This window comes from Providencia sp. wls1922 (assembly GCF_009706505.1).
Classification (GTDB): Bacteria; Pseudomonadota; Gammaproteobacteria; order Enterobacterales; family Enterobacteriaceae; genus Providencia; species Providencia lanzhouensis.
The window spans coordinates 1-54,749 of record NZ_WLUG01000109.1; the positions used below are offsets into that span (position 1 = coordinate 1).

51 protein-coding genes and 1 tRNA gene are annotated in these 54,749 nt (G+C 43.9%); 26 read left to right on the forward strand and 26 right to left on the reverse strand.

Annotated features, from left to right (window positions below):
* Positions 1-57 precede the first annotated feature (57 nt).
* From GKR71_RS15960 to GKR71_RS15975, 4 genes are all read right to left on the reverse strand, one after another.
* A complete protein-coding gene (locus GKR71_RS15960) occupies positions 58-897 on the reverse strand; it encodes a siderophore-interacting protein (protein WP_108478222.1) in 840 nt (279 codons plus the stop codon).
* Between the two features lie 154 nt (positions 898-1,051).
* Positions 1,052-1,231 carry a DUF2474 domain-containing protein gene (locus tag GKR71_RS15965; protein WP_071992173.1) on the reverse strand — a complete coding sequence of 60 codons (180 nt, stop codon included), beginning with the start codon at positions 1,229-1,231 and terminating at the stop codon, positions 1,052-1,054.
* Complete coding sequence (cydB, locus tag GKR71_RS15970; RefSeq protein ID WP_036954711.1) at positions 1,188-2,198, reverse strand: cytochrome d ubiquinol oxidase subunit II; 1,011 nt, start codon at positions 2,196-2,198, stop codon at positions 1,188-1,190. Before cydB ends, GKR71_RS15965 begins: the two co-directional genes overlap by 44 nt.
* On the reverse strand, positions 2,188-3,525 hold the full coding sequence (locus tag GKR71_RS15975) for a cytochrome ubiquinol oxidase subunit I (protein WP_036954708.1): 1,338 nt from the start codon (positions 3,523-3,525) through the stop codon (positions 2,188-2,190). The genes cydB and GKR71_RS15975 overlap by 11 nt, the downstream gene beginning before the upstream one ends.
* Positions 3,526-3,769: 244 nt before the next feature.
* Between GKR71_RS15975 and GKR71_RS15980 the strand changes: the two genes are divergently transcribed.
* Positions 3,770-5,188 (forward strand): aminotransferase-like domain-containing protein, encoded by a 1,419-nt coding sequence (locus tag GKR71_RS15980; protein ID WP_036954705.1) that lies wholly within the window; start codon positions 3,770-3,772, stop codon positions 5,186-5,188.
* A 46-nt stretch (positions 5,189-5,234) separates the two neighbouring features.
* Here GKR71_RS15980 and GKR71_RS15985 read toward each other — a convergent pair whose 3' ends face one another.
* The gene (locus GKR71_RS15985; protein WP_036954702.1) at positions 5,235-5,846 is read right to left on the reverse strand and encodes a LysE family translocator; all 612 of its coding nucleotides are present in this window, start codon (positions 5,844-5,846) and stop codon (positions 5,235-5,237) included.
* A 151-nt stretch (positions 5,847-5,997) separates the two neighbouring features.
* Here GKR71_RS15985 and GKR71_RS15990 point away from each other — a divergent pair, with 151 nt between their 5' ends.
* Positions 5,998-6,522, forward strand: coding sequence for an Lrp/AsnC family transcriptional regulator (locus GKR71_RS15990; protein ID WP_051422784.1), 525 nt, complete (start codon positions 5,998-6,000; stop codon positions 6,520-6,522).
* Between the two features lie 132 nt (positions 6,523-6,654).
* Here the strand turns inward: GKR71_RS15990 and GKR71_RS15995 are convergent, their stop codons facing one another.
* Positions 6,655-7,113: a hypothetical protein gene (locus tag GKR71_RS15995; protein WP_036954698.1), complete on the reverse strand. Its 459-nt coding sequence runs from the start codon at positions 7,111-7,113 to the stop codon at positions 6,655-6,657.
* Positions 7,114-7,428: 315 nt separating this feature from the next.
* Between GKR71_RS15995 and GKR71_RS16000 the strand changes: the two genes are divergently transcribed.
* Positions 7,429-8,400 carry a hypothetical protein gene (locus tag GKR71_RS16000; protein WP_230085104.1) on the forward strand — a complete coding sequence of 324 codons (972 nt, stop codon included), beginning with the start codon at positions 7,429-7,431 and terminating at the stop codon, positions 8,398-8,400.
* A gap of 89 nt (positions 8,401-8,489) precedes the next feature.
* Here GKR71_RS16000 and GKR71_RS16005 read toward each other — a convergent pair whose 3' ends face one another.
* The 3 genes from GKR71_RS16005 to GKR71_RS16015 are packed head-to-tail and all read right to left on the reverse strand — an operon-like array spanning position 8,490 to position 13,065.
* Positions 8,490-9,725: a c-type cytochrome gene (locus tag GKR71_RS16005; RefSeq protein ID WP_154599329.1), complete on the reverse strand. Its 1,236-nt coding sequence runs from the start codon at positions 9,723-9,725 to the stop codon at positions 8,490-8,492.
* On the reverse strand, positions 9,722-10,273 hold the full coding sequence (locus tag GKR71_RS16010; protein WP_036954690.1) for a (2Fe-2S)-binding protein: 552 nt from the start codon (positions 10,271-10,273) through the stop codon (positions 9,722-9,724). Before GKR71_RS16010 ends, GKR71_RS16005 begins: the two co-directional genes overlap by 4 nt.
* Positions 10,270-13,065 carry a xanthine dehydrogenase family protein molybdopterin-binding subunit gene (locus GKR71_RS16015; protein ID WP_132495022.1) on the reverse strand — a complete coding sequence of 932 codons (2,796 nt, stop codon included), beginning with the start codon at positions 13,063-13,065 and terminating at the stop codon, positions 10,270-10,272. The genes GKR71_RS16010 and GKR71_RS16015 overlap by 4 nt, the downstream gene beginning before the upstream one ends.
* Positions 13,066-13,272: 207 nt before the next feature.
* On the opposite strand from GKR71_RS16015, the gene GKR71_RS16020 reads away from it, so the two are divergent.
* From GKR71_RS16020 to GKR71_RS20425, 3 genes are all read left to right on the forward strand, one after another.
* On the forward strand, positions 13,273-13,833 hold the full coding sequence (locus GKR71_RS16020) for a nucleotidyltransferase family protein (RefSeq protein WP_036954684.1): 561 nt from the start codon (positions 13,273-13,275) through the stop codon (positions 13,831-13,833).
* 25 nt (positions 13,834-13,858) lie between these two features.
* Positions 13,859-14,824 (forward strand): XdhC family protein, encoded by a 966-nt coding sequence (locus GKR71_RS16025; protein WP_036954681.1) that lies wholly within the window; start codon positions 13,859-13,861, stop codon positions 14,822-14,824.
* A 78-nt stretch (positions 14,825-14,902) separates the two neighbouring features.
* Positions 14,903-15,373: a hypothetical protein gene (locus GKR71_RS20425; RefSeq protein ID WP_036954676.1), complete on the forward strand. Its 471-nt coding sequence runs from the start codon at positions 14,903-14,905 to the stop codon at positions 15,371-15,373.
* A gap of 108 nt (positions 15,374-15,481) precedes the next feature.
* On the opposite strand, the gene ychF is transcribed toward GKR71_RS20425, so the two are convergent.
* Together ychF and pth are read right to left on the reverse strand one after the other, a co-directional pair.
* Entirely contained in the window at positions 15,482-16,573 is a 1,092-nt protein-coding gene (gene ychF / locus GKR71_RS16035) for a redox-regulated ATPase YchF (RefSeq protein ID WP_036954672.1), read from the reverse strand.
* A gap of 102 nt (positions 16,574-16,675) precedes the next feature.
* Entirely contained in the window at positions 16,676-17,266 is a 591-nt protein-coding gene (pth, locus tag GKR71_RS16040) for an aminoacyl-tRNA hydrolase (RefSeq protein WP_036954667.1), read from the reverse strand.
* Positions 17,267-17,575: 309 nt separating this feature from the next.
* Here pth and GKR71_RS16045 point away from each other — a divergent pair, with 309 nt between their 5' ends.
* Entirely contained in the window at positions 17,576-17,848 is a 273-nt protein-coding gene (locus GKR71_RS16045; RefSeq protein ID WP_036954662.1) for a DUF2583 family protein, read from the forward strand.
* 322 nt (positions 17,849-18,170) lie between these two features.
* Here GKR71_RS16045 and prs read toward each other — a convergent pair whose 3' ends face one another.
* The 3 genes from prs to lolB all read right to left on the reverse strand — a co-directional run bounded on the left by prs (position 18,171) and on the right by lolB (position 20,702).
* Positions 18,171-19,118, reverse strand: a complete 948-nt coding sequence (prs, locus tag GKR71_RS16050; RefSeq protein ID WP_006661866.1) for a ribose-phosphate diphosphokinase — start codon at positions 19,116-19,118, stop codon at positions 18,171-18,173.
* A 67-nt stretch (positions 19,119-19,185) separates the two neighbouring features.
* Positions 19,186-20,061 (reverse strand): 4-(cytidine 5'-diphospho)-2-C-methyl-D-erythritol kinase, encoded by an 876-nt coding sequence (ispE, locus tag GKR71_RS16055; protein ID WP_036954657.1) that lies wholly within the window; start codon positions 20,059-20,061, stop codon positions 19,186-19,188.
* Positions 20,058-20,702 (reverse strand): lipoprotein insertase outer membrane protein LolB, encoded by a 645-nt coding sequence (lolB, locus tag GKR71_RS16060; RefSeq protein WP_187129832.1) that lies wholly within the window; start codon positions 20,700-20,702, stop codon positions 20,058-20,060. Before lolB ends, ispE begins: the two co-directional genes overlap by 4 nt.
* A gap of 357 nt (positions 20,703-21,059) precedes the next feature.
* On the opposite strand from lolB, the gene hemA reads away from it, so the two are divergent.
* The 7 genes from hemA (at position 21,060) to GKR71_RS16095 (ending at position 27,741) form a co-directional block, all read left to right on the forward strand.
* Complete coding sequence (hemA, locus tag GKR71_RS16065; RefSeq protein WP_036954652.1) at positions 21,060-22,322, forward strand: glutamyl-tRNA reductase; 1,263 nt, start codon at positions 21,060-21,062, stop codon at positions 22,320-22,322.
* A gap of 31 nt (positions 22,323-22,353) precedes the next feature.
* Positions 22,354-23,436 carry a peptide chain release factor 1 gene (prfA, locus tag GKR71_RS16070; protein WP_036954647.1) on the forward strand — a complete coding sequence of 361 codons (1,083 nt, stop codon included), beginning with the start codon at positions 22,354-22,356 and terminating at the stop codon, positions 23,434-23,436.
* Positions 23,436-24,269 (forward strand): peptide chain release factor N(5)-glutamine methyltransferase, encoded by an 834-nt coding sequence (gene prmC, locus GKR71_RS16075; protein WP_036954644.1) that lies wholly within the window; start codon positions 23,436-23,438, stop codon positions 24,267-24,269. The genes prfA and prmC overlap by 1 nt, the downstream gene beginning before the upstream one ends.
* A gap of 24 nt (positions 24,270-24,293) precedes the next feature.
* The gene (locus tag GKR71_RS16080) at positions 24,294-25,103 is read left to right on the forward strand and encodes a transglutaminase family protein (protein WP_036954641.1); all 810 of its coding nucleotides are present in this window, start codon (positions 24,294-24,296) and stop codon (positions 25,101-25,103) included.
* A gap of 43 nt (positions 25,104-25,146) precedes the next feature.
* A complete protein-coding gene (kdsA, locus tag GKR71_RS16085; RefSeq protein WP_036954638.1) occupies positions 25,147-26,001 on the forward strand; it encodes a 3-deoxy-8-phosphooctulonate synthase in 855 nt (284 codons plus the stop codon).
* 12 nt (positions 26,002-26,013) lie between these two features.
* Entirely contained in the window at positions 26,014-26,916 is a 903-nt protein-coding gene (locus tag GKR71_RS16090; protein ID WP_154609958.1) for a TIGR01212 family radical SAM protein, read from the forward strand.
* 72 nt (positions 26,917-26,988) lie between these two features.
* Positions 26,989-27,741, forward strand: coding sequence for a tetratricopeptide repeat protein (locus tag GKR71_RS16095; RefSeq protein ID WP_154634548.1), 753 nt, complete (start codon positions 26,989-26,991; stop codon positions 27,739-27,741).
* Between the two features lie 95 nt (positions 27,742-27,836).
* Here the strand turns inward: GKR71_RS16095 and dauA are convergent, their stop codons facing one another.
* The 6 genes from dauA to GKR71_RS16125 all read right to left on the reverse strand — a co-directional run bounded on the left by dauA (position 27,837) and on the right by GKR71_RS16125 (position 35,289).
* The gene (gene dauA / locus GKR71_RS16100; protein ID WP_108478208.1) at positions 27,837-29,552 is read right to left on the reverse strand and encodes a C4-dicarboxylic acid transporter DauA; all 1,716 of its coding nucleotides are present in this window, start codon (positions 29,550-29,552) and stop codon (positions 27,837-27,839) included.
* Positions 29,553-29,832: 280 nt separating this feature from the next.
* A complete protein-coding gene (locus tag GKR71_RS16105) occupies positions 29,833-30,246 on the reverse strand; it encodes a hypothetical protein (RefSeq protein WP_036954619.1) in 414 nt (137 codons plus the stop codon).
* Entirely contained in the window at positions 30,243-31,583 is a 1,341-nt protein-coding gene (locus tag GKR71_RS16110; RefSeq protein WP_154634549.1) for a phosphatase PAP2/dual specificity phosphatase family protein, read from the reverse strand. Before GKR71_RS16110 ends, GKR71_RS16105 begins: the two co-directional genes overlap by 4 nt.
* Positions 31,584-31,750: 167 nt before the next feature.
* Entirely contained in the window at positions 31,751-33,517 is a 1,767-nt protein-coding gene (locus GKR71_RS16115; RefSeq protein WP_036954612.1) for a bifunctional alpha/beta hydrolase/class I SAM-dependent methyltransferase, read from the reverse strand.
* 9 nt (positions 33,518-33,526) lie between these two features.
* Positions 33,527-34,150 (reverse strand): CDP-alcohol phosphatidyltransferase family protein, encoded by a 624-nt coding sequence (locus GKR71_RS16120; protein ID WP_036954608.1) that lies wholly within the window; start codon positions 34,148-34,150, stop codon positions 33,527-33,529.
* A 299-nt stretch (positions 34,151-34,449) separates the two neighbouring features.
* Positions 34,450-35,289 carry an AraC family transcriptional regulator gene (locus GKR71_RS16125; RefSeq protein ID WP_154599324.1) on the reverse strand — a complete coding sequence of 280 codons (840 nt, stop codon included), beginning with the start codon at positions 35,287-35,289 and terminating at the stop codon, positions 34,450-34,452.
* Between the two features lie 152 nt (positions 35,290-35,441).
* On the opposite strand from GKR71_RS16125, the gene GKR71_RS16130 reads away from it, so the two are divergent.
* From GKR71_RS16130 to GKR71_RS16150, 5 genes are all read left to right on the forward strand, one after another.
* On the forward strand, positions 35,442-36,392 hold the full coding sequence (locus GKR71_RS16130) for a 4-hydroxyproline epimerase (protein WP_108478206.1): 951 nt from the start codon (positions 35,442-35,444) through the stop codon (positions 36,390-36,392).
* Between the two features lie 9 nt (positions 36,393-36,401).
* Positions 36,402-37,649 carry an NAD(P)/FAD-dependent oxidoreductase gene (locus GKR71_RS16135; RefSeq protein ID WP_154599323.1) on the forward strand — a complete coding sequence of 416 codons (1,248 nt, stop codon included), beginning with the start codon at positions 36,402-36,404 and terminating at the stop codon, positions 37,647-37,649.
* Positions 37,650-37,664: 15 nt separating this feature from the next.
* A complete protein-coding gene (gene dapA, locus GKR71_RS16140) occupies positions 37,665-38,531 on the forward strand; it encodes a 4-hydroxy-tetrahydrodipicolinate synthase (RefSeq protein WP_154609955.1) in 867 nt (288 codons plus the stop codon).
* An 11-nt stretch (positions 38,532-38,542) separates the two neighbouring features.
* A complete protein-coding gene (locus GKR71_RS16145) occupies positions 38,543-40,027 on the forward strand; it encodes an aldehyde dehydrogenase (RefSeq protein ID WP_036954587.1) in 1,485 nt (494 codons plus the stop codon).
* Between the two features lie 84 nt (positions 40,028-40,111).
* Positions 40,112-41,626, forward strand: a complete 1,515-nt coding sequence (locus GKR71_RS16150) for an alanine/glycine:cation symporter family protein (protein ID WP_036954583.1) — start codon at positions 40,112-40,114, stop codon at positions 41,624-41,626.
* A 13-nt stretch (positions 41,627-41,639) separates the two neighbouring features.
* On the opposite strand, the gene GKR71_RS16155 is transcribed toward GKR71_RS16150, so the two are convergent.
* Positions 41,640-41,727 (reverse strand) — tRNA-Ser (locus GKR71_RS16155).
* 341 nt (positions 41,728-42,068) lie between these two features.
* Between GKR71_RS16155 and ghrA the strand changes: the two genes are divergently transcribed.
* From ghrA to GKR71_RS16170, 3 genes are all read left to right on the forward strand, one after another.
* Positions 42,069-43,010, forward strand: a complete 942-nt coding sequence (gene ghrA / locus GKR71_RS16160) for a glyoxylate/hydroxypyruvate reductase GhrA (protein ID WP_154599322.1) — start codon at positions 42,069-42,071, stop codon at positions 43,008-43,010.
* 289 nt (positions 43,011-43,299) lie between these two features.
* Positions 43,300-43,860: a TorD/DmsD family molecular chaperone gene (locus tag GKR71_RS16165; protein WP_154599321.1), complete on the forward strand. Its 561-nt coding sequence runs from the start codon at positions 43,300-43,302 to the stop codon at positions 43,858-43,860.
* Positions 43,861-43,946: 86 nt separating this feature from the next.
* Positions 43,947-44,666, forward strand: coding sequence for a YnfC family lipoprotein (locus GKR71_RS16170; protein WP_154599320.1), 720 nt, complete (start codon positions 43,947-43,949; stop codon positions 44,664-44,666).
* Positions 44,667-44,777: 111 nt separating this feature from the next.
* Here GKR71_RS16170 and GKR71_RS16175 read toward each other — a convergent pair whose 3' ends face one another.
* On the reverse strand, positions 44,778-45,338 hold the full coding sequence (locus tag GKR71_RS16175) for a lipoprotein (protein WP_036954568.1): 561 nt from the start codon (positions 45,336-45,338) through the stop codon (positions 44,778-44,780).
* A 39-nt stretch (positions 45,339-45,377) separates the two neighbouring features.
* Positions 45,378-46,583 (reverse strand): multidrug efflux MFS transporter MdtH, encoded by a 1,206-nt coding sequence (mdtH, locus tag GKR71_RS16180; protein ID WP_036954565.1) that lies wholly within the window; start codon positions 46,581-46,583, stop codon positions 45,378-45,380.
* A 501-nt stretch (positions 46,584-47,084) separates the two neighbouring features.
* On the opposite strand from mdtH, the gene rimJ reads away from it, so the two are divergent.
* Both rimJ and murJ read left to right on the forward strand, forming a co-directional pair.
* Entirely contained in the window at positions 47,085-47,672 is a 588-nt protein-coding gene (rimJ, locus tag GKR71_RS16185) for a ribosomal protein S5-alanine N-acetyltransferase (RefSeq protein ID WP_036954560.1), read from the forward strand.
* A 78-nt stretch (positions 47,673-47,750) separates the two neighbouring features.
* Positions 47,751-49,289, forward strand: coding sequence for a murein biosynthesis integral membrane protein MurJ (murJ, locus tag GKR71_RS16190; protein WP_154634550.1), 1,539 nt, complete (start codon positions 47,751-47,753; stop codon positions 49,287-49,289).
* A 69-nt stretch (positions 49,290-49,358) separates the two neighbouring features.
* Here murJ and amtB read toward each other — a convergent pair whose 3' ends face one another.
* The 3 genes from amtB to argS form a co-directional block, all read right to left on the reverse strand.
* Positions 49,359-50,651: an ammonium transporter AmtB gene (amtB, locus tag GKR71_RS16195; protein ID WP_108478197.1), complete on the reverse strand. Its 1,293-nt coding sequence runs from the start codon at positions 50,649-50,651 to the stop codon at positions 49,359-49,361.
* A 12-nt stretch (positions 50,652-50,663) separates the two neighbouring features.
* Entirely contained in the window at positions 50,664-51,002 is a 339-nt protein-coding gene (locus GKR71_RS16200) for a P-II family nitrogen regulator (protein WP_036954549.1), read from the reverse strand.
* A 254-nt stretch (positions 51,003-51,256) separates the two neighbouring features.
* A complete protein-coding gene (argS, locus tag GKR71_RS16205; RefSeq protein WP_036954545.1) occupies positions 51,257-52,987 on the reverse strand; it encodes an arginine--tRNA ligase in 1,731 nt (576 codons plus the stop codon).
* A gap of 175 nt (positions 52,988-53,162) precedes the next feature.
* On the opposite strand from argS, the gene GKR71_RS16210 reads away from it, so the two are divergent.
* Together GKR71_RS16210 and cutC are read left to right on the forward strand one after the other, a co-directional pair.
* The gene (locus GKR71_RS16210; protein ID WP_154634551.1) at positions 53,163-53,717 is read left to right on the forward strand and encodes a VOC family protein; all 555 of its coding nucleotides are present in this window, start codon (positions 53,163-53,165) and stop codon (positions 53,715-53,717) included.
* Positions 53,718-53,894: 177 nt separating this feature from the next.
* Positions 53,895-54,656: a copper homeostasis protein CutC gene (gene cutC / locus GKR71_RS16215; RefSeq protein ID WP_108478196.1), complete on the forward strand. Its 762-nt coding sequence runs from the start codon at positions 53,895-53,897 to the stop codon at positions 54,654-54,656.
* Positions 54,657-54,749 lie beyond the last annotated feature (93 nt).

The window sequence follows — 54,749 nt, forward strand, 5'->3', positions numbered from 1 at the left end:
CACTACACAGGCTAATTAATGTATGAAACTGCCCCAGATTAGGGGCAGTTTTTTTAATTAGTCGTCGGGGTTATCCATGACGGCATGACGTTCATGATGATAACCCTCCTCATCATAGCCATATCGCCAGTAAGGAATCGCGTAGATATCATCGCGACCAAAACCTTTTTCACGTCGAATAAAGCGGCGTAATTCACGGATAATTTGGTCTTCACCAGCAATCCAGAAGCCCACATCGGATTCTGGGATATCCCACGATTTAAAGGTATTAATCAGATTGGTAGTCTGGCTAATATCTCCACAAATCCAATCAATTTCGATACCAGCCGGTTTGGTTAACTCGCGAATATCCGTTTGATGGTCAAGGCGTAAAACGACGCGTCCCGTTGCTGTGTCAGGCATTTTTTCCAGTAGCGCTGCTATTGCGGGTAAAGAGCTTGAATCACCCGCCATAAAGTAATGTGCGCGGATAGGCAGTAGTGGATCTGGCCCTCCAGGGTTGGTGATCCCCAGCCAATAACCCGGTTTTGCATCACGAGCAAACAGATAAGCCGGCCCCGTCACCCCTTCGTGCATGGCAAATTCAATATCGATTTCGTTGAGCTCAGGGCGAATAGCGCGAACGGTGTAAGTGCGCACAAAAGGGCGCGGCTTATCTTCTGGCCAGCTACGTCCTTTTTCAGTGAGAAAAGGAAGCGCGGGTTGGCTTTGATGGTCCGGAGCAATAAAAATTTTGAGATGACCACCTTCACACTTCGTTGGATAATTGGCTAACTTTTCACCCGTAAATGTGATGCTGCGAATAGAAGGGCTGATATCGACAATGGATTTAACTTGAATGAGCTGTGGGGGCGCTGGGCGGTAGATATTTTTTTCAACAGTCTGTTCACTAGCCACTAACCGTCTCCTTTCTTAATGATAATATTATTATATGTTAATTATTATCATTATCATATCATGAATGTTTATAGGAAAACTATTCAAAAGATGCAGGATTATTGAGCGTCTAATTATAAATATGCCGCAGCATTTTAATGCTGCGGCAACGAGTTTACTTCACTTTCATGCCGGCGGCAGTCATCAACAATCTAAATAAGGAAGAAAAGGCGAATAGTGCCAATACGCTTCCTAACCAAATTGCCGCCATCCAGCCGAGCTTCTTCCACCAAGGTGAGCGAAGAGTTGTATCAGTGATAGCCTTGGTCTGGGGTAATTTTTCCTCTGAAGACATAGTAACTCCAATAGGTGTAAACCAAAATAACAGGGATGATGAACAGGGCGCCAACTAGCATAAAGCCTAAGCTTTCTGAAGGACCTGCCGCATCGCGGAATGTAATTGCTGGCGGAATTAAACTTGGCCAAACGCTGATGCCTAATCCTGTAAATCCTAAGAAAATCAGCATTAATGCAGCAAGAAATGGCACGCTATCGTAACGTTGGCGTTTGGCACTTTTTAAAATCAACCATACACAACCGAGCACTAATAGAGGAACGGGTAAAAAGAAAAACAAGTTTGGCAAGCTAAACCAGCGTTCATAAACGGCGTCATTTAACATTGGCGTCCATAAACTGATAACGCCAATCACTGCTAACATGACCAGTGTTAATGGGGTTAACACGCGATACATGGTTTTGCGCAGATGTCCTTCCGTTTTCATGATCAACCAGCCACATGCCAGTAAAGCATAAGCGATGACTAAACCGAATCCACAGAACAGCGGGAAAGGTGCGAACCAGTCAAAATAGCCGCCCATATACACGCGGTTTTCAACGTGGAAGCCTTGAATAAACGCGCCAATCACAATCCCTTGGGAGAATGTAGTAAGAATTGAGCCCCAAATAAAGGCGTGATCCCAGCGGCGGCGATGAGATTCATCGGCGCGGAAGCGAAACTCGAAGGCGACCCCGCGAAAAATCAATGCCAGTAACATAAAGGTTAGTGGAATAGATAGCGCATCTAAAACAATGGCATAGGCTAATGGGAATGCTCCAAATAGCGCCGCACCACCAAGCACTAACCACGTTTCATTACCATCCCAAACAGGTGCCACACTGTTCATCATCAAATCTCGGTCTTGGCTCTCTTTTAAGGCTGGGTACAAAATACCAATACCTAAGTCAAAACCGTCCATCACGATATACATCAACATACTGAAGACGATGATGACAAACCAAATTAGTGGTAAATCAATGCCCATGAGTTGCCTCCTCGGAGATACCTTTACGAATTAATTTCATCATGTACATGTAGCCAATCCCAAATACGCCGCCGTACACCACAAAGAAGGCTAGCAAGCTCACGCTCATGTGCATTTCACCATGGGCGCTCACGGCATCTGCGGTACGTTGTAACCCGTAGACAACCCAAGGCTGACGACCGATTTCGGTGGTAAACCAACCGGCTAAGATGGCGATTAAACCTGATGGCGCCATGACGAACATAAAACGCAGGAACAGTTTGGATTCATACAGTTTTTTACGCGAACGCAGCCATAATCCCCAAACACCAGCAGCAATCATTAACATGCCTAAGCCCACCATCACGCGGAATGACCAGAACACCATAAACACATTTGGTCTATCTTCAGGTGGAAACTCTTTTAGTGCTGGAACCTGTTTGGTGGTGCTGTGTGTCAAAATCAGGCTCGCCATGTAGGGAATTTCAATGGCATATTCGGTTTTTTCTTTTTCCATATTTGGAATACCGAAGAGGATCAGCGGGGTGGCTTCGCCGGGTTTATTTTCCCAGTGACCTTCCATTGCTGCGACTTTAACAGGCTGATGTTTTAGGGTATTTAACCCGTGAGCATCGCCGATAAAAGCTTGGACTGGCGCTAAAATCAGGATCAACCACAAGGACATGGAGAACATTTTCTTCATGGCGGAGGATTTATTGCCTTTGAGTAAATGCCATGCGCCGGATGCACCAATAAAAAATGCCGCTGCCAAGAATGCCGCAGTGGTCATATGGAGTAAGCGGTATGGGAATGATGGGTTAAAGATCACCGCTAACCAATCGACAGGGACAATTCGCCCATCGATAATTTCAAAACCTTGAGGCGTTTGCATAAAGCTATTGGATGCAAGGATCCAGAAGGTTGAAATGATGGTACCGAGTGCAACCATGCACGTCGCAAAGTAGTGAAGCTTTTCGCCCACGCGATTCATACCAAATAGCATGACACCGAGGAAGCCAGCTTCTAAGAAGAAGGCGGTGAGCACTTCATAGGTTAAGAGTGGGCCGGTGATGCCACCTGCAAAATCCGAGAAGAAACTCCAGTTAGTTCCAAATTGGTATGCCATCACCAATCCAGAAACGACCCCCATACCGAAATTGACAGCAAACACTTTTGACCAAAAATGGAACAGCTTTATATAGTCAGTATCGCGGGTTTTGAGCCATAAACCTTCGAGTACCGCCAAAAAACTGGCAAGTCCGATGGTGATGGCAGGGAAGATAATATGGAACGATACCGTAAACGCGAATTGAATACGGGCAAGCTCCAGCGCAGTTAGTCCAAACATATTGACCCCTGAATGGAATTGATTTCGACACGCCACATTTCCAGCCATTGCGAAGCAATTTTGGGCTGTTCCTTAGCAATAAATAATTGATTTCGCTGGATTGTTAACACTCATAAATCCAACTAAAAATGTTTTGTGGTTATAGTTAAAAAAAGTCAGGTGAATGTGTGGATAAGTAGAACATGAGACGATAAACTATAATAGTAACAATTTTTAGCAAATCACCTATAACAGTGAGGCGGGAATGACGAGATACGAACAGCTAGCAGCACAAATTCGTCAACAGATTGAAGATAATATTTGGCAAGTAGGTGACAGGCTACCTTCACTGAGAGAGAGCGTTAAGCAATCGGGTTTAAGCTTAATGACGGTGGTACAAGCTTATCAATTACTGGAAAGTCAGGGGTGGGTCGCTGCGCGCCCGCAATCTGGCTATTATGTTGCAAATCGCAATAATGCATTTGCCGCCGCAAAAGGGGGAAAAGGGCTCCATCTAAATGAAAATGTGGAGATTAACGCCTCTATTTTCGGTGTACTGCAAGCATGCAAAGACCCAGATATTATCCCATTTGGCTCTGCTTTCCCAGAGCCCGCTTTACTGGATGATCCAAAACTAGCCAAGTCTCTCGCTTCGGTGGCGCGTCGTTTATCGAAAACCAATACCACCACCAACTTACCTCCGGGGAATGAACAGCTACGTCGCAATATTGCCCAGCGCTATGCAACGCAAGGGATCCACGTCGCCCCTGATGAAATTGTGATCACGGCAGGCGCGATGGAATCATTGGTGTTGAGCTTACAAGCGGTTACTCAACCGGGTGATTGGGTAGTGATTGAATCCCCTGCATTTTATGGTTCCTTGCAGGCGATAGAACGCTTAAAACTTAAAGCGATAGCCATCAAAACTGACCCACTATTTGGAATTGATCTTGATGCGTTAGAGGACATTGCGGATAAATACCCGATCAAAGCTTGTTGGTTGATGACACACTACCAAAACCCGTTAGGCGGCACGATGCCTCCAGCTAATAAAAAGCGGTTAGTGAATATTTTGAACAGTCATAAAATTGTGTTGATCGAAGATGATGTGTATGGCGAGCTTTATTTTGGTACCCAGCAACCTATTCCTGCAAAATCACTTGATTCACAAGGAAACTTTTTCCACTGTTCATCATTTTCGAAATGTTTAGCGCCGGGATACCGTGTCGGGTGGGTAGCAGCAGGTCATCACGCGAGCAAAATTCAGCATTTGCAGATGATGAGCACCGTTTCGGCCAGTGTGCCAACCCAACTGGCGATCGCGGAATACTTATCTCAAGGGGGGTATGATAGTCATCTGCGTAAGCTTCGCCAAACGATGGAACAGCGGCAACATTTAATGCTGAGCGCAATCGCTAAATATATGCCGTCCACGGTTAAAGTGAATACCCCAAAAGGGGGTTATTTTTTATGGTTGGAATTTGAACCACCATTTAACGCCATCCAGCTGTATCAATTAGCATTAAAGGAAGGGATTAGCATAGCACCGGGGAGCATGTTCTCAACCAGCGACCAATTCAATCATGCATTTCGCTTAAATGCATCATTTGCATGGAATGACAGGCTTGAACAGGCGATGCAAGTTTTAGGGCGTTTATGCTATCGATTAACGGGGCTAAAATAGGGAAAATAGGGTGAGCGTGGAGGTCGCGCTTACCCTTAAGAGTTGCTTAGCTGCTTGCAAGTCCGATAGCTGCAAAGGTTAACATTCCACCAGCAACACCTTCGGTAATGCGACGTTTTTTATCGTTATATTGTTGGCGATTATGCATTGATGCGAATATCATGCCGATGGCACCGTAAATAATGATGCATGATGTGATGAAAGTCGCTGATAAGATTAAAGATTGTATTGCAACACTTTCGGAAACATGGATAAAATTAGGTAAAATTGCGAAATAAACTAGTAACCCCTTAGGGTTAAGGAAGCTAGTGAGGAACGCTTTGCCAATCACAGCTTGCGTGGAAACGGCATTAATCCGAATCTTTCTCGATTTCATGGCCGATAACAGCATACGGACAGCTAAGTAAGCAACATAGGCAACTCCTACCCATTTGATGGTTTGGAAGATAATTGGTGAAGTTGCAACAATAGCCGCAAGCCCAAGAGCGGCTAAAATGGCATGGGTCACATAGCCGAGAATAATACCCAAATTGGCTTTCCATGCAGCAGAGATTCCGCCTGATAACCCTTGTGATGAGATAAATAAAATATCGGGACCTGGTGTGCAAATCAAAGGAATGACAGTTGCACTAAACAGCAATAACGTTTGTAGATCCATCCAAACACCTCTAATTTATTATTATTTTCTTATGAAGAGAACAAAGTTTGGTTATTATAGCTATTTCCCGTTGAAATTTGGTTGTTTTGTTGCTTGTCATGGATGCTTATTTGACATTTAATATCAAAAAATAAAATCAAAAGAGGTTCGAATGCCAAAGAATACTGGCTCGCATTATGCAGAAAAGCATGAGCTGGAACATAGCAGCTCATCCGCCATCAAATTAGATGCGATTGATAAACATATTTTGCAGGTGCTACAACGAGATGGAAAAATCCAAAATGTTGAACTGGCAAAAGAAGTTGGTTTATCCCCGTCACCTTGCTTAAGACGCGTTAAGTTGCTGGAAGATGCTGGCGTAATCAAACGTTATGTTGCGGTGTTGGATGGTACAAAGATTGGCGCGGGCTTGTCCTTGTTCGCACGTATTTGGTTTAAAACTCAAGATGCGCAAACCATTAATCAATTTGTAGCCGATATTCAGCAAATGCCAGAAGTGGTGGAGTGCCATTTAATGGCGGGTGAATGTGATGCGCTGATCCGTATTGTGACGGAAGATATGGCATCTTATCGTCGTTTTCACGCTGACTATTTGACGCAAATAAGCAGTGTGCAGAGTATCAAAACAGAAGTGCCTATGGAGACCGTCAAAGTCACGTATGCACTTCCTTTATAAGCTTACGAAACCCATCTATTTACCACGCTATACTGCTCAATAATCTCCATTAATATTATTGAGCAGCTTGCTGATTTGTATTGATTACCCTACAAAAGCAGTAATATCGTCGTAAAAATATCTCCGAGAATATTAATAAGGGCGCTCAGGAAGATCGTAAATATGTTCACTGAGATTATCGACAATGGTGTTCGGTAAACAATCGATTGAAGCAATCGATTTACCTTTATTGTAAACATCAACCCCACCCGCGCGTTTTGTTCCTAGATAGTCAGAGTGAACGGTATATACATATGTCCCATTTTTAAAATCTAGCTCCATAATTTGGGCGTGACCTGTATCCGTATCGGCGGCTTGTGTTTTTAATAAATTTTGAGTTAGTTGTTGTGGTGAGCGAACAATTTCAATATCGGGAATATCATCTATTTTTCCAAAAGCATATCGATACTGACCATCAACGTATGTCACGCGAACTTGCTTGTTATTTTTGTTTACACACTGAAAAACAGTGACAGTATAGGCGTCAGCCAGTGCTGGGGCAGACATGAGTACAGGTAATGCTAGAGCAAGTAGTGTACGGCGAAGTTTCATGGGATCCCTACTAAAAAAGAGTTATCAATATTGATATTATCGGCATCGTATTCGGATGCTCTAGAGAGAGTTTAGCATTTAAAATTAAGCTAAATGTATTGATGACTAAAAAGCAGATTATTCCACACGGTATGTTGTCAATATTAGACAAAGTGCACGAATGTAGCAGGTAAATGGCAAAATTTTCTCAGACTTTCGGCAAGAATTAGATTATTGCAATGACGTTTGTTAAATTAGGGAAGTAGTTTTAAAGCACGAGGGTGCTAATCGAATAATGATAATACAAGGTGAAATATGCGTGATGGAACTCGTGCTATGCAGGTGAAAAATCGTCATTTACCGAATTGGCAAACATTAAAATTAATATTGAGTTCTTTAATTGTCTTTAATTTTTATTTAAATGTTAATCCAACCGTGAAATCCGATTATTCAATATTGATTGAAATATTTGATTGGGTATTAATCCCGATGTTTGTTTTTATCGCTGCATATTTAAGCAAAGGAATTTTATGGCAAGGTTGGCGTGCCCATTTAATCCCACCTTTAATTATCTATTTCACGTTTCAAACGATAGATGCGATCCCGCTTTATTTTACAAATCGATTAAGTATCGAGGAATATTTGCTGTTCCCTCAAAACGGTGTTTGGTTTTTTTTAGCGGTACCGATATGGCAAGCCGTTTTTTTATTACTGCCTTCATTTATAAAGAATAATGTCGGGGGAGTGACTGTCACCTTGCTGTTATCCATCATCATTGCGTTTTTCTCCAAGATACACTTATCGGATCTTACTGGTTTTTCGGCGATTATTCAGTATTTTCCATTCTTTGTTATGGCATACTTTTGTGATGACAAGAAAATAGTTTGGCTCAGACAAAATGTATTTTTTGTCGTATCCGCAGTAATCGCCTTAGTTGTGATTTATATTTATACCCCAGTAGATATTGAATCTGAGCTAATAAAGATTTTAGGGGGAAACCAACTTGCTTATCATTTCTTTGAGTATATCTTTGTATTTCTAATGGGCGTGTTAATTTCAATTGTAGTGATGTGTATTGCATTATCGACTGAGCGATTTGTGAAAACAGCAAATAACGCATTGGGAGTGTATTTAATTCATCCGATCATCTGTTTCTTACTATTAACTGGGTTAAGTTCATTCCATATTGAAGCGGGTTTACCGCTTTTAATTTTGCTCACTCTCTTCACCATTACGTTAGCGTTATTTCTAGCCAAAAATTCGACCATTCATTGGTTTTTAAACCCTGAATTAAAGTCGAGAAAATAATAGAGAATAGTAAGATTAGAAACGGAAAGGGTCTATAAAATAAGGCTTACCGAATAATCTCGGTAAGCCTTTATTAAGAGTAAAATAACTTATTTACGCAGGGCTTTAACTTGCTCAGGGGTCACATCACCGGCTTGTCCACCCCATTGAACACGCAGGAAGTTGACCAAATTGGCAATTTGCTGGTCGCTAAGCTTGTCGGCGAAACCTGGCATGCTTTGCATGTTTTGGTTATTTGGGAACGCTTGCTCCGGCAAACCATCCAATACGGCATTAATAAGATTGGTACTGTCCACATCACGCAGGGTCGAATTACCTTTCATCGCCACTGCCACATTAGGTTTACCGCTTCCATCATAGGAGTGGCAACCAGAGCAACTTTCCAGATAAACCTGTTTACCTATTGCGTTGCCATCACCCATCTTGAGCGGTAATGTGGCTGGTGGGTTATCACCCATTAGGTAGGTCGCAATGGCCTTGTTATCTTCCGGGGTCAAATGCTGCGTGCTGAGGTAAATAACCGGATGCATATCGCTGTAGGCTGAACCTTGCGGCGCTAATCCTGTCATGAAGAACTGTTGGAGATCTTCTTTTGTCCAACCACGGGCGGCGAGGGCGTCAGGGGTAATGTCAGGGGCAGTGAAACGACCCAATGCACCACCTTTCATATACTTATCTAACTCCATTTCGCCGAGCGCTCCTCTTGGTGTATGACATTCAGAGCAGTGTTCAAGTACATTGACTAAATATTTTCCTCGCTCCCATTCAGGAGAACTGCCTTGGGAGCTATTTGGCAATGGTTTGTCATTGAAAAATAATAGGTTCCAGCCAATCATCGCCATACGCTGGTTTAACGGGAAAGGCAGCGAATTTTCTGGTGGTGCGACATCTACCGCTGGGCGGCTCATTAAATAACTGTAGATAGCATCAGAATCACTGCGAGTTATTCCTTTATAGGAGGTATATGGCATCGCAGGGTAGAGGTTTTTGCTTGGTGGCGAAACACCTTCAGTTAATGCTTTATGGAACTCTTCTTTTGTCCAGCGGCCAATCCCATAATCAGCAGAAGGTGTTAAGTTACTGCTATAAATAGTACCAAAGGGGGTATCGAGAGGAAAACCACCCGCTAGAGGTGCGCCATTTGTGCTGGTATGGCATGCCGCACAGTCACCGGCAAGTGTTAAGTAACGACCACGCTCAATCTCCTCGGCGCTCGCGGTGACTTTTTGCACTGGACCGTCAGGTTTGCGACTCTCATACCAATACAGAATCGCCCAGACGACAATAGCTATCGCTATCAACCATAAAATAATACGTTTGATCATTTTATCGTCTCCTTGATTAGTCCCGGAGTACTCATCACCACATCTCGTACTGCTTCATAGTAACGAACATAACCCGTACAGCGGCAAATGTGATTATTTAAAGCTGTTTTGATGGCTTCTTCTAGCTCTTCTTCGGCAATCGGGTTGCGTTGCAATTCCTCAACGAAAATCGTTGCCGCATTGACAAAACCTGGGGTGCAGTAACCACATTGGAAACTAAAATGGTCGATAAATGCTTCTTGTACAGGAGATAATTTAACGTCACCATTTTCTTCTTTGGTGGCAGCCCCTTCAATGGTACGAATGCTTTTGTTGTTGAAAAAGTGTGCGCCTGTAATGCAGGTGCGAACTTCTTCACTTGTGCCTGATGGATTATCCAAAATCACCACACATGCGTGGCAAATACCTTGACCACAGCCAAGTCGTGAACCCGTAAGGTCAACATACTCATGAAGAAAATCAATCATCATGAGACCTTCAGGTACATCCATCGGTCCATATTGTTGACCGTTAATGTTGATGGTAAGTGGCAGAAAATTTAGGCTCATGATAATACCTCTAGAATATCGTTAGGGCGAACAGGCAGACTCAAGAAATGGTGCCCTGTTGCATCAGCAATCGCATTGACGATGGAAGAAACGACAGGGATCATAACAACTTCAGCGACCCCTTTTGGTGGATCGGTATCGGATAACCCTGGCAGGATTTCGCTAGTTTGTTTCCAAACTGCAACATCATTTGCGAGGGGTAAATGATAACGGTTAAAGTTCCATGTTCCATTTCCGGGTCCATCTTCGTAGAGAGGTAAATATTCATGGAGCGCATGACCAATACCCATCGCTAATCCACCTTGGATTTGCCCTGAAACCAATTGAGGAACAATTAAGTTTCCGCATTCAACGACGGTATGGTGGTCGAGTAATTCGACATGACCGGTGGCCTTATCAATGGCAAGTTCAGATAAGGTAGCGACGGCGCTGTAATAGGTAACGCCAGCATTGTTTCGTTGAGTATCAGGGTAATACGCTTTTTCGCGATGCCATACTTGATAATCTTTGTCTGCAAATCGTAGGGAAAGACCATCAACAGGAAGGCGGCGGGTTTCATCATTAATTTTGAAATCAGCTTCAGCCCATTCCCAGCGGTTAAAGACATGGCAAACTGCGCCAGTTAAACCACCCATCTCAAATGTACGGTCGATTAAGCGTTGTAAGCTGAGCACTTCTAGCCCATCAGCGGTGAGACCATTGGCAACCCAACGGGCATCCTCACGACGAACCACGAGCGGCGCTGCTTGCCCACCACCAATACCCTCTTGCCAAATTGACATTGCCGCTGGCCACAGACCATATTCAAAGACTAATCGAGCGGCTTCTTCAGTACTGTGGGTGAAATAATAAGCGGAGTTACTGGCGCTAGCTGGGGAGCAGTAATTCGGTGTCCAAAGCGGGTTAGTGGCGAGGCGTTCTTGTTCATCTTGCGCCATGGCAAATGGGTTTCCTGTCGAAATCATCGGCAGAACTGACCAATCCACAACCGAAAAATGGGCTTCTTCCGCAGGTTTGCCTAACCACTTGGCACAGACTACGGCTTGGGATGTGGACATCCCCGTACCAATCTCCGCACCACTATGATAAATAGCTATTTTCCCTTCAGGTGTGAGTTCAACGCGCGCAAAGGAGGATTCAGCACCTGTACCGAAGTCTTTTTGAACGCAAGAAATGCCGGTACCAAATAATTTGCCTGCATTTTTAGCTTCAAACTCGGCTTTACGTTTTGCTCTTTCTTTCCACATTGGGTGCTCAGCGCAACGGCTCAGCACTTCATCCGCACGAATTGCGCCGCCTGGGATAGCCCCTTGGGTATTTTTCATTCCTGATTTGATGATGTTTTTCAGGCGAAACTCAATAGGATCGGCTTTGAGTAATTTTGCGGCTTCTTCCATGATCATGTCAGTGGCAGCCATGGCCTGTAACGTACCATAACCACGAGCAGATCCCGCATCGACCGCGCGAGAAGCGATACCCACAGCCGATAAATCACTGCGAGGAATATAGTAGATGGCTTGGGCGCCAGTGGCTGCAACCATCACAACGGAAGGCGTAAAGTTACATCGACCGCCGCCATCCCCAATAAATGAGGCGGAAAGTGCTTCAATTTTATGGGTTTTCTTATTGACGGCGAGGGTGTAATCCATGTCAAACGCATGGCGTTTGATGGTGGATTGGAACTGTTCATAACGGTCGTTGGCTAGGCGGATCGGAACGCCATCACCATACAGAGTTGCCATCGCACCATAATAAGGGAATGGGGTGTGATCTTTCGAGCCATAACCCACCGTAAAGCAAGGGTGTAAGAATATTTGCTTAATTGGGAATTTAGATTTTGCGAGCATTTCAGGCAGTGATGCGGCAACTTCTTGCGGGGACTGTGTTGGGATCACTAAATGGAAAGATTGTGTTTTGGCATCATACCAGCCATTGGCATTATCGGGTTCGAGCGCTGAGGTATCAATAGATTGCGAAAAGTATTTACGCTTGATAACCAGCCAATCTTCCGGCGGATTTTCTAACTGTTTTGCAAGTTCATCCGCATAATACATGCCTTCTTGATCAAGCTTTCCACCTTCACGACCTTCAGGCCAGATTGGGAGATGCTTTTTCATACCAATCGGGGAAATAGGCATATCTTTCATGCTGGAGTATGTATCAGGTGAGAATGGTGTTTCTCCGCCGATACGAACCCCACGATAAGTTCCCCAAGGATCTCGCTGTAATGGTCCCGTATAAGCACCATATTGGATGACATCATCGTGGAATTTGAGTGTCTCTTTAGCGAAGTTAAATTTGGCAAAATCATGATAAATTAGTAACGCGACGGCTTGCCCTAAGTAAGCAGGGGTTTTTCCTGTCGGTAATAGTAAATCTTCACCATAGAACTCAGGGAAGGCGACGCCATCTTTTTCTAAATCACTGGCGGTAACAATACGGTCAGGCATTAAGCCATCATTAAGTCGTTCGAGATTAAAACCTTCGTAGATTTTATCGGCTTGGGTGACGCGTAGAAGAAAGGCGTGTCCTTGTTGTTTGGGCCAGTGAGGGATATCGCGGGCTCGAATATCTCTTGCAAAGACTTTTTCACCTTGCACTTTGGCATAGCCATCAATTCGGAATTTGATTTTTTTATCGACAGGGTTCCAGTCGGGAGCCTGAAGAATTTTTTCCTCGAATAGCACATCAAAAGCTCGGCTATACAAAGGGGCGATATAACAAGAGATCCCCGCAACAACAGCACATTTGATAAAGTGTCTGCGGGATAGTCCGACATGGTTATTGCTCATAATATACCCTTACACTTATTTTCATTGCTTCAATTATTATTTTTTATTTCATTGCTAGTTTCGTGATATAAATATTTATATATCCAATGGTTCTATATCGAAATATGAGTAGAATTGGATGGATAATAAAAATGATGACGATTAGCATAATCTGCATATTATTATTTATAATATAAACAATAAAATTAATTATGTATAATGTAAACCATGAATATAGGTATATTAATATTAGCGGCAGGAAAAAGTGAGCGTTTTCAACGTGCTGGTGGTGAAGGAAGTAAATTAAATTATCGAATTGACCAACAAACTGTGTTCGAAAAAACGCTTGTAAATTCAATGAATAGTGAATTGCCTATTCATGTAGTCACTCGCGCTGATAATTTGGGTGTCATTAACAATTGTTTACATTTTAATATTCCATTTTCCGTATTAAATAGCCATGGACTAGGGGAATCGATTGCGTTAGGCGTAAAAAATACCTCTAATTGGAGTGGCTGGTTAATTCAGTTGGGTGATATGCCCTATATTTCTCACGAAATATTTATTCGAGTTGCGAACGAATTAAAAAATTATTCATTAGTGCGACCTGTATATAAAAACATACCGGGGCACCCTGTCGGAATATCAGAAAAGTATCGACAAAATTTGCTTAATTTATCGGGAGATAATGGCGCAAAATCAATATTACGTCATCAATTGGTTTACGAAATGCAGATAAATGATGAGAATGTCATTAAAGATATTGATTATCTTCCAAATAAAAACTAAGAATAAAAATCAATAGGGACTGAATATGCTACGTGAAGATGTGTCCGTGATTTCTCAAGCAATAAAGTGGGCAATGGATGAACCAGTCTGGTTATGCACTGTGCTGAATACTTATGGTTCATCGCCGCGAAGCCCCGGCTCTTTATTGGTCGCTAAAGGAGATGGGATGTATGTAGGTTCTCTCTCTGGAGGCTGTATTGAAGAGGATTTTCTGCAACGAATTCAGCAAGGTCATTATTTAAAAGATAGCCAAGTTGTTCGCTATGGTCAGGGCGGGGTGGAAGCCAAAGTCAATTTACCTTGTGAAGGGAGTTTAGATGTTCTTATCGAATATTTACCCTGTAACCCGCATTCTCATCAATACCTTTCACAAATTCAAACAGCACTACTCGGTTATACCGCCATCATCAAAAAACTGACACTCCCCCTGCGAAGTGAAATTTCGACGGTACCAAACTCACAACATCCCACGCATATTGAGCGCAATGGCGATGAGATCCAATTTTATATCATGGCGCCACCCAAGCTAATCGTTGCAGGTATTTCTAATGTCGGTGTTTACTGCGCTAATTTTGCGGTCACATTAGGGTTTGAAGTGATTATTTGTGAGCATCGTGATGACGAATTGTTACGCTTTGCTGGGCAAATTGCAGAACAAGTTGAGATTAAAAAAATATTCCCTGCCCGCTTTTTAGAAGAGAATCCAAGCGCATCTAATACCGCTATTGTGTCTTTGACTCATGACCCTCGCATTGATGATTTAACATTAATGGAAGCAGTGAATACATCTGCATTTTATATTGGTGCAATGGGCTCGACCCGAACGAGCGCTAAGCGCCGAGAGCGTTTGTTAAATTCAGGGGGATTAACGCTTGAGATGTTAGAGCAGATTCATGCGCCTATCGGTATTCCCATTGGCAGTAAAACCCCACCAGAGATTGCGTTAGCGATTATGGCCGACATAGTGGCACATAAGAATGGGCGGGGTTAAGCTAGTTTTGCCCATTTCGAATCGGGAAAATAAATAGTGGGAAATGTATGGCTATTTTAAAACATGGAAGGATTCATAATGCGTTCTAAACTCATTCATCAATGGAAGTTCAAAAGGAGAGCTAGGCTCTCTTTCTTAGGCGCAGAGATCCTTTGGTCGGTAGTTTTAGGCATCATTCAGGCATTAGTCTATCAATGGTATTTGAGCGCTCATCCAGAGGATGCAAGTTTAGTTTTTCAAAGTAATTTTTATCATCAATTCTCTTTTAGCCAGTTTGGGTTGATGGAAGTTCTGTTTGCGATTATCCAAATCTATATATTTACGCTGCTTCTTACACAACGAGTTAGGGATATGGGTATTAAATATCCATTTATAATTTCGCTTGTTTTTACATCAGCATCATTGTTTTTAGCACCATTAAGTATGTTTAACTCATCGACCTTTTCAGTTGTATTTATGTTTATTTTGTTGATTGGGGCATTGATTGCTTTATTTGCACCATCAGCGCCGGAAACAAATGTGAATATAAAAAATGATGTGGTGAATTGAAAGATAGGGGGAGATAATTGATGTGGGCTGAAATGTAGATTAGATAAACAGCATAACGATCTTATGCTGTTTATCTTAGATAATACTTTTTACGATGAAAGTATTGGCTTACACATTAAACAAGAAGTTCAACACATCGCCATCTTTAACGATGTAATCTTTACCTTCTGCACGCATTTTACCGGCTTCTTTCGCACCTTGTTCACCACGGAATTTGATGAAATCTTCGAATGCGATAGTTTGTGCGCGGATAAAGCCTTTTTCGAAGTCAGTATGGATTTTACCCGCCGCTTGTGGAGCTGTGGCACCAACAGGGATAGTCCATGCACGCACTTCTTTCACGCCAGCGGTGAAGTAAGTTTGCAGGTTTAATAATTCGTAACCTGCACGAATCACACGGTTAAGACCTGGCTCTTCAATGCCTAAATCAGCCATAAACTCATCGCGCTCTTCATCGTCTAGCTCGGCGATATCAGATTCGATAGCGGCGCAAACAGGCACAACTACAGAACCTTCGGCTTTAGCGATTTCGTAGACTTTGTCTAAGTATGGGTTATTTTCAAAACCATCTTCATTGACGTTAGCAATGTACATGGTTGGCTTCAGGGTCAAGAAGCTTAAATAACGGATTGCGGCTTTATCTTCAGCGGTTAAATCTAATGAACGCAGCATGCCAGCTTGTTCTAAGTGTGGCAGGCATTTTTCTAGAGCTTCTAATTCCGCTTTTGCGTCTTTATCGCCGCCTTTTGCGCGTTTTTGTACGCGGTGAATAGCACGCTCACAAGTATCTAAGTCAGACAGCGCTAATTCAGTGTTGATCACTTCGATATCGGCTGCTGGGTCAACTTGGCCAGCAACGTGGATGATATTGTCATTTTCGAAACAACGAACGACGTGACCAATCGCTTCCGTTTCACGGATGTTAGTCAGGAATTGGTTACCAAGACCTTCACCTTTCGATGCGCCTTTTACCAGACCCGCGATATCAACGAATTCCATCGTGGTTGGCAGGATGCGCTGAGGCTTCACAATTTCAGCTAATTGATCAAGACGTGGGTCTGGCATTGGCACAACACCCGTGTTTGGTTCAATTGTACAGAAAGGGAAGTTGGCTGCTTCGATGCCGGCTTTGGTCAATGCATTAAACAGAGTGGATTTACCCACGTTAGGCAGACCAACGATACCGCATTTAAAACCCATATGTTTCTCACCTTAATAGCGGGGGCAGGCGAGTGCTGCCCCTAATGTTTAGAAAATTGGCGCTGATTATACACAAAAACTCGTGTTTGATGAAATCAACTCTTAGGCTGTGGCTTTAAAACCATGTAAGCGATTGATAGCTTTGTCCATTCCGTCGGATAACAGGATGTCCGTGCAGCGCACAGATTCATCAATTGCATCATCAATAAGCTTCTGTTCTGACAGCGGAGGCTTGCCTAAAACGAACCCAACAACTTTGTTTTTATCGCCTGGATGCCCAATACCAATGCGTAAGCGGTAAAAGTTCGGGTTATTGGCAAATTTACTTTGAATATCTTTTAAGCCGTTATGTCCGCCGTTACTGCCACCGAGTTTCATTTTGGCAACGCCCGGTGGTAAATCGAGTTCATCATGGGCGACTAAAATTTCATCTGGATTAATGCGATAAAAATTGGCCACTGCTGCGACGGATTTACCGCTCAAGTTCATAAAGGTGGTTGGAACCAGCAAGCGAATATCATTGCCATTAAGATTGATGCGAGCCGTATAACCAAAAAATTTAGGCTCTTCCTTTAACGATTGGTTATGGCGTTGTGCCAGTAAATCAACATACCACGCACCAGCGTTATGGCGGGTTTGCGCATATTCAGCGCCCGGATTGGCTAATCCAACAATTAATTTTATTTTACTCACGGGGACTTTTTCACTGTCAATGTATAGAAATTGGCGACTAGTTTACCTCGTGTCGGGGTGGATGTACAAAATTGTCATTGATAAGGTTGTGCTAGTGATAATTAGTTTGTGAATTATTCGTCAATACCATCATCAGTTGTTAAATTGATTAAAAGCACTTTTTGAGTAGATATCCTTAAACTCTTCTATACATGTGAAGCTTATCGCAAATAATTTTACTTAAAGAGCTATACTCTTTACATAAATATAAAGTTTTATCGAACTTTTCTTTAATGCTTGCGTATCAGTTTACTGATATTGGAGGTAGATATGAAACGGAAAATGGTTACTCTCATTGGTAATGGCTTGATGGGTTTGGGTATGGTGGTGATGGGGGGAAGCATCGGTTTAAACCTGTTTTCTCATATTGTTGATTTAGGGTTGTCCGATGACATCATCAATGGCTCACTGTTCGGGATCTTTATCGGTGCATTGGTTTGGTTAGTGGGCGCAAGAATGGGCGGTAAAGAGAAAGTGGAAGACCGTTACTGTTTGCTGAAACGCCAATTTCATTCCCGTAACGATAACCACCGTTACCCATAGTGAGTTGGGCTGAAGCTCATCAATGGATATCCTCAATGAACAAAAATGTGTCATTGAAAAATAGGTAAAATCTAAATAAGAGTGAAATTCGATATCAATGATTTCACTCTTATTTTTTGTCTAAAGCCACGATAAATGAAACCGTTCAAAAAAATAAAGCCCCTACGGTTGATGAACAACAGTAGGGGCGCTACTTATAAATTTTTGTATCGTGACCACAATGAATGTGGTGCGATAAAGCACATTTCTCGCCTCAATAATTTAATGAAAAACTACTGAAACCAGCATGTTAAAACGGGGTCATTAAGACCCCGCTTTAGAATTAGTGCTCGAACATCGCAGAAATTGACTCTTCATTGCTGATACGGCGAATAGCTTCGGCCAGCATGCCTGAAAGGGTCAGGGTGCGAACTTTGTTCAGCGCCTTGATTTCAGGAGAAAGAGGAATTGTGTCACAAACAATGACTTCATCAATTACAGAGTTTTTGATGTTGTCTACAGCATTACCTGAGAAGATTGGGTGAGTTGCATAAGCGAATACACGCTTAGCACCACGTTCTTTCAGCGCTTCAGCTGCTTTACACAGTGTGCCACCAGTATCAATCATATCGTCAACTAAGATACAGTCACGACCAGAAACGTCACCGATGATATGCATCACTTGAGAAACGTTTGCGCGTGGGCGACGTTTGTCAATGATTGCCATATCAGTATCGTTCAGTAATTTCGCGATTGCTCTAGCACGAACGACGCCGCCGATGTCTGGAGAAACAACGATTGGGTTTTCTAAATCTTTCTGCAGCATATCTTCCAGAAGGATTGGGCTACCAAATACGTTATCTACAGGAACATCAAAGAAGCCCTGGATCTGCTCTGCGTGTAAGTCAACAGTAAGAACACGGTCAACACCCACACTTGACAGAAAATCGGCAACAACTTTAGCGGTGATTGGTACACGGGCAGAACGTACGCGACGATCCTGTCTTGCATAACCGAAGTAAGGGATAACAGCGGTAATACGACCAGCAGATGCACGGCGCAGGGCATCGACCATAACAACGAGTTCCATCAGGTTGTCATTGGTTGGTGCGCAAGTTGACTGGATGATAAAAATATCACCACCGCGAACATTTTCATTAATTTGAACACTGACTTCGCCGTCGCTAAAACGACCAACAGCCGCGTCTCCAAGATTAGTGTAAAGGCGGTTAGCAACACGTTGTGCTAGTTCCGGTGTAGCGTTACCAGCAAAAAGCTTCATATCGGGCACGAGAAAAACCTCAGGCTTGCGTCCAGAGAGATATTGTTGACCAACAGCAATGATGGATAAGTCATCACTATCGGTGCAATACACGGGTTATCCCAGCGCGGAATTTGTGCACAGGAGAAACATTCGCTCCTTGAGCGACGAATCCTTGCACCCACGATGGGGATTTATTTAACACCTTCAGGGCATCCGCTTGGGTTTCAAATTCAGAAAACACACAAGCGCCTGTTCCTGTTAGGCGAGACGGAGCATATTCTAACAGCCAAGAAACGAGCTGTTCAACCTCACGAAAACGTTTTCTTGCGATCGGTTCACAGTCATTTGCATACGGAGCCAGTAATAATGCGGCTAAAGAGCGTTTTGGAGAATTTCTATTTAATTCTGGATCTGTGAAGATCATCGGGGTTGAGATTTCAATTCCGGGGTGTGCGACTAAATACCAACGCTCTTTTGGTTCTGCGGGTGTTAAAATTTCGCCAATGCCTTCAGCAAAGGCGGCATGACCGCGAACAAAAACGGGAACATCAGCACCAAGGTGTTTACCTAATTCGGCTAAAACCTCATCAGAAACGTGAGTTCCCCAATGCTCATTAAGCGCAATCAGCGTTGTCGCGGCATTTGACGATCCGCCACCAATACCACCGCCCATCGGCAGCACTTTGTTGATGTGAATATCTGCACCTAACGCCCCTTGATGATTGAGGGTTTCGCGACAATAGGTTTGCAAGCTTTTTGCTGCACGAATAATTAAGTTTTTTTCGGTATCCACACCCGGCATCGGGGTGAGCAAATTAATCTGATCATCCGAACGAGTGCTAAAGGTGATTTCATCACCATAATCTAAAAATTGAAACAGAGTCTGTAGCTCATGATAACCATCAGCTCGCTGCCCAGTAATGTATAAAAAAAGATTCAATTTTGCCGGTGATGGCCACGTTAACGTCATTTTTTCAGTGTCCAACTATCCATTTTTAATTTGATGATTTTATCCCCTTGCTTCAACTCCATGTGGTTCGGCAGCATCGGCGAGGTTTTGGTATCGTAAGAGAGATAATCCAATTTCCATGTTTCGCCATTGATTTTAAACGTCACGGATTTGAGCAGGTGGTTGCTATCGAGAGTATATTCAGTGGCACGCCCTGGAGAACCGACCAACCAAGCGGTGAGATCATCAATGGGGATATCCATACCAGTTAACTGATAAATTAATTCACTTGGCACATCACTCATGTGAGTTTGCCCATCTTTCGTGGTTAATTTGGTTAAATCAGGTTCCACACTAAGTTCCAGTTCACGCGTACCTAATGGGTTAGTCAGCAATAAACGGTATTTTTCGGGGGTATATTGCTGCCAGAAAAACTTCGCGTAAGTTTTGGTTTCTGTTCCGGTACCTTGACCGCCAATGTACACAAAGGAGCCGCGAGTTTGGTAATCACGCAGTTCAACCACTTGTGATTGGTGGGCTTTCCACTGCGCATCCGTTGAAGATGAAGTGCCTTTCGTAGTGTCTTGAGATGTGGTCACACAGGCAGTCAGCAGCAGGCAGGAAAGGGGCATTAATCGCCAAAAGTTTCTGGCTGGGCGCATAAACGACAGAGCTGAAGAAAGTTGCATATCGGTTCTCAAAAGGTAATTTTCAGGAATATTGCGCTAATCTGCAGTGGTTATCAATGAAAACATACTAAAAAATAGGGAATTTGCTTTCTGTGCCAAATAGCGGCATCCTTGATGCATCTTATTGATATTGATATCAGACAGTCCGATAATCAACGTAAATTTTGGTGTGCATCATCTTTCTGATTGTTGATGATAGGCTACCCGTAGAAACAGACGCGTTAATCATCTACAATATACGAATATAAATCGCAGTAATGAGCTAGGTCACTAGTATCATGCTGACAAATAAATTAGCAATGTGAGCAATGTGAGTAAGTCGTAAGCACAATGACCCTATTAGCCTTAGGCATTAATCATAAAACAGCACCAGTGGCTTTGCGTGAGCAAGTCGCTTTTGGTCCTGAAAAAATCGACCACGCACTTGAGGAGTTACTGAAACAGCCTCAAGTGAGTGGCGGCGTTGTGCTGTCTACCTGTAACCGAACTGAACTGTATCTTAGCCTTGAATCCCAAGAAAAAGCGCAGGAGCAGTTAACTAAATGGTTATGTGATTTTCATGGGATCACAGCCAAAGATCTACAACCTAGCCTTTATTGGCACCAAGATGCGCGCGCAGTTAGCCATCTTATGCGTGTGGCAAGTGGGCTAGATTCGTTGGTTCTTGGTGAGCCTCAAATTCTCGGTCAAGTGAAAAAGGCGTTTGCGCTTTCGCAAGATAATCATTCTCTATCTAGCGAATTAGAGCGCTTATTCCAAAAATCGTTTTCCGTGGCTAAACGTGTACGAACTGAAACTGATATCGGTGCGAATGCGGTCTCTGTCGCTTTTGCGGCTTGTACACTGGCGAGACAGATTTTCGAATCACTCAAACATTTGAATATTTTGTTAGTCGGTGCAGGGGAAACCATCGAATTAGTCGCTCGTCATTTGCGTGAGCATGGCGTGCAAAAAATGATGATAGCTAACCGAACGCTAGAACGTGCAGAACTTCTAGCCAAAGAAGTGAACGCGCAAGTTATCTCATTAGCCGATATCGATAATCGTTTAGCTGAAGCGGATATTGTGATTAGTTCAACGGCTAGCCCGCTGCCAATTATTGGTAAAGGGATGGTCGAGCGTGCGATGAAAGCACGCCGTAGTAAACCTATGTTATTGATTGATATCGCAGTTCCTCGTGATATCGAGCAGGATGTAGAAAAACTTAGAGATGTTTATCTCTACACTGTTGATGATCTGGAATCCATCATTGCCCAAAACTTGGCGCAACGTAAAGCCGCCGCGGTTGAAGCGGAATTTATTGTTGAGCAAGAAAGCGGTCATTTTATGGATTGGTTGCGCTCACAAGCCGGAGTCTCTACAATTCGCGAATACAGAGAGCAGGCGGAAGCAATTCGGGCAAGTATGACCGAAAAAGCACTTGCAGCCATTGCCCAAGGTGCCAACCCTGAGCAAGTGATTATGCAGCTATCACAACAGTTAACCAACCGCCTGATCCACGCTCCGACTAAATCTTTGCAGCAAGCTGCGGGAAATGGGGATGTTGAGCGTCTAAATCTACTTAGGGACAGCTTAGGGCTGGACCATCAATAACCACTTTTTAATCATAGGTCTGATATAACGAATGAAGCCTTCTATTGTCGCAAAACTAGAAGCATTACAAGAACGCTACGAAGAAATTGAAGCGCACCTTGCTGATGCGGGTGTGATTGCTGATCAAGACCGTTTTCGTGCTTTATCAAAAGAATATGCTCAGTTAACGGATGTCGCGAAGTGTTTTACTGCGTGGCGCACCGTTCAGGATGATATCGAAACAGCACAAATGCTGTTAGATGACCCTGAAATGAAAGAGATGGCTCAAGAAGAGTTAAAAGAAGCCAAAGAGCGCAATGAAGAGCTAGAGCAACAATTGCAATTGTTGTTACTTCCAAAAGATCCTGATGATGAATATAACTGCTTTGTGGAAATCCGCGCGGGCGCGGGTGGCGATGAAGCGGCAATTTTTGCGGGTGATTTATTCCGTATGTACAGCCGTTATGCGGAAAGTAACCGCTGGCGCGTTGAACTGATGAGCACCAGTGATGGTGAGCACGGTGGATACAAAGAAGTTATCGCAAAAATTTCGGGTGATAGCGTATATGGTCGCTTGAAGTTTGAATCCGGTGGTCACCGCGTACAACGTGTTCCTGAGACGGAATCACAAGGCCGTATTCATACCTCCGCATGTACTATTGCTATTTTACCTGAACTGCCAGAAGCGGAATTACCGGAAATTAGCCCAGCGGACTTACGTATTGATACATTCCGTTCATCGGGCGCGGGTGGTCAGCACGTTAACACCACCGATTCGGCAATTCGTATTACCCACTTACCAACGGGGATTGTGGTTGAATGTCAGGATGAACGTTCACAACACAAAAACAAAGCGAAAGCGATGTCTGTGTTGGGTGCACGTATTCGCCAAGCTGAAATGGATAAACGCCATGCAGCGGAAGCCTCTGAACGCCGTAACTTATTAGGTTCCGGTGACCGTTCTGACCGTATTCGTACTTATAATTTTCCACAAGGTCGAGTCACTGATCACCGTATCAACCTCACGCTGTACCGTTTGGATGAAGTGATGGAAGGAAAACTGGATGCATTAATTCAGCCTATCATCAACGAATATCAAGCTGATCAGCTTTCTGCTTTATCTGAGCAGGACTAATGCGTTATAGCGAATGGTTACAGCAGGCAGTCGTCAGACTGTCTGCCAGTGATAGCGCTAAACGAGATGCGCAGATCCTGTTGCAGCATACGACAGGGCGCAGTCGTACTTACATCCTCGCTTTCGATGAAACCGAACTAACTCCCCACGAACAGCAACAATTAGAAGCGCTATTAGCCCGTCGTGAACAAGGAGAGCCGATTGCCTACATTGTGGGTGAACGCGAGTTCTGGTCACTGCCGCTATATGTATCCCCCGCAACCTTGATCCCGCGTCCAGATACCGAATGCCTTGTTGAGCAAGCGTTAGCACGCCTTCCTCAAGACGCGTGTCGTATTTTGGATCTTGGCACAGGAACGGGGGCTATTGGGTTAGCCTTGGCGTCAGAGTTACCCAATAGTCGCGTAACGGGCGTGGATTTTAACCCCGATGCGGTGGCGTTAGCGCAACGAAATCAACAACGTTTAGCCATTACAAATATTCAGTTCTCACAAAGTGATTGGTTTACTTCACTACCAAATGAACTATTTGATATGATTGTGAGTAATCCACCTTATATTGATGAGAGTGATATTCACTTGAGTCAAGGTGATGTGCGTTTTGAACCATCAACGGCGTTGATTGCTGATGAGGATGGTTTTTCAGATTTAGCACACATTATTGCCACATCAAAACAATACCTAAAACAACAAGGGTGGCTGCTGCTTGAGCATGGTTGGCAGCAAGGTTTAACAGTGCGAGAGCTGTTTAATGAAAATGGGTACACCAATGTCGAGACCTGTCTGGATTATGGTGGTAAAGAGCGAATTTCCCTTGGCCAATGGAATGGTTAAGCGGGCAATTGCAGTGGAATTGTAATGAAAACAATAGCAAATATTGAGTTTAATCAGCTACCGTTAAGTGAAGGCATTATGATGGTTTCTAACATCATTCGCGCCGATTTTCCCTTTATGCAGGTACAAACGCAATTAGATGATTTAGTCACTAAAGCGCGTGCAGCGATAGATTTGACGGCGGATAACCAGTCAAAGATAGAACAGCTGATTGCACTGTTTTATAGTGAGTGGAAATTTGGTGCGGCGCACGGTGTTTACGCGCTATCTGATATGCTGTGGCTGGATAAGGTTTTAGCCTCTAAGCAAGGTACTCCAGTCTCTCTTGGCTCAATTTTCTTATTTATTGCTGAACAGCTCGATTTAGAGATTGAAGCTGCAATTTTCCCGACTCAATTACTTTTTGTCTCGACAAAACGAGATGGTTCTCAGTGGTTTATTAACCCTGTTAGCGGTGAAACCTTATCACAACATACATTAACTATGTGGTTAAAAGGAACCGTTGATCCATACTCCGAATTTATCTTTGATGAATTGGACGTGGCTGAACATAGCGTTATTGTTCGCAAAATTTTCGACACGCTAAAAGCGGCGCTGATGGAAGAGAAAAAAATGGAGATGGCATTAAAAGTCTGTGAGACATTGCTGATCCTCGATCCTGAAGACCCTTATGAAATCCGCGACCGAGGGCTTATCCTCGCGCATTTAGATTGTAACCATGTGGCGCTGAGTGACCTTAACTATTTTGTTGAGCATTGCCCAGAAGACCCTGTGTCGGAAATGATTAAAATTCAAATTTATTCGCTGGATAACCTTCCAGTTGTACTGCATTGATTAACGTATAGACAGTTTTTGTCTTCCTATAAAGGGTAAGAGTATGCAACAGAAAGTAGTCAGTATCGGTGATATTAAGGTCGCAAACGATCTGCCATTTGTTCTGTTTGGTGGCATGAACGTACTTGAATCTCGCGATATGGCGATGAAAGTGTGTGAGCATTATGTCACTGTGACACAAAAATTAGGCATTCCGTATGTATTTAAAGCCTCTTTTGATAAAGCTAACCGATCATCTATTCACTCTTATCGTGGACCGGGCTTGGAAGAAGGGCTGAAAATCTTCCAAGAAATCAAACAGACTTTTGGTGTGAAAATCATTACCGATGTTCATACTCCAGAGCAAGCTCAGCCAGCTGCTGAAGTGGTGGATGTTATCCAACTGCCAGCATTCTTAGCGCGTCAAACTGACTTAGTTGCGGCAATGGCGAAAACTGATGCGGTTATTAACATCAAAAAACCTCAGTTCATCAGCCCGGGACAAATCGGCAACATCGTTGAGAAATTTATCGAAGGTGGTAACGATAAAATTATCCTGTGTGACCGCGGTGCAAACTTTGGCTATGACAACCTAGTGGTTGATATGCTTGGTTTTAATGTCATGATGCAAGCCTCTAACGGCTGCCCAGTTATTTTTGACGTAACACACTCACTGCAATGCCGTGACCCATTTGGCGCTGCATCAGGTGGTCGTCGTGGACAAGTTGCTGAACTGGCAAGAGCGGGAATGGCGGTAGGGTTAGCAGGTCTGTTCCTTGAAGCTCACCCAGATCCAGATAACGCACGTTGTGATGGTCCTTCTGCATTACCATTAAATAAATTAGAGCCATTCTTACAACAAGTTAAAGCCATTGACGAAGTTGTAAAAAGCTTCCCTGCGTTGGACACCAACAGCTAATTATCGCTTCAAATGCAATTAAATGATGTTGTTTCCATGTTCGGCGCTGATCTCCAGCGCCGATATGGTGAAAAAATTCATAAAGTCACCTTACATGGTGGCTTTAGCTGCCCAAACCGTGATGGCACGTTGGGGCGAGGTGGCTGCACCTTTTGTAATGTGTCATCCTTCAGTGATGAAAAACAGTCTGAACAACCCATTACCCTTCAAATCCAGCAACAAATTTCCCGAATCTCTCGAGCCAATCGCTATTTGGCGTATTTCCAAGCCTATACCAGTACATACGACGAAGTATATCGTTTAAAACAGCTGTATGAAGAAGCGCTGCAACAGGCCGATATGGTTGGCTTATGCGTAGGCACTCGCCCTGATTGTGTGCCTGACGCGGTGTTATCTTTACTGGCGGATTATCGCCAGCAAGGTTATGAGATTTGGCTAGAACTTGGCTTACAAACTGCTCACGACAAAACATTGCACCGTATTAATCGCGGTCATGATTTTGCTGCCTATCAAGCGACCACCCAAAAAGCCCGTGCGCTGGGAATCAAGGTTTGTACTCATTTGATTTGCGGCCTGCCAAATGAAAATGCGGCAATGAATATGCAGACGTTAGAGGCGGTTTTGGCGTGTGGTACAGACGGTATAAAATTGCATCCACTGCATATTGTTGAGGGCAGCATTATGGCAAAAAGTTGGCGAGTGGGTCGCATAGACACCCTATCTTTAGAAGAATATACCGCAACTGCGGGGGAGATGATCCGCCATACGCCAACGGATATTCTGTACCATCGTATCAGTGCCAGTGCGAGAAAACCGACTCTATTAGCCCCACAATGGTGTGAAAATCGTTGGGTAGGCATGAACAGTTTGTACCAGTATTTGCTCGCTAATGGTGGGCAAGGCTCTGCGTTATAGCGTTTCAAGAACCGTTTTAAAAATATCATTTATTCATACGAATTCACTTTTATAAATAATAATAAGGCATCTATGTACCCAATCCTCTCTGTTATTAAAAATACCAGCCGCCAATTTTGCTTAGGTGCGGTGGGTTTAATGTTCTCACTACATTCAATGGCGCAATACGATATTACGCCTGAAGATAAGAAAATATTTGAACAGACCAAAACAGCGGCTCAAAACAATGACGCTAAAGCGCAATATGAATTAGCTGGAATGTATTTGTCGGGAATTGGTGTATTACAAAACCAAAACAATGCCAAGTTATGGGCAGAAAAATCAGCACAAGCAGGCAATGCAGATGCGTATTCATTATTGGCGGATATTACGTTAATTAGTGGGGATAGAACGTTTATTGAGGAATTTGTCAAAGCCCGTGAATATGCGACTAAAGCCGTTGCTGGTGGGAGTATTCGAGGGAAGATAAGTTTAGCAGAAACGTTGATTACACCTGAGTCAGGTGATGTTGATTACCCGCGCGCCATTACGCTACTTGAGGAAGTCAGTGCGTTAAATGATAAAGATTATTTTAATGCGCCTTTATGGTTAGGCATCATTTATTATGATGGTAATGGGGTGCCACAAGATGAGAAAAAAGCCTTGGAATGGTTTGCGAAAGCCGATGCATTAACCTTCGCTGGCTTTGCAGAAGGTATGGCTTCATTTCAATTTAATGATGGTAACAATGGTGCAGTCAGAGATGACGAGCAGAAAGCAACAAAACTCCGTGCGATGGCTTGTGAATTAGGTAAAACCGAAGGTAATGAAATGTACTGCTACTGATTTTTAGCGTACATGATGGAATTAAAAATGCCGCCCTTGTTAAGTCAGTGCGGCATTTTTATTGTCAGCGTTAAGTTAATAACACGGTAGCACTGTTATGACTGAAGCTGCTTTTTATTTTCCTGGATCTGATGAACTTCTTCTAATGCACTTTTCAGTGAATTTTGGAAGCTCAGCACGCCATCAATCGGGCGAACATTGGCACGCGCTAATGTTTTCAGTGGTTGGAATGGAATATCGCACACAATAATGTGGGTGTCTTTACGAACGATATCAATAAATTTATGGAAAGCTTCTAGCCCCCCTGCATCAAATACAGGTACGGCATCCCACTGCATCACAATTGTTTCATAACCGTGACTTTTTATCCGTAGTTCATCAAAAATACGCTCTGCGGCAGCAAAGAATAGAGGACCATTCACTCGCACAACCAGCAGGCTTTTATCTTCTTGAGTCTCTGGTAGTTGGGTTACTCGTGTCATATTGGCAATTCGGCGCATAAACAGCAGTGATGCGATAACAATTCCGACAGTGATAGCAATAACCATGTCAAATAGGACAGTCAATGACATACACAGCAGTAAAACAATAATGTCATCTTTTGGCGCGCGGCGGATCAACGTAAACACTTTGCCAGCGGCACTCATATTCCACGCCACAATTAGTAGCAGTGAGGACATAGCAGCGAGCGGTAAATAGGAGAGCAATGGTGCAAGAATAAGCAAGGTCAGCAATACTAAAATAGAGTGCACAATAGCCGATATAGGGGATGTTGCACCAGCGCGGACGTTTGCAGCCGAACGGGCAATCGCCGCGGTTGCGGTGATCCCTCCAAAGAATGGGGCGGCAATATTCCCTAATCCCTGACCAATAAGCTCACTATTGGAATGGTGTTTTTTCCCCGTCATGTTGTCGAGCACGACGGCACACAATAGGGATTCAATTGCACCAAGAACAGCCATTGACAAAGCGGCAGGCATCAATGCGGTGATCATCGACCAACTGATGGGCGCACTACCCGGTAACTCCCAAGGCAACATAAACTGCGGCAGAATAGGCGGAATACCGTTACCTTGAGTTCCATCCGGTAATAAATAGCTAAATTTAGAACCGATAGTTTCTACCTGAATATCAAACAGGGTTAGCACCCACATGATCAGGGTGCCGACAATAATTGCAGGCAAGTGTCCCGGTAGGCGAACTTTGAGTTTAGGCCAGAAAACCAGCACTAATAAAGTCGCAAGCCCAATCAAGGTGTCACTGTATTGTAGGGTTGGAAATGCTTTAGACAGCGCAATCACTTTATCGACATAGTTTTCAGGAACATGCTCCATGTGCAGACCAAAAAAATCTTTGATTTGCATGGTCGCAATCGTAATCGCAATCCCCGACGTGAAGCCAAGCGTGACGGATACAGGAATATATTCGATAAATTTACCGAAGCGAGCAAAACCCATCGCCAGCAAGATAATCCCTGACATCAATGTCGCGACTAATAAGCCACTAAGCCCGTATTGTTGGGATACGGGGTATAAGATAACCACAAAGGCCGCAGTTGGACCAGAAACGCTGTAACGGGAACCACCCGAAATTGCAATGACAATCCCCGCAATGGCAGCGGTGTAAAGACCATATTGAGGTGGAACACCACTGGCTATAGCGAGTGCCATAGCCAGTGGAATTGCAATAATCCCAACGGTAATACCCGCAATTAAATCCTTCATAAATCGGGCTGCGGTGTATTTCTCTTTCCAACAGGAATCAATCAATGCGCTAAAAGGACGCAATCTATTAATATTTTTTGTACTCATTAAAACCCTACCAAAATAACAGGGTGAAAAATAAACGAAATGAAGGTATGAGGATACGCCTAACTGAATCAAAAAAATGTGTTATTTATCAATGAAACTACAATTATCATAACGTTTTCAGTATCAAAAGTAAAAAAGCGTTATTTACTCCGTTAAATATCATTAAACGTATTTAAAATAATTATTAACTATCGATTTGCTATTTTAAACAGCAATTTAAAAGGTGTGATAATTAATTAATAGTCAATTTACCGTTTATTTAAATACCACCCAAAACAAACTAAAAAATAAGCGAAAATAATAACCATCCCCACAAGAGAACCACGCAATAACTGGTACGCTGAAATAATTTGCGAGTGCCTTCCCAGCGACTTTCCATGCTTCGGTTTTCCCTATTTGGGTTTCTAGAGGATTGAGGAAATAAGAGTCCGAGAGCATTATCAAAGGCTTGGGTATCACCCTGGCGATAAATTAGCCTGAAGAAATGATGGTCAAGCCATAGGCGGAAAATGAAGTATTGGCTGGCAAAAAATAGCCCGACACTCACCGCGAGGCTAAAATGTGAGATTGAATCATGAAGCAGTAAAGCGAATTGACCCAATAACGCGAGGATGGCACCTACGGCAAAATAGCGCCAACTTGCGGTGAATACCACAATCACATCTCCACGGTTTTTATCCATCAATGAACTCATTGCTGTGTTCTCCGTATATGAAATTGCTGATACCAGTGATGTAACTGTTCAACAGTCGCTGAATTTAAAATCACCTGAGGGCGAACTTGTTCCACATGAGCGATTGCCTCATCGATATTTTCCGCCATATTTTGATGTACCATCCAAGCCACTACAACCGTCGCACTACGGGAATAGCCTAACTTACAGTGAACATACACCGAACCACTTTGGGCGAGTCTATCCATGGTCATAACGGCTTTCTCAATATCCTCGGGGCTTAGAGGTAACAAATCAATCTGTGGCTGACTACAATAATTTTTACCTTGGCTGTAGTTATTGCGAGGCCACTCGCAAGTCATATCGAGAACGGCTTGAGTTTGCAGTGGATATAACGGGCGTCCTCCCAAAACTATTTTTTCGTTCACAATACTAGGTTGCTGGCAGCGCTTGGCATAGTAATGATAGGTACCCCAAGCGATCAGGCGATAAGGAAGTAAAACTAATGTGGCAGAAGGAGAAACCTGCCCAGAGGCTGTTTTCTGGAATATCGAAGCACCAGCACCTAAATAGCCTAGTGTGACGAAAGTTAAGGCGATTGCAGGCCATAGGAGCCACCATGTTGCACCTTGCACGAGAAAGGCGAGAGCATAGCAGGCGATAGCGCCGACTCCATAGTTTGTTGCTATTTTCAGGCTACGAGGGCTACCGGTATAGCGCCATTGCCAGCGAGTGTTAATGGGTAACAAGTAGCTGATGATGACACCAACGGCGAAGCCGGTGATCACATCGATAAAATGATGCTGCCATGTGGTGAGAACGGAGAACAAAATAAGGAATGACCAACTGTGCAGTAACCAGCGCCATTGAGTTGGAGTATGTGCTCGGAAGCGTAACCATAGTAACCACAGTAAAATAATATGCAGTGAAGGGGCTTGGTTATAAGGTAAGTCAAACAGCTCTAAGCTATCGAACATCCAGCCGAATGCCCCATTGGTTTCAGGGCGAGGAAAGCTGAACTTAAGTGGAAAAAGTAAAAAGCCGGCACAGGCGATGAGGGAGGCTGCAACTAAACGCAAACCATGGATGCATTGCTCACGGCGGGTAACACAGACAAACAAGGAAAGCCCATAGAACAGGTCGATGCTCCAATAGGGGATAATGGTCCATGGCAAAAATGGAATGTGTGTTTCCCATCCGTATACATAAGAAGGCACATTAGGCAGTGTCGCGGTGTAATTATTGACTTGCCCATAGGTTAAAAAGAAAAAAGGGGCTAAAAATAGCAACCAAACTAACCCATAGAGCCAAATCTGGCGTCGTGATGTCGGGCGCGTATCTTGGGCTAAATGGAGCATGGGTTCGGTTCCTATCCTTATTAATCGCCTCTCGATGCACTGAAGGTACATCAATCAGTCATCTGCAAGCCAAGTGAGCTATTTGCAGGTTAAATGAGAGCTGAGCAGATAAAAATACAGGTTATTGATAATGATACCAATAACCTGTTGGTTAAAAAGATAAATTATTAACGACGCCTTGCAAGGGAAACACTAAAAATGCCCCAGTTATCGATGGACTGCGTGATTTTTTCGAAGCCAGCTTCTTCGACTAAAGCATCCATTTCGCCTTGGCTGCGGCAGCGCATTACCCACGCTTGTCCACCTTGGTGACTTGGCAGTACTCGGGCGATCATTTCAACTTGTGGGTGCCACGGCTGGCAGGTATAGACGAGTAGACCACCAGATGGAATGGCACGAGAAAGCCCATCAAGGGAAGCGCGGATCAGCTCATTGCTTGGGAAAAGCTCATATAGACCGCTGACAATTCCCAACGTCGGTGCAGGAGAAACTGCCGCGAGATCGTCTGCATCAAATGCGTTACCTTCTTCAAAGCGAACTTTATCTTCCAAGTAACGCTCTTTGATATGTAAACGCCCTTGCTCAACGTTAATTGGGCTGTAGTCGCGCAGTAGAACGGAATCGACTTTTCCGTAGTCATTAATGGCATCAAAAATGTAGCGACCTTGACCCGCGGCAATATCCATAATGCGAACAGGCTTCCCGTTATTAGTCAGTTCACGAATAGCTTGGCGAATAATGTTTTCAATATTGACTTTACGCTGGCGGATCCCTTGCCAGCCAATACTGTTGAGGTACTGCCTATCGATAATACGGCCAAATAGACCGGAACCTTGCGCCTCGTTGCGATAGACATAATCGAGGGTAGAGCCGGAATCAAAACCCTTATCGTAGCCGATACGTACACCTTCAGATGCTTTGCCTAATGTGCTCATCGATTTGCTCATGATTTTATAAGCAAGGTTTTTCGGGCAGTATTTAGGCAGTGGCACACTCAATGAGCGGAATGCGTCAGCACTGGTGCTCCAGGTATCTTCGAACTGATAATCATGTTGATACAGTGGCAGAGTGAATAATTTATCAACAAACTGGCGGATCATTTCGATAGGAATATGGCGTTCTTTTTCACCTAATGTATCGTGATAAAAACCAGGAAGAATATGTTTCTCTTTAATTGAGGTATTTAGGCGCTCATAAAATTGATGCTGTGGTTTATGGTGTACCACATAGTCACTACCAGAAATAAACAACTGAGTTGGCAAAGTGATGGCCGCGGCATCCGCTACCACCCGGTCTGCGGTGGTATACAGTTCCAAAAGAATATTCACGGCAATTGGGCGCGTGATCAGTGGGTCATTGTTAAACGAGTGGATACGCTGCTCATCGTGGGTTAAAAACTTGGCTTTTACATAAGAATTCACGTAGAACAAACCGCGAATTTTTTGCATTAACCCTAAGCCTGTACGGGCAAATGGGACGTACAGTTTGACCTTAAATGCAGGTGAGGCTAACACCATACCTCGGATTTTAGGCGCATAGTCATGCACCCACGTAGAGACCAAAACGGCGCCGACACTTTGACCAATAACAATAATGTTTTCGAATGGGATCTGATATTGCTCTGATACGTAATGGACAAATTCATCCACATCGCGGATGGAAGTACCTAGCGATGGGCTGTAGCCACGCGGACCCTCATTACGACCGTGTCCACGAGCATCCCATGCAAACATAGCAAAATCAGGGAGGTTCAACTCATCCACTAAATGCGCAACACGACCAGAGTGCTCATGACCACGGTGAAACAGAATAATGGCTTTATCGGTGATTTGTTCAGTTGGCCAATAACGATAAAACAAATTGGTATGATCACTGGTGGTAAATTGAGATTCGACAACAGGACGCTGAGTCGAATAGTCAGTTTGAGCGTTCATAATTATTCCTTAATTATTTTCCGATACTGCACTTAATTCAGTCAGTGCGCGGCGAATACGGTTATAGCAGGTATAGGACAACAGCAAGGCAAAGATGACAAACAGGATATTGATCCAACTTGCGGTCATCAGTTGCGGAAAAATACAGACAAACAACCCGAGCGCGCCAAAAACAAAAGCACGATCGCTTTTGCCTACGGGACCATCATAACGCCGAGATGCGCCAATCGCTTGAGCAATGACGCCGATAAATTCAGTCAAAACGCTGAGGAATAGGATCAGTAAAATCCACCAAAATGCATGCGGGAAAATCAGCACGAAAGGCAGGTATAAGGCAACATCAGAAATGACGTCGCCTAACTCATTTAGCATTGCTCCAAGGTGACTTTTTTGGTTATGTTCACGTGCCAGCATGCCATCAATAGCATTGAGCGCCATGCGAATGAAAAGGACAAACGGCAGCAGGATAAACAAATAAGGGCTAGGGAAAATGGCTAATAGAGCACCAACGATAATGGATAACCCTAATGCTGCGAGGGTGACTTGGTTGGCTGTAATTCCCGCCTCAAAGAGCTGACGAACGATAGGGCGTAACAGATTCTGAAACTTCGGTTTCAGATCATAAATGGTCATTCACTCATCCTTAAAATATGCCGCATAGTGTGCAGTTTAGTGCTATATCAATACGCGATTATGTTTTAGCTGCAATAAGAGCTGTCCTAAGTTCACTGTTACAACTATTTATCGTGATAACTATTCACCGTGACAGCAATTTATCGTTACAGTGATTCATAGTGACAACAAAAAGAGACTCAACGATTACTTCCTAAAAGAGCAACTGAGAATTTAGAGGGAATGGATAGAAAAAAGTTCGCGTGTTTCAAAAAAGAAAAGACGCGCAGCCTTTAAAGAAAATGCGCGTTTTCTGAGGGTTAAATAGAATAAGCCATATCCAATTCATGAGTGGCTTTATTATTATTGCACTTATGATTAAGAGTAGAACGCATGCGTTTAAATTGGCTTGGGGTCATATTAGTGAGTTCTTTAAATTTACGGCAGAATGCGCTGTGGTCGGCGTAGGCACATTTAATGGAAATATCCGTAATCGAATAGTCTTCTTCTAATAATTCAATCGCGTGTTCAAGGCGTTTCTTTTGAATATATTGTTGGGGAGTAATATGAAATACCGTTTTAAATTGACGATTGAGTTGTGATAATGACAACCCTGAAATCTCAGCCAGAGTCGTTATTTTAATGGCAGTATCAAAATGCTGACTAATATAGTGTTCAACGCGTCCCAATTGACCATTTAATTTTGGACTCACTGATTTTTCATCCTGCAAATCTACCGAAATTCCCGCAACACCGATAACCTGATTTTTAGTATCAAAAATCGGCACCTTGGTTGTTAAACACCAGCCTAATAACCCTGCCTTATAGAGATGTAATTCTAGTTTATTGATAACACTGATTTTTTTCTGCATAACCAAATAATCTTGAGAGCTATAACTTTGGCCTAAATCTGCATGGAAGATATCTTCTGCAGTTTTTCCTATTACGCCATTTGGTTGATCAACTTTACACCGTTTAGCCAAGTTTTCATTGGCAAGTAAGTATTTGGCATTACGGTCTTTAACGAAAAAAGTCACATTAGGAAGCGTATTAATCAGTGGCATCACTAACCCAAGATGATTTAACAAATTATTAATATTATCTACGGGAAAAAGCATGTTTTCCTGACTAATCAACAACAGTTTATTTAAATCAATCATATTGCGCTCCAATGCATTCAACTAATTTTAATAGTTATCTGAGATGTTTTTAAATTGTGCAGAAATACGCATGGGTTGATTCGAAAGATATCAAGAGTTGTTTACATAAATCAAGCATTCTATTAACAAATGATATTAATAAGGATGAACTGATGCAGAGTAAATATAAGAAAATTGAAGTCATTGACTCTCATACCGCAGGAGAACCGACACGTTTAGTAATTGAGGGTTTTCCTGATTTAGGGAATGCAGACATGGCGTCGCGCCTGCAAAAATTACGTACGGAATATGATCATTGGCGCTGCACAACGATTTTAGAACCACGTGGAAATGACATTTTAGTGGGCGCATTACTTTGCAAACCAGTGAATCCGAAAGCTGCCGCCGGGGTGATTTTCTTTAATAACGAAGGCTACTTAGGTATGTGTGGTCACGGCACCATTGGTTTGGTCGCATCATTGCATTACTTAGGGCGCATAGGTTACGGGGAGCATTTAATTGAAACCCCTGTCGGGGATGTGACCGCTAAATTACATGAAGATGGTAGCGTGAGCATTCAAAACGTCTACGCATACCGCTATCGCAAAGCCGTCCAAGTCAACGTGCCGGAGGTTGGGCTAGTGACTGGGGATATTGCATGGGGAGGAAACTGGTTTTTCCTCGTCGAAAATTCACCACTCGCTATCCAGTATAGGAACGCGAAGGCGCTGACTGAAATCTGTTTGAAAATCAAACAAGCCCTTGTTGACCAAGGTATTTTTGGTAAAGATAACCAAGAAATCGACCACATCGAACTATTTGGTCATTGCGAAGATGCGGATAGCCAAAGTTTTGTTTTATGCCCGGGCGGTGCCTATGACCGTTCTCCTTGTGGTACGGGAACAAGTGCCAAGCTGGCGTGTCTTGCGGCAGACAACAAACTCGCGGAAGGCAAAATTTGGCGTCAGGCAAGTGTCATCGGTAGCCAATTCCAAGCTAGCTATCAGATTGCAGATGCTAATGGCATCATCCCGACTATTCGCGGAAATGCCTATATCAGCGGCGAAAATACCTTGTTGATCGATAAAAACGACCCGTTCCGCTTTGGGATCACGGTGGAGTGAGGTAAGCCAATGGATAACAAATATTCTGTGATTGTGGTGGGTGGTGGCATTGTCGGGCTCAGTATTGCGTTATCTGTCCAGAATCAAGGCACGGGCGTTTTATTGGTCGACAAAAACCAAATTGGATCTGGTGCTTCATTTGGCAATGCAGGGCATATCGCCACGGAGCAGGTTTTTCCTGTGGCTGACCCCTCCGTTTTGAAATCAATTCCTAGCATGTTGCTCGACCCGTTAGGCGCATTGCGTATTGATTGGCGTTATATATTGCCGCTCACACCATGGTTACTGAAATTGTTGGGCAATATGCGCCACAAACCGTTTATGCATATTCACCACGTTCTCTCCATGCTCAATGGGGCATCATTGGCTTCTTGGCAGGCATTTTCTAAGCAGTGGCAGTTAGAGGATTTAGTCAAAATCCAAGGTTCTTTGCTGGTGGCTGAGAAACAGTCGACCCTCGAAAAACTGCGTCGCCACGGTGAGTATTTAAATAGCATGGGGGTGCATAACCAATTCTGGGATCAATCCCAACTGTTGGCACAGCAACCTGAACTTGCCAATAACCAAATCGGTGGATTGTTCTATCCCGAGACTGGACATGTGGTGGATCTCGCCTTAATGCATGAGCGATTAACTCAAGCATTCATACAGTTAGGGGGAAAAGTCCTGACTGAGTGTGAAGTCACGGCGATTGATTCGTCATCGGCGAGCCAAGCTCATTTAACCACATCACAAGGCACATTTATCGCTGATAAAGTGGTGATTGCGGGTGGTGCATTTTCGAAATCGTTAGTGAAGATGGTGAGCCGCATTAATGTGCCGTTAGAAACGGAGCGCGGTTATCACTTGATGCTGCCAAATGAAAAAGGGCGTTTATCAATTCCCATTTCCAGTATGGATCGCCGCTTTATTATGACGCCGATGAACGGTGGGTTACGTCTTGCGGGTACGGTGGAATATGCAGGACTAAAACGCCCACCGAATATGCAGCGCGCTCGTCACTTTTTACCGTTAGCTAACCCGATGCTAAAAATGCCATTGGATAGCCAGAATACCAGTGAATGGATGGGTTTTCGTCCCACTATCTCAGATTCCTTACCGGTCATAGACCAAAAAGGTCCGTATGTTTTTGCTTTTGGGCATCAACATTTAGGGCTAACACAAGCGGCAATTACCGCAGATATCGTTAATAACATGATCCACGGGCAACCGACACCGCTCGATTGCTCGCCTTTTTCGATAAAGCGCTTTCTTTAATTCAGGAGAATTATAATGAATTTTCATGGCATCCTTGTTCCGTTAGTCACTCCGTTTCATGATGATCTTTCATTGAATATCACGGCGTTAGCAGAGTTAACCGAAAAACTGATCGCCAGTGGTGTGACTGGGTTAGTTGTCTGCGGCACCACGGGTGAGTATTACGCATTAAATGAAGATGAACGTAAAACCGTATTAACCACGGTCAGTAAAATTGCCAAAGGGCGTGTGACACTGATCGCAGGGATTAATGACTTATCTACCGAGGGCGCAATTAAACGCGCAGCACAAGCGAAAGAACTGGGCTACGAAGGGTTGATGCTGTCGCCGCCTCCGTACAGCCTGCCGGATCAAAACGGCGTTTATGCTCACTACGAAAAGGTGGCGAAATCCACCTCGCTACCAATCATTATGTATAACTTCCCAGCCCGTATTGGTATCGAAATTGAGTTAGATACCGTGGTGAGATTGGCTGAAATCGACAATATCGTCGCTATCAAAGAGAGCAGTGGCAGCTTTAGCCGCGCTCTGCATCTGTTACAAACGCCATTTAAAAACTTTGAAGTGATTTGTGGCTGTGATGACCAACCTGTGGACTTTTTCTTCTGGGGCTCGAAAAGCTGGATTGCCGGTGCAGGTAATGTTTTCCCTGTCGAGCAAGTGGCGATTTTTAACGCATCGCAAAAAGGGGATTGGGCGAAGGCGAAGCAGATCATGCAAGAGATTTACCCAGCCATTTATTCCATGGAGTCAGGTAATTATAACCAAAAAGCCAAAGCGGGTTGCTTAAAAGGCACCTTTAACGTGGGGCCAGTTCGTTTGCCTCTGTCAAATATTAGCCAGCAAGAACGTCATGAGTTTCTTGCGCTGATCAAACCATAGCGAGGTTGCATATGTTGATCACCAAAGAGCAGATATTTGAGCGAGCAAAACAGAGCCAACTGTGGGCGGGGAATTTAATTGCGGGCTACCAAAGTGGTAGCGCCAAACTCAAAAATTATACGCCTATTGATAATAGCGCGATTGGTTATATTGCGGATGGCAGCGCGCAAGATGTTCATGCAGCCGTAAATATTGCTCGAGAAACCTTTGAAGAAGGGTGCTGGAGTGGGTTATCTCCCCAAGAACGTAAGCAAGTGATGCTGCGCTGGGCGCAGTTAATTGAAAAGCACAGTGAAGAGCTGGCGGCCTTAGACTGCGTGGATGCGGGGAAACCCATCACGGAATGTTTGCACACAGACTTACCCGCAACGGTGGAAACCTTCTATTGGTATGCGGAAGCTATCGATAAACTGTTCGGAAAAATTGCGCCAACGGGTCGCCAAGAAATGGGGCTGATTGTTCATGAGCCGATTGGGGTTGTGGGCGCAGTTCTACCTTGGAACTTCCCTGCTCAAATGTTTGCATGGAAAGTGGCACCGGCGTTGGCGGTCGGGAACTCGGTGATTGTTAAACCCGCAGAATTAACTTCCTTGAGTGCCTACCGCATGGTGGAACTGGCTTATGAAGCTGGCGTCCCTAAAGGTGCGTTAAGTTTAGTGTGTGGACTAGGTGAGAAAGTCGGGGAAGCCTTAGGACGCCATCCTGATGTGGATGTGGTGTCGTTTACTGGTTCAACCGAAGTGGGGCGTTTATTCCTGAAATACTCCGCGGAAAGTAACCTAAAAGAGATTGTCTTGGAATGCGGCGGGAAAAGCCCGCAAGTGGTGTTTGAGGATGCGGACTTAGATGCGGCTATTCCACATATTATGGCGGCAGCGTTCTGGAATATGAGCGAAAACTGTAGCTGTGGCTCTCGCTTAATTGTGCATGAAAATGTCAAAAAAACCTTACTCGAAAAGTTAACTGCGGCGACATCAACATGGCAAGTGGGAGACCCTCGCGAGGCAGGAGTTTCTATTGGTCCAATGATTGAACAGGCGCATTTTGAAAAAGTGAAATCGTTTTTAGATACCACCGTTAAAGAAGGTGGAAAATTGGTAACAGGAGGAAAAATACATAGTGACCTCGGCTCAGGATGGTATATAGAACCAACTATCTTTGATGCCGTTACGCCAGAAATGTCTCTCTTTCGACATGAAGTTTTTGGTCCCATTTTAGCCGTCACATCGTTTAAAACCGATGACGAGGCGGTCAATTTAGCCAATGACACTCACTACGGATTGGCTGCATCGTTTTATAGCCAAAATGTCCATCGAGTGATGAATATTGCACGTCGTATCAATGCGGGGACGGTGTCCGTCAACGGATTTAGCGAAGGTAATATCACCACGCCATTTGGTGGTTTCCGTCAGTCAGGTTTTGGTGGAAAAGACAACGGCTTAGAAGCCTTTGAGCAATACACCCAAACGAAAGTTATCTGGTTTATCAATCAGTAAAATGACATTGACCTGAACCTTGCGGGGTTCAGGTTTCGACCCTTGCAAATACACAAATACAATTACAATAGTCGAGGAGTACATATGGAAGCCATCGTTAATACCATCGTTGGTTACATCTGGGGTAATGCTCTCGTATTCTTATCTCTGGGTGTCGGTCTCTATTTCACATTAGCAACACGCGGTGTTCAGTTTCGTTACATCGTCAAAATGGTCTGTTTATTAAAAGAAAATAAAGCATCAAAAGACGGGATTTCCTCATTCCAAGCCTTCTGTTTAGCATTATCGGGGCGTGTTGGGGTCGGTAACATTGCAGGGGTAGCAACAGCAATTGCGGCAGGTGGTCCCGGCGCAATTTTCTGGATGGTCGTCATGGGCTTACTTGGAGGCGCGAGCGCCTTTATTGAGTCTACACTGGCGCAAATTTATAAGCAGCGCTCAGATGATCAATATCGTGGTGGTTCACCGTACTATATTGAAAAAGGATTGAAATTAAAGCCTTTTGCTATCTTTGTTGCGGCAGTGATCTGTTTATCTTACGGTGTGTTGGTACCGGGTATTCAAGCCAATACCATCGCGGATTCGTTCCAAACGGCATTTAATATTCCACCAATGGCAACAGGTGCATTAGTGACGGTATTAATGGCGTGGTTAATTTTTGGTGGCGTGAAACGTATTGCGAGCGCAGCCGATAAAATTGTTCCTATCATGGCATTAGCTTATATCGTGATGATGGTGATTATTCTGGGCAGCCATTGGGATAGCGTGCCTGGCATGTTCAGCTTAATTTTCCGCAGTGCGATGGGAATGGATGCGGTATTCGGTGGGATCGTGGGAACTGCGGTGTCTTGGGGCGTGCGTCGTGCCGTGTTTTCAAACGTGGCAGGAGCCGGTGAAGCGACGTTCAGTTCCGCGGCGGCAGAAGTTAGCCATCCGGTCAAACAGGGGCTTATCCAAGCATTCTCTATCTATATCGACACCGTGGTTGTGTGTACAGCATCGGGACTGATGATTTTAGTCACCAATATGTACAACGTTTTCCCTGATGGTTCAGCGACTGCCCTTGTGGAGTATGTGCCAGGTGTGGCAGCAGGAACTGCATGGACTCAAATGGCAGTTTCTACGGTATTTACATCGGCGGGTGCGGGGTTTGTCTCTATCGCGGTATTCTTGTTCGCCTTCACAACGCTTATGGCTTACTACTATATTGCAGAAACCACCATTGTTTATCTTGACCGTAAGCTTAAATACCCTGTGTTGAAGCTGATTTTGAAATTTGTCTTCCTAGTGATTGTCTTTATGGGCAGCGTGCAATCAGTCAGTATTATGTGGGGACTGGGTGATATCGGCTTCGGCAGTATGAGCTACTTAAACTTGATTGCGATTGTCTTTTTATCGAAACCCGCTTTAAGAGCGTTACGTGATTTTGAAAGACAAACTAAATTAGGGGTTGATCCGGTGTTTGATCCGAAAGCCGCAGGTGTAGAAAACGCAGAGTTATGGGAAGAAATCAGTCGTGAATATCATGCGCAAGGCGTTGGGATTGATAAAATCGATGGTTCTGGGAAGATAAACGAGAAATTACTTAAGGAAGAATAACTTAGATTAGAAATGGCGGTGAGGGAGGGATTCGAACCCTCGATACGTTGCCGTATACACACTTTCCAGGCGTGCTCCTTCAGCCTCTCGGACACCTCACCGTTTTTCTAAATTGTGGTTGTAGAATTTGTTATAAATAACTTGTCCTTCAACGGGGCGCTACTATAGGGAAAAGAGCGCCTTCCGTCAACTCCCAATTAAATAAAAATCCACTTTTTTCTATCGTTTAGCTAAATAAAAATCAATTTGGTTACTCTCTAATCTTAATAAATTACGGTTGATTAGAAATTGATAATAAATTGTTTATTTAAACTTCAAGTAATTAATCCAGATTCCGTTAACTCCTTAACAAAATCCTCATCTTATGGATATAAATATGGGGTATTGACTTGAAAATAAACATCATTACGCACACTCTGGTGGAAACCTATAAGGAGTTGCCATGAATATTTTATTTTACCATCCATTTTTTGATGCCAATCAGTGGATTGATGGCATGCGTGCTCGATTGCCTCAAGCCAATATTCGCCAATGGAAGCCGGGAGATACCCAACAGGCAGATTATGCCATGGTATGGCTTCCTCCTTATGAGTGCCTTGCGGGTCGCCAAGACTTAAAAGGAATCTTCGCATTAGGCGCGGGGGTGGATGCGATTCTAAAGCAAGAGCAAGATAACCCGGGAACATTACCGGCAGGCGTTCCACTGATGCGCTTAGAAGACACGGGTATGGCCATTCAAATGGAAGAATATGCCGCTGCAAAAGTCTTGTATTACTTCCGTCGTATGGATGAGTACCGTCAGTTACAATCCCAGCGTCAATGGAAACAACTGCCAGCTTACACCCATGACCAGTTTGTGGTGGGCGTGATGGGCGCAGGGGCGTTAGGTCAAGCCGTGGCAAAACGCTTAGCCAGTTTTGGTCTTAAAGTCAGAACGTGGAGTCGCTCAGAAAAGCAGATCCCAAATGTGAAAAGTTACTATGGGCAAGACCAGTTAGCGGATTTCTTATCAGGAACCCGCGCGATTGTGAACCTGCTACCAAGCACGCCAGAAACGGTGGGTATTTTGAATCATCAATTATTCAGCCAGCTGGAACAGAACGCCTATATTATTAACCTCGCCCGAGGTGCGCACTTAATTGAGCAAGACTTGCTGGAAGCATTAGAAAAAGGGCAAGTTGCAGGGGCGTCTCTCGATGTTTTTGCCACTGAGCCACTACCACATATGCACCCATTCTGGACACATCCACGTATCGCCATTACGCCACACGTTGCCGCGTTTACGTTGCCGAATGAAGCGATGGATATGATTGCGAGTAATATTCAGCGGATTGAAAGGGGTGAGCAGCCAGAGGGGATAGTTAATTTAGCCCAAGGCTACTAAATCCTCTTCATACTTCACGCTGTGGCGTTGTTGTCTGCTCTCGGTCACTCGGGTCACATACTTTTGTATGCTCCCCGAGATAACCTCGTTTGACGCCTAGCCACAGCGCGAATTATTTTGAGGATGCTTCAGTTATCAGATATCTGATTTTTTAAGAAATAGTCACTATTCATCATTGATGTCTTATCTCGATTTCTCAAAGCGTGGGTTTTCTGTTTTTTCAGGTATACTGCATCGCATCATGATCACGAAAAAGTGATTGCAGGAAAATCGCCACAGGAAGAAACCCATGAATGAATTCTCAATCGTCTGCCGTATTTTAGGTACCTTATTTCAACGCTCTCCGGACGATGCGCTTGTGAAGCCTCTTATCGATATGATTGCTCAAGATAAGCTCAAAGCCTCATGGCCCTTGGAGCAAGATGAGCTGTGGGTAAGAATGGCTAAGGCAGTGGATCACAAGGCTATCACGGCGGATTATCAATCAATGTTTGGTAGTGAGCCAACGGTTCCACCTTTTGCTCACCGCTATGATGAAGAAATCACTGAAGCGGAAATTCGCGAATTTCTTGTGACTCGTGGAATGACCTTAACCGATGCCCCAACGGATGCATTTGGTGCGCTACTGTTAGCCGCATCATGGCTAGAAGACCAAGCTGCTGAAGACGAAACCGCCGCGCAGGAAGAGCTATTCGACAGCTATATCTTGAGCTGGTATGGCGCATTTCTGGGGAAAGTTGAAGCTCACGCGACAACGCCGTTTTACCGTACATTAGCGCAAATTACCCGCGATGCCGTCATTGCACTGCGTGATGAGTTAGAATCTGACTCAGAGAGTGGTGATGAATAAGTGACACTGTCACTTAAAGACTGATGATTGAGAGAAGATAGGTGTGGAACCGTCTTCTCTCATCATAGGTTAAAAGGATAGACACAATGACCTCGACAAAACTTCACGGCTTAATGTTGCTCTTTATTTCACCGTTAGCACTGGCACAAGTGGATAATGATCTGCCTAGCTATAATAAACGCATGGTTAATTACAGCACGGAATTTCAATTTGACCCGCTTTACGGAAAAGTAAAAGAATTAACGCAAATCATGAACGATGAGAAAGGGCTCAGCAAAAGAGTGACTGTGTCTTTTAATCTCCATGGCTGTCTCAATAATTTAAGTTATTACAATAGAGACAGTGAAACAGCATTTGTGATTGTCAGAAAATTTAAGCAACTTTATTACTTAGTCGATAAACAAAAATTCAAAGGTTATGGCATCGATAAGATGTGCAATTTACAAACCGGAGAACTGCAAGATTGGAAATATTATTATCGTGATGGTCTTGTTAATAAGATCACTCAAGGAAAGAAAGAGATAGCGACGTTTGTTTATGGTGAACATTTTTTACCGATAGAAACGACATATTTCGATGGAAATGAAGTTATTAATACAAAAAATGAATACTTTTTCACTAATGGCTTAGTCACTAAAATTCTGTTTCATACGACGAAAAATCAGCAACCGTTTGTCGAAACAACTCAAAAATGCACCCATTATGATGATCATAAAAACCCAACAGTATGTACCAGTGTGGTGACATACAGTGATGGACGGGTAGAAAAATTCGATTTTGAATACAAAACGAGTTATTACGAGTGACTTTTTAGTATTAAAGATAAATGGCATTCCAATAAAAAAGCAACCTATCAGAAAGGTTGCTTTTTTCATTTTTAGATTATCAATTTATCAATCAAAAATATTTATGGTCAATTAATCAACCATTGGAATAACTAATTTACCCGGTTTGATTTCTAAACCTTTAGCGAGTTTTTTCGCAGTCGCTTCTGCGGCGCTGTTATCAGGGTTGAGCACGTAAACAGGCTGAGTCGCGAAGAAGGTATCAAGGGAGCTATTTAAATACGGGATCACCACGGAAATGGCGGTTTCCATATTTTCTGGTGTAATTTTATATTGGGTAATTTTCAGCTCTTTCAAATAGATAGAGCCTGTTTGTGCATCAAAAACAGGGCGCGCGGTTAAGGTCAGTGCAATATCGGCCGCCGCAGCACCAAGTAGTGAATTCATTGTGACAGTGGCTTCGCCTTTTAATGCAATAATGCCTGGTTCGCTACGACCAATTTCTGATTGCAAGTTATGTAAGGTGATATCCGCATCTGCAAATCCAGTAATGCCGATATTATTTTCGTACTTAACCTTGGTCGCAAGGTAACTGTTAATTTGTGATTCACTGATAGTAAATTCGGTTAATTTGTCACAACCCGTGAGAATAAATAGCAATCCAAAGATAGATGCCAAGAAAATGTTTTTCATAATCACTCCTTTATACAGTAATAACCCAAGTGTAACGTATTACTGCCCGCTCAACATGACTGTTTCAATTTTTTTACGGTTAAATTGGCGATGAAGCGCCCACAAAGTGATAAAACCAATAGTGCCGAGCAAGAACCAAGGAAGCTGAGGGATATTCCATTGGTGCCCAATATCGTACATCCAACCGCCACCGGTATAGCCAACGGCACCGCCTAGCGCAAGACCGAGTCGGCTAAAGCCCATATAACTGCCACGGGCGCGAGGGTCGGCAAGGGATGCGCTCAGGGTTTCACGAGCAGGATCGGCGGTGATAGTCCCCAAATAGAAAATACCAATCAACACAAACAGAATATTGACCGATGTGGTCATACCGATAGGGAACATGCTCAGGCTCATTAAAAATAACCCTGCCATCAAACGTTGCTCTAAGCGGAAATGTTTTTCGCTCCAACGGGCAATCGGATAAAGCAGTGTCAGGGAAATTGCCGCTTCAATGGCGTACATCCATTTCACTGCCGTTGGAGTTCCTGCCAATTCGTTAACGGCGATGGGAAACATCAGCATCACTTGTACTGACAGCATAAAGTAGCCAGAAAGCGTGATCACATAAGTCACAAAGCGGGTGTCTTTCAAGACTCGACGCATCCCATCACGAATAGGGGCTTTGATGGTGGAAATGCGATAAGCAGGAAGTAGCCAAGCATTAAGTAGAGCCGCAATCACAAACACTGCCGCGCCAGCCCAGCAAACATAGTGGAAGTCATACTGTAAAAGCCAGCTACCAATTAATGCCCCAATCACCGCGCCAGCACTGTCCTGCATAAACAATAATGAATAAAAACGCCCACGCTCATAAGGGCGGGTCAATTTAATCACTAAAGCGGTACGAGGAGGGTCAAACAAGGTGCCGCCAAGGGCAGACAATATACAAGAAAGCCATAACACCCAAGGATCATAAGCCAAAGCCATCAACACAAAGCCTGCGGCACGCAACAGCATCCCGATAATAATTAACGGTTTTGCACCAAATCGGTCGGCAATCGCGCCCCCAAAAATCCCAAATCCTTGCTGCACAAACTGGCGAAGTCCAAGGGCAAACCCAACCACCACAGCTGCCCAGCCAAGCTGCTCAACAAAGCGAATTGAAATTAAAGGGAAAACCACGAAAAAGCCAAGAACAACCAGCATATTATCGAGTAAAAGGAAATATTTGCCGAGGCTTCTTGCCCGTGATACCTGCGCCATGAAACACCATAAAAAAATAGTAACGGAAGGAATGATTCTTATTAATAGTATCAGGAGTTTGGCGGGAATGATGGTATATGCACCATGATATTTTTTTATCGATAAATCCGTTATATTTCCCATTATAGGGGTGTTGGCTACGTTCGTTCGCCCTCGTCACATACTTGTGTATGCTCCAAGGGATTCACTCACTTGCCGCCTACCTCTAATGTGAACTATTTTAAAGCGAAATATAATAGGGACATCGGAGGTTCCTGAAGTATTATTAGTTTATGTATTTCTAATGCTCTAGCTTAAGGTGAAAAGCACGAAATAGGAGTATCTAGGGTTTATCTGTAAACATCAATCGTGAGTTTTTTACGGACACATGAAATAAAACAAAACCAACTGCTCAAAAAATGACTTAATTATAGAGAGAATTGAATTAGTTAAGTGATAAATTTAAGTTATAATTCAAACATCGAAAGTAAGACTGGTAACACTACTAATTAAGGGCTAACGATGTTTGGTTATCGTTCAAATGAACCCAAAGTGCGTCTAATGACAGACAGAATGATTATCCGTTTAGCCTACGAACGAGATAATTACCGACTTGCGGACTATTACAGCTTAAACAAAGAGTTCCTAACCCCATGGGAACCTACCCGTGACAACTCTCATTTTAACCCTTCAGGTTGGAACAACCGCCTACATGCCATGAGTGAAATGCATCGCCAAGGTAGCGCATTTCATTTTCTTTTACTGGATAAAGATGAAAACGAAGTGATTGGCGTCGCGAATTTTAGCAATATTTTACGCGGCTCCTTCCATGCGTGTTATCTGGGCTATTCGCTGGGTGAAAAATGGCAGGGACAGGGGTTGATGTACGAAGCTTTAACCCAAATTATTCGTTACATGCAAAAACACCAAGGCATGCACCGCATCATGGCGAATTACATGCCCCATAATATGCGCAGCGGTAACTTGCTCACTCGCCTAGGTTTTGAACGTGAAGGTTATGCAAAGCAGTATCTCGAAATTAATGGAGAATGGCGCGACCACGTCTTAACGGCATTAACCGACAATGAATGGAAGTCGACTAAAGCCTAAACATTTACTCTACAATCGTAGTCAGTTTTGCCATCCGCTGTTAAACTGCTGCGATTGTCTTCTTTTAGTCTAGCAATCATGAATTTATTAAAATCTTTAGCGGCAGTCAGCTCGATGACGATGATGTCACGGGTTTTAGGCTTCATTCGTGACGCCATTATTGCCCGTGTATTTGGTGCGGGAGCGGCTTCTGATGCCTTCTTTGTCGCCTTTAAACTCCCTAACTTATTACGTCGAATTTTTGCTGAAGGGGCGTTTTCTCAAGCATTTGTTCCCATTCTTGCCGAATATAAAAACCAGCAGGGCGAAGAGGCCACGCGCACGTTTGTAGCCTATATTTCGGGGATGCTTACATTAGCATTGGCGATCGTGACGGTTGTCGGCATGTTTGCTGCGCCGTGGATCATTTATGTGACGGCGCCGGGTTTTACCACGAATGCCGATAAATTTGCGCTAACGACAGATTTATTGCGTGTGACGTTCCCTTATATTTTCTTGATCTCATTGGCATCTTTAGCGGGTGCGATCCTTAATACGTGGAACCGCTTTTCGGTACCCGCGTTTGCACCGACGCTATTAAACGTCAGCATGATTTTCTTTGCAGCGTTCGCTGCGCCGTATTTTGACCCGCCGATTATGTCTCTGGCTTGGGCTGTTCTTGTTGGTGGTGTGCTGCAATTGGGTTACCAATTACCGCATTTAAAGAAAATTGGTATGTTGGTATTGCCACGTTTATCGTTCCACGATAGTGGTGTTTGGCGAGTAATGAAGATGATGGGACCGGCGATTATCGGGGTTTCTGTCGCGCAAATTTCATTAATTATTAACACGATCTTCGCCTCATTCCTGCAATCAGGTTCGGTATCATGGATGTATTATGCCGACCGCTTAATGGAGTTACCTTCAGGGGTGCTTGGTGTTGCACTGGGTACCATCCTATTGCCATCGCTCTCTAAAAGTTTTACTAGCGGAAATCACCAAGAATATCGCCATTTAATGGATTGGGGATTACGTTTATGTTTATTACTGGCACTACCGTGTGCGGTAGGGCTAGCGATACTATCTGAAGCGTTAACGGTTTCGCTTTTCCAATATGACAAATTTACCGCTCACGACTCCTTGATGACCCAGTATGCATTAATGGCGTATTGTGTGGGCTTAACGGGGATGATCTTAGTGAAAATCTTGGCGCCAGGTTTCTATTCACGCCAAAATATTCGTACTCCTGTAAGAATTGCGATAGTCACTTTGATTCTGACTCAGTTAATGAACTTAGCCTTTATTGGGCCTCTGCAACATGCAGGTCTAGCCCTGTCTATTGGGCTGGCGGCGTGTTTTAACGCCGGTGTTTTGTATTGGCAGTTACGCAAGCAAGATATTTTCCAACCGCTAGCAGGCTGGCGTGGTTTCTTAGTTAAATTGTTTGTTGCCTTGGCGGTGATGGTTGTGGTGCTATTTGGCGTACTACACTTTATGCCACCGTGGCAAGACGGCAATATGCTGATGCGCATGTTACGTTTGATGGGGGTAGTGATTATTGGAGCAGGGAGCTACTTTGTGGCGCTGTATGTATTAGGCTTCCGCCCGCGTGACTTTATGAAGCGCAGTATTGCGTAGTTCTTAATTCGCATATGTATTAGCTTTACATCGAACAAACTCCCCCCTCAATCGAGGGGGAGTAGACAATTACGGATGATAAGCACGCTCGCCATGAGTGGTAAGATCCAACCCATCGCACTCTTCCTCTGGGGAAACCCGCAGACCAACTAACTTATCAGCTAGTTTAAAGGCGATAAATGCCACTACACCCGACCATACAATGGTAACCACAATACTTTCAATCTGAACAAATACTTGATGGGATAACGTGACGTTGTCACGATAACCAAGTCCCCCAAACAGCGTCGAGGTAAATACGCCTGTGAGTATGCAACCAATAATACCGCAGGTGCCATGGATACCAAAAACATCGCACACATCATCGGCTTTTAACCAACGTTTTAAGACGACAACGCCCCAAAGCCCAATAATTCCCCCGACAACACCAATAACAAGTGCACCAATAGGACCAACAGTACCGGCCGCAGGTGTGATAGCGACTAATCCAGAGATACAACCGGAGCAGCTTCCAAGCATGGAGGGTTTTCCTCTCAATAACCACTCAGTAAATGTCCATGAAAGGATAGCGCCAGCCGTGGCAATCACTGTGTTAATAAACGCCAGTGCGGCAATATTATTGGCACTGCCTGCGGAGCCTGCGTTAAAGCCAAACCACCCAATATACAGTACAGCGGTACCCATAAAGACCATCGGTAAGTTATGGGGCTTTAGCACCACTTGGCTGTAGTCACTACGTTTACCCAGCAAATAGGCACCGACCAATGCAGCGACAGCGGCGTTAATGTGCACCACGGTTCCGCCTGCAAAATCGAGAGCGCCATCATCCGCCAGCCATCCACCTTCAGCCCACACCATATGCGCGATAGGTACATAAGAGAACGTAAACCAAATCACGGTAAAAATAAGAAGTGCAGAGAAACGCACGCGTTCTCCTAGTGCTCCGACAATTAATGCGAGGGTAATAACCGCAAATGAGCCTTGGAAGGCAACATGGATATATCGATTAATGGAACCCGATAAATCGTCGATGGACATCGCGCTTAGAAACGTTAAAGAGCCATCCCCAAAGATTTTATTTCCTGCGGTGAAAGCGAGGCTATAGCCGAATACAAACCAAAGAATAATCACCACACTAAAAATCAGCATTACTTGGGTGATCAGCGATAACACGTTTTTGCTGCGTAATAATCCGCCATAAAACAGTGCAATGCCGGGGATGGTCATAAAAAATACCAACGCTGTGCAGATCAACATAAAGGCGTTATCGGCTTTATCAACGGCATTCACTTCCGACGCATAGGCGGGAAGTGCGAAATAACTTAAGGCGAAGAGTGCGGCAGGTAACCATAATCGTCTCATTATTTATCTCCCTTAGAGTGCGTCATCGCCGGATTCGCTGGTACGAATGCGAACAGCTTGTAGAAGTTCAAAAACAAACAGCTTTCCATCCCCCACTTTCCCCGTATCTGCGGTACGAATGATCGCATCGAGAGCGGGTTCCAGTAGGTCATCGCTGATAGCGATTTCCATTTTGGTTTTGGGTAGAAAACTCACTTCATATTCCGCACCACGGTAAAGCTCCGCGTGACCTTTCTGTCTGCCATATCCTTTGACTTCACAGATGGTCATCCCTTGTATTCCTAATTCAGTGAGTGCTTCACGAACATCTTCTAATTTGAACGGTTTAATAATTGCGATGATGTACTTCATAAATCCCCCTGTCTTTTTGAAAAGGCAAAAGAGATAAAGCAAGCATCGTGCCAAATGTTAAATTTCTGTTTTTTAGGGTGTAATGGATTGAAATGGGGAGAAATAATGAGAGGTTGCTCACCAATTAAGTGCAAGCTGTCTATTGATTACAAAAAATTGCTCAAAAATAGTGCAAAAAAGAGAGGGGAAAGGGGGGCGTGAGAAGTGAAAAGTAAAAAGCCCACCGAAGTGGGCTTTAAACAAAAGAATAAAACTTACATTCTTTCGACGGTTTCGATACCTAACGTATCCAGACCCGCTTTTAGGGTTTTTTGCGTTAATAAAGCCAGTTTTAAACGGCTTTGACGCTGTGCATCGGTATCTGCGGACAAAATAGGGCAATGTTCATAGAAACTAGAGAACAGACCCGCTAAGTCATACAGATAAGCACACATAACGTGTGGCGTACCTTCACGTGCAACCGTTAAGATTGTCTCTTCAAACTGCATTAAACGTGTTGCTAATGCCATTTCGTGTGGCGCTTCTAATACGATTGGCAGGGTTAAATCTGCTTCGGTAATGTCTGCTTTTTTGAAGATAGAGGCAACGCGGGTATAGGCATATTGCATATATGGCGCGGTGTTACCTTCAAAGGCTAACATATTGTCCCAATCGAAAATGTAGTCAGTGGTACGGTTTTTAGACAGGTCAGCATATTTAACCGCGCCGATACCCACGACATTTGCAAGATTCAGTAATTCCTCTTCCGCCATATCCGGGTTTTTCTCACGGATTAGCGTTTGGGCGCGTTCAACGGCTTCATCTAACAGGTCGGACAGACGAACAGTACCGCCTGAACGGGTTTTGAATGGCTTACCGTCTTTTCCTAGCATCATTCCGAACATATGGTGCTCAAGCGCCATGGATTCTGGAATATAGCCCGCTTTACGGACGATAGTCCAAGCTTGCATTAAATGTTGATGCTGGCGGGAGTCGATGTAATACAAAGAGCGATCCGCATGCAAGGTTTCATAACGGTATTTTGCACAGGCGATGTCGGTGGTGGTGTACAGGAAACCGCCATCTTTCTTCTGGACGATAACGCCCATCGGTTCGCCTTCCTTGTTTTTGAATTCATCGAGGAAAACGACGGTTGCACCTTCGCTTTCTACGGCTAAACCTTTGGCTTTTAAGTCAGCAACGATGCCTGGTAGCATGCTGTTATACAGGCTTTCACCCATCACATCGTCTTCCGTTAACGTGACGTTTAAACGGCGATAAGTTTCTTGGTTCTGTTGCATGGTGATATCAACCAGTTTACGCCACATTTTACGGCAGTATTCATCACCAGATTGTAGTTTCACCACGTAACCACGGGCACGAACGGCAAAGTCTTCATCTTCGTCGTAATGTTTTTTCGCTTCGCGATAGAATTCTTCGAGGTCTGAAAGCGCCATATCGCTGGCATCTTCATTTTGCACTTTTTCTAAGTAAGCAATCAGCATCCCAAATTGTGTGCCCCAGTCACCCACGTGGTTAGCGCGGATTACTTTGTGACCGATAAACTCTTGGGTACGTGCTGCAGCATCACCAATAATCGTGGAGCGCAAATGACCAACGTGCATCTGTTTTGCAACGTTAGGCGCGGAGTAGTCAATCACGATGGTTTCGGCTTTAACTGGTGCTAGGCCTAAACGGTCGCTGGTCAGCGCGTTTTCTGCGTGAGTGGCAATCCATGTTGGGTCGATAAAAATGTTGATGAAACCGGGACCGGCGATTTCAATTTTAGATGCGATACCTTCGAGATCTAATTGGCTGACAATTTGCTCGGCCAGTTGTCGGGGAGGCAGACCCATTTTTTTCGCAGCTCCCATCACGCCGTTAGCCTGATAGTCACCAAATTGCGCTTTAGCTGATTGACGAACAAGGGCGTCACAGCCTTCTGGAGCTCCCGCTGCTAGCATTGCAGCACTGATTTTATCTGAAAGAATAGCCTGAATATTCACCGGATTACCTTAAATAACGAACATAGTTACCGCATTGTGCCATTTCATGGGCGTAACTAAAAGGTGGAAGAGAAAAAACGGCAGGTTTTATACCATATTTTGGGGGAGTCGTGCTACAGTCTGGCACTTGTTTCACTTTTTATTATCTTTGTTTTTTATCAATAGAGTTATGTGAATGTTAGATTTCGATAAAATCCCTCAGTTAAATGATTTGTGGTGTGACCTACCTTATTTTGAAAAAAAAGTGACGGCAATGGCGCACGCACTCGGCTTATCTTTGACAGATTATGTGATTGACCATATTTCTGTACGTTGCCATCATCAGGAAACCGCAGAGCGTTGGCATGATGGGCTATTGCAATGCGCCGAGTTACTTTCAGATAACTTGATTAACGGTCGCCCAATTCGTCTTTATGACCTGAAAAAGCCCATTCAAGTTGCTGGGCAGGATGTTTATATTATCGAGCTGCCTTTTCCAAAAGATAAAATCTATCCTCAAGAGAGCTGGGAACATATTGAAATGGTCATTGATGTCGCGCCAGAATTATTGGAAGAGACAGCGCGTCGTTTATTACCGGACACACTACCGGAGGGCTACTCCTATAAAGTGAGCCAACCTAAAGGTCAGCAAGAAAGACTGACAAATCCGACTTTGGCCGTGACAAACGGCTTAATTACCCTCAAATATCACCCATTTTCCCTTAGAAACATCGTTGAAAGCGAAAAATAAGTGATGCAATTAACGTTATTGATCATTATTTAGAGCCAACTCTAAATGGTGTGATATCACGCAGATAACATTTAACAAAAAGTGGCATAGTTAGTTGAATGCCTAATAAAAAGCACGTTTTGGCCCTCAATTTTCAGCTCATATTCTACTGAGCTTATGACCATTTTGGAGATCTTCATGGCGAAACTGGAAATTTGCTGTTTTGGTATAGAATGCGCCGAAGTCGCGCAAGAATATGGTGCAAATCGCATTGAGCTCTGTTCGGGGGCAGCAGATGGGGGGCTAACACCAAGCTACGGCTATTTAAAACTGGCGAGAGAGAAACTTCATATACCTGTTCATCCCATTATTCGTCCTCGTGGTGGCGATTTCTGCTATAACGTGAGTGAATTTGATGTGATCCGTGAAGATTTACAGATGATCAAGGAGATGGGGTTTCCCGGCGCAGTGGTGGGGATCTTAGATACAGAAGGGCGCATTGATATCGAACGGATGCAGACCTTAATGGAAATTGCGAATGGAATGGAGATTACTTTCCATCGTGCTTTTGATATGTGTATCAATCCGTTACTGGCATTAGAGCAACTTAAAAACCTTGGGGTGGCACGTATTTTAACATCCGGTCAGCAACAAAGTGCTGAGTTAGGTTTGCCGCTACTGAAAGAGTTGCACGAAAAAAGCCGTGAAATTAATGGTCCAATCATTATGGCTGGTGCGGGGGTTCGGTTGGCAAATATGACCAAGTTTATGGAAATTGGTCTAACGGAAGTGCACAGCTCCGCAGGGAAAACTGTCCCTTCCAGTATGAATTACCGCAAAGCTGGTGTAACTATGGCATCGAACAGTGAAACCGATGAGTTCACACACTACTGTGTGGATGGACCAACGGTGGAAGCGATGATGGACTTTATTTCTATAACGGAAAAAGTTCCGGCGTAAATCATAAATTCGGAATAGGACTGACTGAATTTGTGATAGGGAGAGTTAAGATAGGGAGGCTAATAACCTCCCTGAGGTTGATGACAAAGAGGG

What these genes read in the sequence shown, in the direction of transcription:
- GKR71_RS15965 (WP_071992173.1), bottom strand. Translation starts at nt 1,231, where the DNA reads ATGTCTTCAGAGGAAAAATTACCCCAGACCAAGGCTATCACTGATACA.
- cydB (WP_036954711.1), bottom strand. Translation starts at nt 2,198, where the DNA reads ATGGGCATTGATTTACCACTAATTTGGTTTGTCATCATCGTCTTCAGT.
- GKR71_RS15975 (WP_036954708.1), bottom strand. Translation starts at nt 3,525, where the DNA reads ATGTTTGGACTAACTGCGCTGGAGCTTGCCCGTATTCAATTCGCGTTT.
- GKR71_RS15980 (WP_036954705.1), top strand. Translation starts at nt 3,770, where the DNA reads ATGACGAGATACGAACAGCTAGCAGCACAAATTCGTCAACAGATTGAA.
- GKR71_RS15985 (WP_036954702.1), bottom strand. Translation starts at nt 5,846, where the DNA reads ATGGATCTACAAACGTTATTGCTGTTTAGTGCAACTGTCATTCCTTTG.
- GKR71_RS15990 (WP_051422784.1), top strand. Translation starts at nt 5,998, where the DNA reads ATGCCAAAGAATACTGGCTCGCATTATGCAGAAAAGCATGAGCTGGAA.
- GKR71_RS15995 (WP_036954698.1), bottom strand. Translation starts at nt 7,113, where the DNA reads ATGAAACTTCGCCGTACACTACTTGCTCTAGCATTACCTGTACTCATG.
- GKR71_RS16000 (WP_230085104.1), top strand. Translation starts at nt 7,429, where the DNA reads ATGCAGGTGAAAAATCGTCATTTACCGAATTGGCAAACATTAAAATTA.
- GKR71_RS16005 (WP_154599329.1), bottom strand. Translation starts at nt 9,725, where the DNA reads ATGATCAAACGTATTATTTTATGGTTGATAGCGATAGCTATTGTCGTC.
- GKR71_RS16010 (WP_036954690.1), bottom strand. Translation starts at nt 10,273, where the DNA reads ATGAGCCTAAATTTTCTGCCACTTACCATCAACATTAACGGTCAACAA.
- GKR71_RS16015 (WP_132495022.1), bottom strand. Translation starts at nt 13,065, where the DNA reads ATGAGCAATAACCATGTCGGACTATCCCGCAGACACTTTATCAAATGT.
- GKR71_RS16020 (WP_036954684.1), top strand. Translation starts at nt 13,273, where the DNA reads ATGAATATAGGTATATTAATATTAGCGGCAGGAAAAAGTGAGCGTTTT.
- GKR71_RS16025 (WP_036954681.1), top strand. Translation starts at nt 13,859, where the DNA reads ATGCTACGTGAAGATGTGTCCGTGATTTCTCAAGCAATAAAGTGGGCA.
- GKR71_RS20425 (WP_036954676.1), top strand. Translation starts at nt 14,903, where the DNA reads ATGCGTTCTAAACTCATTCATCAATGGAAGTTCAAAAGGAGAGCTAGG.
- ychF (WP_036954672.1), bottom strand. Translation starts at nt 16,573, where the DNA reads ATGGGTTTTAAATGCGGTATCGTTGGTCTGCCTAACGTGGGTAAATCC.
- GKR71_RS16045 (WP_036954662.1), top strand. Translation starts at nt 17,576, where the DNA reads ATGAAACGGAAAATGGTTACTCTCATTGGTAATGGCTTGATGGGTTTG.
- ispE (WP_036954657.1), bottom strand. Translation starts at nt 20,061, where the DNA reads ATGACGTTAACGTGGCCATCACCGGCAAAATTGAATCTTTTTTTATAC.
- lolB (WP_187129832.1), bottom strand. Translation starts at nt 20,702, where the DNA reads ATGCGCCCAGCCAGAAACTTTTGGCGATTAATGCCCCTTTCCTGCCTG.
- hemA (WP_036954652.1), top strand. Translation starts at nt 21,060, where the DNA reads ATGACCCTATTAGCCTTAGGCATTAATCATAAAACAGCACCAGTGGCT.
- prfA (WP_036954647.1), top strand. Translation starts at nt 22,354, where the DNA reads ATGAAGCCTTCTATTGTCGCAAAACTAGAAGCATTACAAGAACGCTAC.
- prmC (WP_036954644.1), top strand. Translation starts at nt 23,436, where the DNA reads ATGCGTTATAGCGAATGGTTACAGCAGGCAGTCGTCAGACTGTCTGCC.
- GKR71_RS16080 (WP_036954641.1), top strand. Translation starts at nt 24,294, where the DNA reads ATGAAAACAATAGCAAATATTGAGTTTAATCAGCTACCGTTAAGTGAA.
- kdsA (WP_036954638.1), top strand. Translation starts at nt 25,147, where the DNA reads ATGCAACAGAAAGTAGTCAGTATCGGTGATATTAAGGTCGCAAACGAT.
- GKR71_RS16090 (WP_154609958.1), top strand. Translation starts at nt 26,014, where the DNA reads ATGCAATTAAATGATGTTGTTTCCATGTTCGGCGCTGATCTCCAGCGC.
- GKR71_RS16095 (WP_154634548.1), top strand. Translation starts at nt 26,989, where the DNA reads ATGTACCCAATCCTCTCTGTTATTAAAAATACCAGCCGCCAATTTTGC.
- dauA (WP_108478208.1), bottom strand. Translation starts at nt 29,552, where the DNA reads ATGAGTACAAAAAATATTAATAGATTGCGTCCTTTTAGCGCATTGATT.
- GKR71_RS16105 (WP_036954619.1), bottom strand. Translation starts at nt 30,246, where the DNA reads ATGAGTTCATTGATGGATAAAAACCGTGGAGATGTGATTGTGGTATTC.
- GKR71_RS16110 (WP_154634549.1), bottom strand. Translation starts at nt 31,583, where the DNA reads ATGCTCCATTTAGCCCAAGATACGCGCCCGACATCACGACGCCAGATT.
- GKR71_RS16115 (WP_036954612.1), bottom strand. Translation starts at nt 33,517, where the DNA reads ATGAACGCTCAAACTGACTATTCGACTCAGCGTCCTGTTGTCGAATCT.
- GKR71_RS16120 (WP_036954608.1), bottom strand. Translation starts at nt 34,150, where the DNA reads ATGACCATTTATGATCTGAAACCGAAGTTTCAGAATCTGTTACGCCCT.
- GKR71_RS16125 (WP_154599324.1), bottom strand. Translation starts at nt 35,289, where the DNA reads ATGATTGATTTAAATAAACTGTTGTTGATTAGTCAGGAAAACATGCTT.
- GKR71_RS16130 (WP_108478206.1), top strand. Translation starts at nt 35,442, where the DNA reads ATGCAGAGTAAATATAAGAAAATTGAAGTCATTGACTCTCATACCGCA.
- GKR71_RS16135 (WP_154599323.1), top strand. Translation starts at nt 36,402, where the DNA reads ATGGATAACAAATATTCTGTGATTGTGGTGGGTGGTGGCATTGTCGGG.
- dapA (WP_154609955.1), top strand. Translation starts at nt 37,665, where the DNA reads ATGAATTTTCATGGCATCCTTGTTCCGTTAGTCACTCCGTTTCATGAT.
- GKR71_RS16145 (WP_036954587.1), top strand. Translation starts at nt 38,543, where the DNA reads ATGTTGATCACCAAAGAGCAGATATTTGAGCGAGCAAAACAGAGCCAA.
- GKR71_RS16150 (WP_036954583.1), top strand. Translation starts at nt 40,112, where the DNA reads ATGGAAGCCATCGTTAATACCATCGTTGGTTACATCTGGGGTAATGCT.
- ghrA (WP_154599322.1), top strand. Translation starts at nt 42,069, where the DNA reads ATGAATATTTTATTTTACCATCCATTTTTTGATGCCAATCAGTGGATT.
- GKR71_RS16165 (WP_154599321.1), top strand. Translation starts at nt 43,300, where the DNA reads ATGAATGAATTCTCAATCGTCTGCCGTATTTTAGGTACCTTATTTCAA.
- GKR71_RS16170 (WP_154599320.1), top strand. Translation starts at nt 43,947, where the DNA reads ATGACCTCGACAAAACTTCACGGCTTAATGTTGCTCTTTATTTCACCG.
- GKR71_RS16175 (WP_036954568.1), bottom strand. Translation starts at nt 45,338, where the DNA reads ATGAAAAACATTTTCTTGGCATCTATCTTTGGATTGCTATTTATTCTC.
- mdtH (WP_036954565.1), bottom strand. Translation starts at nt 46,583, where the DNA reads ATGGCGCAGGTATCACGGGCAAGAAGCCTCGGCAAATATTTCCTTTTA.
- rimJ (WP_036954560.1), top strand. Translation starts at nt 47,085, where the DNA reads ATGTTTGGTTATCGTTCAAATGAACCCAAAGTGCGTCTAATGACAGAC.
- murJ (WP_154634550.1), top strand. Translation starts at nt 47,751, where the DNA reads ATGAATTTATTAAAATCTTTAGCGGCAGTCAGCTCGATGACGATGATG.
- amtB (WP_108478197.1), bottom strand. Translation starts at nt 50,651, where the DNA reads ATGAGACGATTATGGTTACCTGCCGCACTCTTCGCCTTAAGTTATTTC.
- GKR71_RS16200 (WP_036954549.1), bottom strand. Translation starts at nt 51,002, where the DNA reads ATGAAGTACATCATCGCAATTATTAAACCGTTCAAATTAGAAGATGTT.
- GKR71_RS16210 (WP_154634551.1), top strand. Translation starts at nt 53,163, where the DNA reads ATGTTAGATTTCGATAAAATCCCTCAGTTAAATGATTTGTGGTGTGAC.
- cutC (WP_108478196.1), top strand. Translation starts at nt 53,895, where the DNA reads ATGGCGAAACTGGAAATTTGCTGTTTTGGTATAGAATGCGCCGAAGTC.